The organism is Bradyrhizobium barranii subsp. barranii, from assembly GCF_017565645.3.
In the GTDB taxonomy this organism is placed as follows: domain Bacteria; phylum Pseudomonadota; class Alphaproteobacteria; order Rhizobiales; family Xanthobacteraceae; genus Bradyrhizobium; species Bradyrhizobium barranii.
In genome coordinates, this window is sequence record NZ_CP086136.1 from 2,984,927 (window position 1) to 3,040,087 (window position 55,161).

The window sequence follows — 55,161 nt, forward strand, 5'->3', positions numbered from 1 at the left end:
CCTCCTCCAATGCAATGCACATGAGAACGGCGCATGTGTGCGAACGTTCCGGAGGAACTGGAAGAGAATTCTGAATGGATGTTCAGACAGAGCATGATCCGGAAAAGTGTGAAGCGGTTTTCCGAACGATCATGCTCAAACGTGATGCTCAATCGCAGCGTTGCTGCGCTGGTGTCGGCGCGCCTGTCGCGACGTATTTGCCGTCCCTGATCGTGTACACACCGCGCTCGCTGCGATTGTAGATCGCGCGCAGGCTGCCATCCTTCGCCAGCAGCAGCCCGAATTCACGCGCCTGGTGCAGCGAGGGGAAGTAAACCATCACATTGAGCAGGCCCTCGGCTTCGACCGTGGCGGACACCACTTCGTTCTCGTCTTTGGCCTCGCCGAAATCGCGCCGGTACATCACCCGGCCGTCTTTCCTGATCTCGTAAGTCAACAACGAGCCCTTGTCGCGGTCCGGCCGAGCCGCGCAATCGACCGCCCATGAGCCGAGCAGGCCCCATTGCTCGACCGTCGCCGCAAGCGTCTCGGCGCCGGCCGCTGTGAACGCAATCCACAGCACCGCTGCCGCGATCCAGCAGCCCAGACAACGCGTCATGTCCTGAAAAACCCCGCCTCGAACAAGTCCAAGTGTAGCATCCCGCGCGCGATCGTCCACGCGAGCTGGCAATCGCGCGCGAATTTGATCCGCGTCAATGAGGCCGGTCGTATCAAGGGTAGGATGGCGCTCCCGAAGGCGAAGTTGGTGAGAGCGATGCTGAATCAAGTCGTGGATTTCGCGGGCGAGGTACTGCCGGGGAGCTGTGCCGTGCCGCCTTATTCCGAGACCGCGTTCCTGGCCGAGCTGGGCGAGCGCTTGAGGTCCTCGCGCGCGCGGTGCGAGCTGTCGCGCCGGGAGCTGGCCCGCCGCTCCGGGATTTCCGAGCGCTACATCGCCCAGATCGAGGCCGGCAAGGGCAACGTCTCGATCGTCCTGCTGCTGCGGCTGGCCTCCGCGATCCACGGCAGCCAGCCTCAGGTGACCTAGAGCGAGCCTTAGGCCCGCTTCTCCACGTTGGCGCTGCGGGCCGGCACGCCGAACTCCTTGCGGCAGACCTCGGCCAGCACGGCGACGCCCTCACGGATCTGCTGATGCGAGGGGCTCGCAAAGCACAGCCTGAGCCGCGAGCTGGAATGGGGCTTGTTGGTCGACCATTCCGGCCCCGGATTGATCGACACGCCGGCGGCGAGCGCGGCCTGATAGAGTTTTAGCGTATCGACCTGGTCGGGCAGCTTCACCCACAGGAAGATGCCGCCCTTGGGCTCCTCGAACTCGGCCGCCGTCCCGAACTGCTCGTTCAGCGCCTCCATCAGTGTATCGAGCTTGGTGCGCAGCGCCTTCGTCAACGCGGGCACGTGGGTCGAGAAATGCGGCTTGCAATAGGCGGCCAGCACCATCTGCTCCAGCGCGCCGGAGCCCGCATCCGTCTTCAGCGCCAGCATCCGCGACATCACATCCCAGGGCGCGACGATGAAGCCGACGCGCAACGCCGGTGCGATCGATTTCGAGAACGAGCCGATATGGATCACGCCGCCGTTCGGGCTCATCGCGTGGATCGCCGGCGGGCGCTGTCCCGACCAGACGAGATCGGCGTAGCAATCGTCCTCGAAGATGGGCACGCCATATTCGGCCGCGAGCCGCACCAGTTCGGTGCGGCGGCTCTCCGGCATGATGCTGCCGGTCGGGTTCTGCACGGTCGGGATGGTGTAGATGTATTTCGGCCGGATCCCGCGGCCCGTGAGATCCGCCAGCGTCGAGGCCAGCACATCCATGCGCATGCCGTCCTTGTCGAGGGGGATGCCGACGACGTTGACCCCGAGCCGCGCCAGGCGGGTCAACGAGCCCTGATAGCTGTCCTGCTCGAAGATCACGGTATCGCCGCGCGTCAGCAGCGTTGCGTTGACGAGGTCGAGTGCCTGGAGCGAGCCGGAGACGATCAGGAGGTCGTCGACGGTACAGTTGATGCCGGCGTCGCGCTTCAGTTTTGTCACCAGGAATTCGCGCAAGGGCAAATAGCCCTGCGGCCCGTGCGCCAGGCCGTAGGTCGCGAGCGAGCGGCCTTCCTTTTGCAAGGCGGAATTGGTCGCCTCGATCAGGCCGTGGAGCGGCAACTGCTCGGAATCGTTGTTGCCGCCGACGAAACTGTACTTGGCGAGGCCCGTCCAGCGCGCGGAAGGGGCCGGCAGCCCTGCGGGAAACAGGGGCGCGAAATCGAAGCTGGACGTCATGGGGGCGTTCCTCGTTTTGTTCTTGTTGAGCGGCCGGCCTTGCGCCGGCCTGCCTTACTTCTTGCCGGCCGTCCTCGTCGGACGGCCCTGGCTGATGAAAGCGTAATGCGCATTGGCGACGCCGCCAACCATCAAGGCCTCGACCACGGGCTCGGCGATCTCGCCTGTTGCGGCCCAGTCGACGAGGAAATTGGCCCCGGTCCCGCCGCGCACGTCGTCGGTCGGAATGAAGATCGAGACGGTGGCCAGAGGCTTCAGCGCCACCTGACCCTTCAGGTAGGTCTCGACCTGCTTGCCTGCGGTGTCGAAATAGGCGATGCGTTTGACCACCAGCGGCTGGGTCTCGGAGGCGTTGTGAACGCTCAGCGTCACCGAGAAGTCGACACGTAGTTTGCCCTGGCTCATCGCGACGCTGGAATAGGCGGGCACATAGAACCCGCCGGAGACGGCGAGCTCCTCCTTCGGCAGTGTGGTGAGCGAATCGGCAAAGTTTTGTTCGATATTGACCTTGGATTGCGCGGCTGCGGGCGCGGCAGAGGCGAGGGGACATAGCAGCATTGCTGCGAAAAGCCCTGCTCGCATGTGACGAATTGCTCGCTTGCCGCGCCGCAACCTGGCCCTAGCCCGTCTTATTCGTAAGAGTGCGCCTGAGGGGTAAAGCGCTGATGCGGCGTAGGATTCGGTTGCGAAGCCAACCCCATCACCTCCAACCGCGAACGCCACGCCCGCCATGACCGACGATACGATTCCGCCCTTCTCGTTTCCAGCCGTTCACGCCAAGAAAGTCACAGCTGCCTTCGATGGTGGGCGCCTAACCTCGAACGGGGGCGTGATGCTTCTGGCGATGGCCGAGCGGCGTCTCGGTTTGGCCAACAATCTGGCCCGGGTGTTCCCGGATCGGCGCGATCCGACGCGGGTCGTGCACAGCCTGGTCGATATGCTCCGCGCTCGCATGTTCGCGATCTGCTGCGGCTACGAGGACGCCGACGACCTCGATCATCTGAGGTCCGATCCGGCATTCAAACTGGCCTGCGGACGGCTGCCGGACACGGGCCGGGATTTGTGTTCCCAGCCGACGCTGTCGCGGCTGGAGAATGCTCCGCGCCTGCGCGACGTGATCCGGCTGACCTACATTTTGGTCGACGCATGGATGGATAGCTACCCGCGCGAGCCGGCATCCGTCACGCTCGACATCGATGATACCTGCGACGTCGTCCACGGCCATCAGCAGCTCTCGCTGTTCAACGCTCATTATGACGAACGCTGCTTCCTGCCGATCCACGTCTACGACACGGAGAAGAGCCGGCCCGTGGCGGTCGTGCTGCGGCCCGGCAAGACGCCGGGCGGCGTCGAGGTGCGTGCCCATCTGCGCCGCCTGGTACGGCATATCCGGACGCGATGGCACAACACGCAAATTACGTTCCGTGGCGACGGGCACTATGCCCGGCCGGAGGCCATGGCGTGGTGCGAGACCAACGGCATCGACTACATCTTCGGTCTGTCCGGCACCAAGCCTCTCGCCAGAAAAGTCGACGAGGTCGCCGACGACATCCGCACGCGACGCGCCATCGAGAACCTGCCGGTTCTGCGTGGCTATACCGAGACGCGCCACAAGGCAAAGTCCTGGGATCGCGAACGGCGCACTGTCGCCCGTATTGAGGCGACGATGCTCGGCCTCGACATCCGCTTCGTCGTCACCAGCCTCGATGTCGGCTCGGCCGAGTGGATCTACGACAGCCTGTATTGCGCGCGCGGCCAAGCCGAGAATCTGATCAAGCTGCATAAGACACAGCTCGCCTCCGACCGCACCAGCTGCCGTTCGGCGCTCGCCAACCAGGTCCGTCTCGTGCTCCATACGGCCGCTTATTGGCTGATGCTGACCGTGCGCGACGCCATTCCCAAAGCCCGGGAATTGGCCGCTGCCGAGTTCGCGACGCTGCGTCTTCGTCTCTTGAAAATCGCTGCCCGTGTGGTCGAGACCACGAGCCGCATTCGCCTTGCGTTTGCCGCGGCATGTCCCGAAGCCGACCTGATCCGCGGCTTGCCAGGCGCGTTGCTGCCGCTCGGTCCTTGACCGGCGGGGCGTCCGCCCCCCGTTCGCCCAACCTATACCTCAAGCGCGTTGCAAAGTACGGGTCGTCAGGCGGTGAAAAGCCGAAGGCAATCCTGTGCGCCTCGTCAGACAAGATGTGCGGCCGCATCAATCGGGCCAAAAAGCCGCACTCTCACGAATAGGACGGGCTAGGGTGCGGCAAAACGGACCAATTTGGTATGCACGAACTCATTCGCGACATCACTCTCTGTATTCTGTTTGCCTGGATGCTGGGCCTGCTCGCCCATTTCTCCCGGCAGCCGCTGATCCTGGCCTACCTTATCGCCGGCTTCTGCATAGGTCCATTCGGTGCCGGCTGGGTCAAATCACAGGAATCGATCAGCGTCATTTCCGAGCTCGGCCTGATCTTCATGCTGTTCATGATCGGGCTCGAGATCGACCTGAAGAAGATCGTGCGGGCGGGAAAGGTGATCCTGTTCGCGGCGGGCGGCCAGCTCATCGGCGGCTGCCTGCTCGGGGTGCTGTTCTTCGTCGGCATCGGCTTGTCGCTCGGCGGTGGGCATTTCGATGCGGTCTATCTCTGTGTCGCCTGCGCGCTGTCGAGCACCGTGATCATCGTCAAGGTGCTCTACGAGAAACGCGAGCTCGACACGCTGCCCGGCCGCATCACGCTCGGTGTGCTGGTGCTCCAGGACATCTTCGCCATCCTGTTCCTGGCGGTGCAGCCGAGCCTCGCCAATCTCGAGATCAGCGTCATCCTGCTGTCGATCGGCCGCGTCGCGGTGCTGGTCGCCGCCGCGCTGCTGGTCAGCCGCTACGTGCTGCCGCGCCTATTCCATCAGATTGCCCGCCGCCCCGAGCTGATCCTGCTTGGCGCGCTCGCCTGGTGCTTCCTCGTCGCCGAGACCGCGGAGCGGCTCTCACTCTCGCGCGAGATGGGTGCGCTGATCGCCGGCGTTTCGCTCTCGACCTTCCCTTACGCCCTCGACGTCACCGCAAAGGTCACCACGCTCCGCGACTTCTTCATCACGCTGTTCTTTGTCGCGCTCGGCATGACCATTCCCGTGCCGGGCCTCTCCGTGATCGGGCTTGCCTTGATGATCGCGGCGTTCACGGTGGTGAGCCGGCTCGTCACCACCTTCGCCCCGCTCTACCTGATGAAGCAGGGCCTGCGCGCCAGCCTGTTGCCGGCCCTTAACCTCGCGCAGATCTCCGAGTTCTCGCTGGTGGTGATCCAGACCGGCGTCGCCGACCATCATATCGCGGCTGAAACGGCGAATGCGGCCTCCTTTGCCTTCGTGGTGCTGGCGGTGCTCTCGACCTTCGTGATGACCCGCAGCGACGAGATCACCCGCTGGGCGATCGGCCCCCTGAAGCGGATCGGCCTGCGCGACCTCGACCATGGCAACGGCCACGCCGAGGAGGGGCACGAGGGCGGCCACGGCGAGGCCCGCCGCATCGTCATCCTCGGCTTTTTCCGTGCGGCGAGCGCGCTGCTGGCCGAGATCGAACGGCAGGCGCCGGTGCTGCTCGAGCAGATCACCGTGATCGACTTCAATCCCAATGTGTACAAGACGCTGCTGTCGCGCGGCCTGCACGTGATCTATGGTGACATCAGCAGCGCCGACACGCTGCTCCATGCCGGCGTCGGCAAGTCCGAGATGATCATCCTCAGCGTGCCGGACGCCCTTCTCAAGGGCGCCAGCAACGAGAAGCTGGTCCGCCACGTCCGTACCCTCAACCCGACCGCCATGATCGTGGCCACGGCCGATCTTTTGTCGGATGTGAGCGAGCTCTACGCGGCCGGCGCCAGCTACGTCACGGTGACCCGGCTCAGCGACGCTCATGAGCTGTTTACCGTGATCGAAGCGGCCCAGGCTGGCCTGCTGGCCGACAAGCGGGCCGAACTCGATGTCCGGCTCGGCGAGCGGCGCGAAGTGCTGCCCTGAAGGCGGCGCGGCCGCTTTCCGTCCGGGCCGTGTGCGCCTATATCCCTGGTATCTTCGGTGCAAGCCTTAGACCCGCGGGCCGGCCCGCCATCAGGCATATGCGGTTGCGTCCAGGACACTAGCGCTTGGGGCCAAGTCCGGCTAAGGCGTCCGGCGAAGCCTCCCGGCCATAACCGATAGAGATTGGGAAATGCCCGATAACGTTCAGGAAGTCTTGCAGGCCTTTGCCCGGGGTGAGCTCGTGGTCGTCACCGACGACGAGGACCGCGAGGGCGAGGGCGATCTGATCGTCGCCGCCTCGCTCTGCACCGCCGAGAAGATGGCGTTCATCATCCGCCATACCTCCGGCATCGTCTGCGCGCCCGTGACCACCGAGGACGCGCGCCGCCTCCGGCTCGATCCGATGGTGGCCCACAACGATTCCGCGCACACCACCGCGTTCACGGTCTCGATCGACTACAAGCCCGACGGCGGCACCGGCATCTCGGCCGAAGAGCGCGCCTCGTGCTGCCGCGCGCTGTCCAATCCCAATGTCGGCGCCAACGATTTCGCCCGTCCGGGCCACATCTTCCCGCTGATTGCCAAGGACGGCGGCGTGCTCTTGCGCTCCGGCCATACCGAGGCCGCGGTCGATCTGTGCAAGCTCTCCGGCCTGCCGCCGGTCGGTGTCATCAGCGAGCTGATGAACGACGACGGCAGCGTGATGAAGGGCGAGCAGGTTGCGCAGTTCGCCGCCAGGCACAAGCTCAAGCATGTCACCATCGCCGACATGATCGCCTACCGCCAGGTGCGCGAGAAGCTGATCGAGCGGGTCTCGACCTTCGTCACCGACAGCCCGATCGGGCCGCTTCAGGGCTATGCCTACCGCTCGCCGTTCGATTCCATCGCCCACGTCGCGTTCGTCTATAACGGCGTCGGCGACGGCAAGAACGTGCTGACGCGCTTCCACAAGCCCAACATCGTCAAGGACATCTTCACCGGCCACAAGCGCATGGCGGCGGTGCTCGAGCACTTCAAGAAGTCCGGCCGTGGCGTCTTGGTTTACCTGCGTGACGGCGCCGCCGGTGTCCCCGTTGCTCCCCTGCCCGATGAGAGCGCGAGCGAGGCGGACCGCAACCGCCAGTGGCGCGAGGTCGGTGTCGGCGCGCAGATCCTGCGCGATCTCGGCGTCACCTCGATCCGCCACCTCACCTCGTCGGTGCACGACTACAAGGGCCTGTCAGGCTTCGGCATCGAGATCGTCGCCAACGAGCAGCTTGAAAGCTAGCGCTGTCATTCCGGGGGCGCGCGCTGCGCATTCCCGGGGTTCACGCAGAGCCATCCATCTGCAACGCAATTGCACTTGTTGCCGCGGCGCTTTACTTTGTCGGGCAAATTTTGGCGGAACCAGACGAAAGGACGTTTCATGAGCGTGCGCCCTCAGACCAAGGACAAGCCGGCTGCGGCTTCTTTCCAATGGGACGATCCGTTCCTGCTCGACGAGCAGCTCACCGAAGACGAGCGGATGGTGCGCGACACCGCGCGCGCCTATGCTCAGGACAAGCTGCTGCCGCGCGTCACCAAGGCGTATCTCGAGGAGAAGACCGACCGCGAGATCTTCAACGAGATGGGCGAGCTCGGCCTGATCGGCATTACGCTGCCTGAGGAATATGGCTGTGCCAATGCGAGCTACGTCGCCTACGGCCTCGTCGCGCGCGAGATCGAGCGGGTCGATTCCGGCTATCGCTCGATGAACTCGGTGCAGTCCTCGCTGGTGATGTACCCGATCTACGCCTATGGCGACGAGAACCAGCGCAAGAAGTACCTGCCGAAGCTCGCCAGCGGCGAGTGGGTCGGCTGCTTCGGTCTCACCGAGCCCGACGCCGGCTCCGATCCGGCCGGCATGAAGACCCGCGCCGAGAAGGTCTCGGATGGCTATCGCCTGACCGGCAGCAAGATGTGGATCTCGAACGCGCCGATCGCCGACGTGTTCGTGGTCTGGGCCAAGTCGGCCGAGCACGACAACCAGATCCGCGGCTTCGTGCTGGAAAAGGGCATGAAGGGCCTCTCCGCCCCGAAGATCGGCGGCAAGCTGTCGCTGCGCGCCTCGATCACCGGAGAGGTCGTGATGGACGGCGTCGTGGTTCCCGAAGATGCCCTGCTGCCCAACGTCTCCGGCCTCAAGGGCCCGTTCGGGTGCCTCAACCGCGCCCGCTACGGTATCTCCTGGGGGGCGCTCGGCGCCGCCGAGGACTGCATGCACCGCGCCCGCCAGTACACGCTCGACCGCAAGCAGTTCGGCAAGCCGCTCGCCGCGACCCAGCTCGTGCAGAAGAAGCTGGCGGACATGGAAACCGAGATCGCGCTGGGCCTCCAGGGTTCGCTTCGCGTCGGCCGTCTGATGGACGAAGGCAAGTTTGCCCCCGAGATGATCTCGATCATGAAGCGCAACAATTGCGGCAAGGCCCTCGATATCGCCCGCGTCGCGCGCGACATGCACGGCGGCAACGGCATCTCGGCCGAGTACCACGTGATGCGCCACGTCCATAACCTCGAGACCGTCAACACCTACGAGGGGACTCACGACGTCCACGCCCTGATCCTGGGACGTGCGATCACGGGCATCCAGGCGTTCTTCTGAGCCGGATTCGGTGCTGGTTGCTTTGCTCAGCTGTCATCGTCCGCGAAAGCGGACGATCCGGTATCCCAGAGACCTCGCCTTCGCCTCAGGCGCCGCGGCGTACTGGATACCCCGCTTTCGCGGGGTATGACGAAGAGTGTGGCGGTACGTACAGGAAGCCTCATGTCCGACAACGACGACATCCCGTTCAACCGCAACTTTCCGCTCAAGGCCGGTGTCGTCGAGGAAGTCCGTCCCGGCGTGCGGCGCGTGCTCTGTAACAATCCGAGCCCGTTCACCTTCACCGGCACGGTCAGCTACATCGTAGGCCAAGGCAACGTCGCGATCATCGATCCCGGTCCGAACGACGAGGCGCACGCGGCGGCGCTGCTCGATGCCGTCAGGGGCGAGACGGTGAGCCATATCTTCGTCACCCACACCCATCGCGACCATTCGCCGAACACCGCGCGGATCAAGCAGGCGACCGGCGCGCCCGTCTATGCCGAGGGCCCGCACCGTGCCTCGCGCCCGCGCTTCGAGAGCGAGAAGCACAATCCGGAGTCCGGCGCCGACCGCGATTTCGCGCCCGATATCAGGATCGCCCATGGCGACGTCGTCGAGGGTGCCGGCTGGCGTCTGGAGGCCGTGGCGACGCCCGGCCACACCGCCAATCATCTCGCCTTCGCCTGGCCCGAACGGAAATTCAACTTCGTCGGCGATCACGTGATGGGCTGGTCGACCTCGATCGTGGCGCCGCCCGACGGCTCGATGATCGACTACATGGAGTCGCTCGACCGCCTCGCCGCGCGCGAGGAGGATCTGTATTTCTCAGGCCACGGCCCGGAGATCCCGGACGGCCAGCGCTTCGTGCGCTTCCTGATTCGTCACCGCAAGGCGCGCGAGGCCTCGATCCTGCATCGCCTGGCCAAGGGCGAGGCCGATATCCCGACCATGGTGCGCGCGATCTATATCGGCATCGATCCCAGGCTGACGACGGCCGCCGGCTATTCCGTCCTGGCGCATCTGGAAGATCTGGTCGCGCGCGGCGTGGTGACGACGGACGGCGATCCCGTGATCGGCGGGACGTATCGAATGGCTTAGGGGCGAATGGCGAATAGGGAGCAGCGAATAGGTGCTTTCCACTCGCTATTTGCTACTCCCCATTCGCCGATCTCATTTCTTCACCGTCTTCGCCGGTGCCTTCGGTGGCGCGACCGGCGTCTTCTTCGCCGGTTTCAGCGCGTCGGCGTCGGCGGCGGTGTTGAGATCGTCGATGAATTTTTTGACGCGCGCGGCGTTGCTGCCGAGATCACTGTCGAAATAGCGCGACGCCGAGCGGATATCGACGCGGGAATCGTCACCATCGGGCACGACCCGGATCGAGATGTCCTCGCGGAACCCCATGATCGGCGTCCGTGCCACCGCCTCGATGCGGCCGATACGGCGCGGCGGCTGCGGCTCGCGCTCGTCGATGACGAGCCATTTGCGCTTGATGACGAGCTGGCGCGCGATCGCATAGGCCCGATCGACCGGGATCTCCAGCTCGATCGGCTCGATGTCCGGGTAGAACTGGCGCTGCTGCTCGGCCGAATAGAGGCCGGCATAGACCGCGGTGTTGGTGCCATCGCCGGTGCGCAGATGCGCGAGCGCGTCGAAGCGCGGCGGGTCGATCGGGTTGGTGGTGATGTCGTAGATCGGCGGCAGCTTGCGGTATTGCAGGGCGAGATAAGCGGGATAAGCGAGGATCGCGCCGTTGATGAGGAAGGCGAGCAGGATGCGCCCCATGCCGCGCGAGCCGTTCTGCCAGATAGCGGCAAAGCCCGCGAGCCCAAACAGGATCGAGAGGCCGGCGATCGCGAGCCCGCCGAAGAACGTCATCAGCGCCGGCCTCATCTCCAGGAAGTCGAAGCGGACGATGATGATCGAGACCACCACGGCCACCACCGCGAACACGGCCAGATTACGCGCCCAGCTCGCGAGGCTGGACACGGGCTCCGACTGATAGGGAGCGGAAAACCTGCGGGCCATCGGGTGAAGCTCTGCCGGGGTTTCGGGGGCGATGTCGGCCGATTTGGCGCGACGATGGGCCGTTGAGACCACGGCCCGGAGGCAAATTCAAGGGTTCCGCATGCGCCCCGACCGTCATGCCCGGGCATAGCCGTCCGAAGGACGGCGTCGCTTGCGCTCGCCTATGCCCGGGCATCCACGTTCTCCGTGCCGCGGAGCAAGGCGTCATGGCCGGGACAAGCCCGGCCATGACGTTGTGGAGGCTTCAATGCGTCGAGCGCTCACGCCCTCCAGGGGGAGGGCGGTACCGAGGGTTACGCCGCCGCGTTCGGGAAACGGTAATCCTTGAACTGGTCGCGTAGTGCGGTCTTCAGGATCTTGCCGGTCGCGGTGTGCGGAATGCCTTCGACGAAGGCGACGTCGTCAGGCATCCACCATTTGGCGATCTTGCCGTCCATGAACTTCAGGATGTCCTCGCGGCTGGCCTGCTGGCCCTGCTTGAGCTGCACGATCAGCAGCGGCCGCTCGTCCCATTTGGGATGATAGATGCCGATGACGGCGGCCTCCGCCACGGCGGGATGGCCGACCGCGAGGTTTTCGAGGTCGATCGAGGAGATCCACTCGCCGCCGGACTTGATCACGTCCTTGGAGCGGTCGGTGATCCGCATGTAGCCGGCCTCGTCGATGGTCGCGACGTCACCGGTGTCGAAGAAGCCTTCCTCGTCGAGGATGTTGCTGTCGACGCGGTAATAGGCCTTGGCGACGGCGGGGCCGGAGACCTTGAGACGGCCGAAGGTCTTGCCGTCCCAGGGCAGCTCCTTGCCGGCATCGTCGGTGATCTTCATCTCCACCGCAAAGGGCGCATAGCCCTGCATCTGCAGCACGTCGAGCCGCGCCTCACCGGTCGCATTCTGGAACGGCGGCTTCAGCGCCGCGACGCTGCCGATCGGGCTCATCTCGGTCATGCCCCAGGCGTGGCGCACGTTCGAGCCCATGTCGAGGAAGGCCTTGATCATCGAGCGCGGCATCGCCGAGCCGCCGCAGATCACCATCTTCAAAGCCGGCAGCTTCAGATTGTTGGCCGCCATGTGCTGCAGCAGCATCAGCCACACCGTGGGCACGCCCGCCGTGTGCGTCACCTTCTCGGTCGAGAGCAACTCGTAGACGGAGGCGCCGTCGAGCTTGGCGCCGGGCATGACCAGCTTGGTGCCTTGCGAGGGGGCCGAGAAGGCGATGCCCCAGCTATTGGCATGGAACAGCGGCACCACCGGCAGCATTGTCTCGGACGCGCTGGTGCCGAGCGCATCGACATTGTTCGCCATCAGCGCGTGCAGCACGTTGGAGCGATGCGAATACAGAACACCCTTCGGATCGCCCGTGGTGCCGGATGTGTAGCACATCGCGGCTGCCGTGTTCTCGTCAAAGTCCTTCCATTCGAACTTGCCGTCGGCCTCCGCGATCCAGTCCTCGTAGGCGACCACGTTCTTCAGCGTCGTCTGCGGCATGTGCGCCTTGTCGGTGAGCACGACGTAGCGTTCCACGCTTGGCAGCTTGTCGGCGATCTTCTCCAGGACCGGAACGAAGGTGAGGTCGGTCATCACGATGCGGTCCTGCGCATGGTTGATGATCCAGGCGATCTGCTCGGGGAAAAGGCGGGGATTGACGGTATGGCAGATGGCGCCGATCCCCATGATGCCGTACCAGACCTCGAGATGGCGCCAGGTGTTCCAGGCGATCGTTGCGACACGGTCACCGAGCTTGATGCCGTCTCGCTCCAGCACCTGCGAGACCTTGAGCGCCCGCTTGTGGATTTCGCCGTAGGTGGTGCGATGGATCGGTCCCTCGACCGATCGCGTAACGACCTCCTGCTTGCCATGAATCTTGGCGGCGTGTTCGATGATCCGGTGGCAGAGCAGGGGCCAATCTTGCATCAAACCAAGCATTCAGACATTCCTCCGAGGTGGGCTGGACTTTTTATAGCTCTCAGCGCTGGGCCAAAGAATTGTCATGAGTTTTAGCCTGCCGGACTTTCGCCGCAAATGGTCTTGTCGCGGCTATATGCCCGCAGGCGCGGCAATGGTTACCGCTGCGCTCGGGCTGTCGCTTGTGCTGGCGGAGCGGGCAGAAGCGCGAAAATATGCTGCGCCGCTGGATATCTTCGGTCTTGGTACACCACGGCCGCGCGCGAAGGTGCACTCCGCCAGGATACCGCTACCAAAGCCCCGCCCGGAGGAGGCCCCCCAAGCAACGGACGAGGCCGCGCCGGAGGCAGAGGGGAAGCCTTCCGCAGACAAGCCCAGTGCCAACAAGCCCGCCGAGGCCGCGCCGCCGCCTGAGAAGCAGCTCTCGGCCTGCCGGCTGGCGCTGACCGAGGAGATCGCCGTCGCGCCGTCCATTCCCGATATTCGCGGCCCCGGCGCCTGCGGCGGTGAGGATCTGGTGCGGCTGGAGGCGATCGTGCTGCCGGACAAGCGCAAGGTGGCGGTCAAGCCGGCGGCGATCCTCCGCTGCACCATGGCCTCCGCGATCGCCGATTGGGTGCGCAAGGACATGGTGCCGCTGGCGGCGAGCCTCGGCTCGACCATCAGCGACCTCGACAATTTCGACAGCTTCGAATGCCGAGGCCGTAACCGCATCGCCGGCGCGATGCTGTCCGAGCACGGCAAGGCCAACGCGCTCGACGTCCGCGCCATCAAGCTCGCCAACGGGCGGTCGATCGGCCTGACCGACCGCAGCATGCCGCGCGATGTGCGCGAGCGCGTGCTGCATTCGGTCTGCGCGCGCTTTTCCACCGTGCTCGGTCCGGGCTCGGACTGGTATCACGAGGACCACATCCATCTCGACCTCGCGCAGCGGCGCAATGACTACCGGATTTGTCAGTGGAACGTCTGGGATCCCCTGCCGCAGGTCGCCCCGTTGCTGCCGGCAGGACGGCCCGAGGAGGCGCCGCCGCGCGAGGTCGCGGCCAGGCCTGAGGCCAAGGATGGAGCCAGGGACGGAGCTGACGACGAGCCGGCGCAGAAATCCCCTGCGCCGGCGGACAAGTCGGCCGCCGATGGCACCAAAGCCGAGCCGCACAAGCCGGCAACAAAAAAGCGCCGGTAAAACCGGCGCTTTTGAATGTCCCAGGAGGCGATCAGTAGCTGCCCGCCTGGCCCGTCTGGCTGCCGCCGAGCGCGAGGCGCGAATTGTAGGGCGAGTCGCCATGCTTCGGCTCGAGCACCACGACGATGGTGCCGACCTTGACGCGGCCATAGAGGTCGATCGCGTCTTCGTTGGTCAGACGGATGCAGCCCGACGAGATCGAGGCGCCGATATATTCCGGCTGGTTGGTGCCGTGGATGCGGAACAGCGTGTCCTTGCCGCCGGAGTAGAGATACATCGCGCGGGAGCCCATCGGATTGTCCGGACCCGGTGCAACGTAGGTCGACACGCCCAGTCGCGAAATCTCGCCCGGGGTCGGATGCCAGGCCGGCCACTCGGTCATGCTGCCAACCTTGGCAATGCCCGACCAGGCCATGGCTTCTTCGCCGACGGTGATGCCGTAGCGGATCGCCTTGCCGCCATCCATCACCCAGTAGAGGTAATGGTTGTCGGAATCGACCACGATCGAGCCCGGCGATTCCTTGCGGTGGTAATCGACGATGGCGCGGCGGAACGGCTCGGCGACGGGGGTGTTCTCGTACCGGACCTTGGCGAGGAGTTCCTTGTCCTTCGGCTTGAAGGCCTTGGTGTCGGTCGCTTCAAAATGTGTGGCCTGCATGCAGCCCGACAGCATCAGGCCAGCGGCCAAAATACCCAGCATAACTTTCAGCGACGACATGATTTGATTCCAATCGACAACAACTAGCTTTCGCGGGGCTTGAGACGCGCCCAAACCACGACTCCGTTGGGCCCTATTATCGTTGAAATCTGCCACAATTCCAGCGTTTCGGACCTTTTCCCGCGCTGCAAGAGCCAAGCTGTGGCTTTTTTGCCGCAAGTTTTGCGCTCCTGTGCTGGTTTTTAGGCAAAGCACGCCCGACTGTCGATTCCGTGCCACGGTTGGGCCACGGCGCCGCCACAAATGCAAACGCCCCGTTAATGTGCTTGTCATCATGAACTTGTCAGAATCGCGCTAAGGGCTGCCAGTCTGTCGCAGGCCCCTGCTGGAGTTGTGCATGTTTTCTGTGTTCGTTCCCTCCGACTCCTCCCTCAAGAAAGCGGTCGTCGAGGACCTCGCGGCGGTTCCCGAGCACGCCGTGTGGATCGACCTGGTCAATCCGACTGCGGCTGAGGACAAGGCGGTGGAGCGGCTCTCGGGCATTGCGATCCCGACCCGGGAGGACATGCAGGAGATCGAGATCTCCAGCCGCCTCTATATCGAGAACAGCGCCCGCTACATGACGGCGACGCTGATGTGCCAGTCCGACACCGACATGCCCCGGACCACGGCTGTGACCTTCATTCTCGGCGACCATCGCCTGGTGACGGTGCGCTACGACCAGCCCAAGCCGTTTGCGCTGGTCGAGGCCAAGCTGGCCCGGTCCTGCGCGCCCGCGATCACCGGCGAGATGGTCCTGATGGAACTGCTGGACGCCGTGATCGACCGCTGCGCCGACATCCTGGAGCGCTGCGGCGCCGAGATCGACCAGGTCTCGCACGACATCTTCGAGCCCGAGAGCGAACGCCACGGCCACGCCAAGCAATATTCCCAGATCCTGATCTCGATCGGGCGGAAGGGCGATCTGACCTCGAAGGTTCGCGAAAGCCTGGTGTCGATCGGCCGCGTCGTCACCTTCCTCTCCGCGGTGGTCGAGGGCGTGAAATGGTCGAAGGACATGCGCGAGCAGCTCAAGACCATGCAGCGCGACGTCGCCTCGCTGACCGACCACGCCTCTTATCTCTCCAGCAAGATCACCTTCGTGCTCGACGCCATGCTGGGCGTCGTCAATCTCGAGCAGAACAACATCATCAAGCTGTTTTCGGTCATGGCGGTTGTCCTGATGCCGCCGACGCTGATCGCCTCGATCTACGGCATGAATTTCAAGGCGATGCCGGAACTCGAATGGGTCCACGGCTATCCGATGGCGCTGGTGATGATGCTCGCCGCCGCGATCGTCCCGTACTGGCTCTTCAAGTGGAAGAAGTGGCTTTGATACCTACCGAGACCTTACGCCGTTCAACGAGACACGGTGGTTGGTGTCGCAGAATAGAGCGGGATTGAGGCCGCGCCGTGATGTGTGCCCGCCGCCCCAATTCCTCCGGTAAAATTTGAGCAGTGGGCTGAACGTTTGCGCGAAACTTGTCTGCGATAAGCAGCATGTTAGCCGCGAGGAACAGCCATGGTTGAAAAACACATAACGTCGCCCCGCAACGTCATCGATCTGGCGAATTATCGTCAGGTCCTGGCGAGCGGCAAGGCGTCGTGGATGTCGGCACGCATGTGCCGGCACTGTGGTGCTCCGCTGCTCGACGGTGAGAACGACGACGACTGCTCGACTGCGTTCAGCACGGCCGCTCCGCGGCTGCGCGATCGGTCGCGTCGGATTCGAGTCGATTGAGGAACGGAAGGGTAAAGGCGATCCAGGTCCTGCGGCGGCGTTGTCTGGATCGCCTTGCTTCCCGCGCTTCGAGCGGGAAAATCATCTAGCGCTTCACGATCTGGGCCGTCGAGACGACGGTCTCGGCGATAGCACCGTCGCGACTGAAGGGAGCGAGATGCTGCCCGACATCGCGCAGCATCTCGTCGGCATTTTCGCCAAGCGCTTCCGGCGATGACGACGAGTAGGTGAGGGTGCGGCGTGTCAGATCCTGCACACTGATTGTGTGGCTGGTCTCAACCGTGACGAGCTCGGTGGGCTGAAAGGCGCTGCCGCGAAAGAACGCCGGCAAGTCGCGATGGGTGCGCGTGCCCATGCCTGCCTCCTCCCAGAGCTTGGCCGGTGACCAGCGGCGGCGGACGTCGTTGTAGCCATCGAGCCACGGGTTGCTGCCGTCGGTGGCCGAGAACGAGGCGCAGATCAGAATTGCCCCATCGCGCGCGACCAGTCGATCGAGCCGCGCAAGCGTCGGCTCACGATCCATCCAATGCAGCGCGCGGCCGATGGTCACGACGTCGAATGCGCCGATGTCGGGGCTAAGCGTCTCGACCTTGCCTTCGATCAACGTGAGTGCGTGGCCAGCGCTCGCAGCCGCGCGTCGCGCCGCATCGAGCATCGCAGGTTCAGGGTCGACGCCGACGATGCGGCCGACATAGGGGCCGAAGCCGAGCGCCAGGAGTCCGGGTCCGGTGCCGAGGTCTATCAGGCTGCTCTGTTTGGTGAGACCAAGCTTGTGCGCGACGCTGCGAAAGAATTCGCTCGGGTAGGGCGGCCGCAAATGCTCGTAGAGTGACGCAGTGCTCGCGAACCGGCCCATGCTTCGCCTGCCTGGCCTTACACGTGCTGGCCGCCGTTGATGTGGATCTCGGCGCCGTTGACGTAAGAGCTGGTGTCCGTGCACAGCACGTAGATGATCTTGGCGACCTCGTCGGGCGTGCCGAGCCGGTGCATCGGGATCTGCTGGTCGACGATCTTCTCGGTGCCCGGCGACAGGATCGAGGTGTCGATCTCGCCCGGTGCGATCGCGTTGACGCGGACGCCGACGCGGCCGAAATCGGAGGCCATTTCGCGCGTCAGGGATGCAAGCGCGGCTTTCGATGTGGCATAGGCGGCGCCCGCAAAGGGATGCACGCGCGAGCCCGCGATCGAGGTGACGTTCACGACCGAGCCCCTGGCCGCCTTTAACTCCTCGATCAATCCCCGCGCGATCATGATCGGTGCGAAGAAATTGACGTGGAAGACGTGCGTCCAGGTGTCGAGGTCGGTGTCGACCGAGCCAAGCCGCGAGCCGCCCGGACCCTTCGGCGAGATCGCGGCGTTGTTGACGAGCGCATGCAGCATGCCGCCTTCGAGCCGGTTGCGGATGTCGGTGATCGCGCGCGCGGTGTCCAGGGTGTTGCCGAGGTCGACCTGGATGTGATCCTCGGGGCCGGCGTCCCACGGACAATCCTCGGGGAAGGGATGCCGCGAGCAGGTGATGACGCGCCAGCCCGCCGACGAGAACCGGATCACGGTGGCGTGGCCGATGCCGCGGCTCGCTCCGGTCAGGAGCAGCGTGCGGCGCGGCGCATTGGACGAATGCGGCATGGACATCTTTCAGGTCGGCCTAAGCTCAGGGATACATCCGCGTCTTGGACCATGGCTGGCCGGCCGCGTCACGGCGAAATTCGATACGGTCGTGCAGGCGGAACGGGCGGTCGTGCCAGAACTCGATACGCGAGGGCGTGATGCGCCAGCCGCTCCAGCCCGGCGGCCGCGGCACCTCGCCGATGATGTGCTTGGCCGCGACTTTGGCGATGGCTTGTTCGAAGGCGAAGCGGCTTTCCAGCGCCTCGGACTGCTTGCTCGCCCAGGCGCCGATCTGCGCCTGCTTGGGACGGGTGGCGAAGTAAGCGTCGGCCTCGGCGTCGGTCACCGGCGTCACGTTGCCGCGGATGCGGACCTGACGGCGCAGCGACTTCCAGTGAAAAAGTAACGCCGCCTTAGGATTTGCGGCGAGTTCGCGGCCCTTCTGGCTCGCGATGTGGCTGTAGAAGACGAAACCGTCGGCATCGAAGCCCTTCATCAGCACCATGCGCACGTCTGGCAGCCCGTCGGGGTCGACGGTTGCGAGCGCCATGGCGTTCGGATCGTTCGGCTCGCTCTTGATCGCCTCGTTCAGCCAGGCCTCGAACAGCGCAAATGGCTCGTCGGCTGTGGTGAAATCACCGGATGTTAAGGGTGTCTGGTGTTTCATCGAGGTCGTGTCGGTCATGTCCGGAGTCCGAATTGCGTCCCGCGGCCCAAAACGCGTTGTTGTCCGCTACCGCCCTATATAGGGCATGGGGACGCGTTGGCCTATCGGCGATCCGGCCGTCCGGCTTTGTCATGACTATGATTCTGATCGGGCTCGGCTCCGGCGGCTGCAGCTTTTCCCGCAACGACACCAGCGCCTACGCCAAGGCCGACGACAGCGACCTGACCGGCTCGATCGCGCGGCCGGCAAAGGACGCCCCGCCGACCGACACCGATCTTGCCTTCGCCCGTAACGCCGCCTCCGACGTCCTGAGCAAGGGCGACAAGGATTCCAGCCAGCACTGGGAGAATCCGGAAACCGGAGCGCGCGGCTCGGTGACGCCGATCGCGCAGTCCTATGCCGCCGAGGACGGCCGCAAGTGCCGGGACTTCCTGGCGAGCTACGTCAATGGCAGCACCGAAAGCTGGCTCCAGGGCGCCGGCTGCCAAAGCAGCCGTGGCCGTTGGGAGATTCATACGCTAAAGCCGTGGCGGAGCTAGGAATCGGCTCCGCGGCTAGTTGCAAAAATGCCACTCGCCTCCCACATGACCAGCAGATGGGGCGGGGAGCCCTTTGAACAATTCGATTTCTCTTGAAGGAGACGTGACGGATGCGCGACCCCTATGAGGTCTTGGGGGTGCCGCGGAGCGCCAACGCTGCCGCGATCAAGAGCGCCTATCGCAAGCTTGCCAAGAAGCACCATCCCGACAGCAACAAGGATGACCCCAAGGCCGCCGAGCGCTTCTCCGAGATCAATTCGGCGAACGAGATCATCGGCGACGAGGACAAGCGCAAGCAGTTCGACCGCGGCGAGATCGACGCCGACGGCAAGCCGCGCTTCCAGGGTTTTCCGGGCGGCGGCGGGCCACGCGGCCGTGCAGGTCCCGGCGGGTTCGAAAGCTATACGTTCCGCAGTGGCGGCGCGGGCCCTGGCCAGGGCGGCGGTGCATTCGAGGACATCCTCAACAGCATGTTCGGCGGGACGCGTGGTGCGCGGCCCGGGGCCGGCGGCGCCGGGCAGTTCGAATTCGACACCGGCGGGATCGGCCTCGATCTCGACGTCAATGTCGCGATGTCCGTCTCGCTGGAAGAATCGGTCAAGGGTGGCGAGAAGCGCGTCCGGCTGCCGACGGGCAAGGAGCTCAACGTCAAGATTCCGGCCGGCGTCACCGAGGGCCAGCAGATCCGGTTGCGGGGGCAGGGCGAGAGCGCTCAGGGCCATCCGCCGGGCGATCTCCTGATCACGATCAGCATCGCGCCGCACCCGTTTTTCAAGATCGAGGGTGCCGACCTCAGGATCGACCTGCCGGTCACGCTCTACGAGGCGGTGCTCGGCGGCAAGGTCCGCGTGCCGACCCTCGGCAATGCCGTGGAACTGTCGGTCCCGAAAAACACCTCCAGCGGCCGGACCTTCCGCCTCAAGGGCAAGGGATTGCCAAAAGCCGGCGGAACCGGGGATCTCTTCGTTACCATCAGGATTATGCTACCGGACGGGAACGACGCCGAGCTTGAGGCATTGATGGAGAAGTGGCGGGACCAACACCCCTACAATCCACGTAGCGGGCTTGGCTAAGGCATGATCCGGACCCGGGGGCCGCGTGAGCGCGAGGCGTTCATTTGGCGTTCAGCGGCTTTCCGAAAAGATCATGCGCAGAGAAAACTGCTGAAGCGTGAGCCATCGCGCTTTAGGGCGAAGTCGCAACTGAAGGGGGGTCTCCCAGAGGTCCAGAGCATCTCTCGACAGATGATGCTCGTCATATGCCTGAGGCGTGAGAGCGCCTCTCGGCCCATGTGGTTCGACGTGTCGGCTGTCCGGCGGGGCAGTCGATAATAGGTGCGGCCTCGAGAGGGGGACCAGCGCGGTACCAAAAACCCCAATCGAGGCCGCCCGCGTCGATCGGCGGATCGAACGCTACTCATTTTCTCGTGAGCATCCGGTGCGATAATGAGACGCACCCATGTCTTGATTCCAAATTTTCAATGTCGGAATCGAGGCACCGCCTTCAAGCGGTTGCTCAGGTACCGTTTTTCTCGGCTTGGTCGTAGACCGCCTGCGCGACCTTGGTCAGGCGATCGCGATCGCTGCCGCCGCTGACGACGTAGCCGACGCCGCGCTCGGCCCAGAACAGTGCGCCGTCCTTGTCGGCCTTGGCGTAGCGCATCTGAGTCGCGCCGGTCTCGGTCTTGGCGGTGTAGATCGTGTATCGCTCGCCCGAGGCGCCCTCATACATCAGGAACGACGCCGGACCGTTCGGCCCCGGCAAGAGCCGGCCGCCGACGAGCTTCAGCCCGCTCGCCTCCAGGTTCGGCGCGAACACGGTCCAGCCGCAGCGCCTGGTCAGCCAGGCCTGGAGATGATCGCGCTCGTTGCCGCCGACCTCGACCGGGTGGCGAACCTCGACGACATAGAGGCGGTGGGCGTCAAGCGCGTCCGCCGTAAAGCTCTGGAAGGTCGAGGGGGCGTTGGCCGCGCCATGCGCCACCCAACCGGCGGTGCCGCCGGCCACGAAGGCGACCAGCACAGCCGCCGCGGCGGCATAGAACCATTGCCGGGGACGGCGCTCCAGCCGCTCGAGCTCCAGCCGGGCCGGCACCGGCTCCTGGACGACAGAGTCGTAACGCGCGTGAAGCATCTCGGCCATGGCGCGCCAGGACTGCACGCGTCCGGCATCGTCAGGGTGTGCGGCAAGCCAGGCCTCGACGTCGGCGCGGCGCTCGGCCGGCAGCTCGCCGTCGACATAGGCGTGCAGCTCGTCTTCGGTAATGGGAATATTATGGTCGTTCATATCGATCGTCTCTGGCTCTGCGGCCCAAAATGTCTTTCGCGGTTCAATTGCGTTGCTTCCCGCTCCATGCAGGCCAAGCGACCTGCGCGATGTATCAACACTGCCATCACTTCACCCGCTTGAGCGCCGGGCGCTCACCTTCCAGCGAGGCTTTGACGTGGGCTCTCGCCCGCGCCAGGCGCGACATCACAGTGCCGATCGGCACACCCTGGATGTCGGCGACCTCGCGGTAGCTCATGCCCTCCAGCATCACCAGCAGAAGGACCGAGCGCTGCTCCTCGACCAGCGTCGCCAGCGCCTTCTCGATGTCGCGCCCTTCGGCCTCGGTCCCGCTGGCATCCGGATTGTTCTCCGTCAGCTGCGTGAATTGCGGGCGTCTTGCCAACGAGCGCCGCCGGTTCTTGTTGAGATTGGTCAAGATCGTATAGAGCCAGCTCCTGACATCGCCTCCGAGGAACAGGCGCTCCGAACGCAGCGCCCGCACCAGCGTATCCTGCACCAGGTCGTCGGCCGCATCCGCATCGCGCGTGAGCGCGCGGGCGTAGCGGCGCAACGCCGGGATCATGGCTTCCACACTCTGGCGAAACGCACTCATGCCGTCTTGACGTCCTGGTGTTCGGCGCGAGCGCCTCAATCATCATAACACCCGAACGGAACGGCTATTCCGGCGCTTGAAACAGCGTTAACGCCGCGTATTAGGACTGTACCGCGAAGGAGGGCTGGTGTACCTCCAGACCTCAACGAGAGCTCGACGGGACGTTAGCAAATGGCGCAGAATTCAGGTCTGATGCAGGGCAAGCGCGGGGTGATCCTCGGCCTTGCCAACAACCGCTCGATCGCCTGGGGCATCGCCAAGGCATGCCACGCAGCCGGCGCCGAGCTCGCCTTCACCTATCAGGGCGATGCGCTCAAGAAGCGCGTCGAGCCGCTCGCCGCCGAGATCGGCGGTCTCGTGCTCGGCCATTGCGACGTCACCGATGCCGCGACCATCGACGCCGCCTTCGCAGTGCTGAAGGAGAAGTGGGGCAAGATCGACTTCCTGGTGCATGCGATCGCCTACGGCGAGCAGCTCGACGGCCGCTACGTCGACACCACGCCGGAGAATTTCTCCAAGTCGATGCTGATCTCCTGCTACTCGTTCACGGCCGTAGCTCAGCGCGCCGAGAAGCTGATGACCGACGGCGGCTCGCTCATCACGCTCAGCTATTACGGCGCCGAGAAGTGGATGCCGCACTACAACGTGATGGGCGTGGCGAAGGCTGCGCTGGAGGCCAGCGTCCGCTATCTCGCGGCCGATCTCGGCGAGAAGAACATCCGCGTCAACGCGATCTCCGCCGGCCCGATCAAGACGCTCGCGGCGTCCGGCATCGGCGACTTCCGCTATATCCTGAAGTGGAACGAGAACAACGCGCCGATGCGGCGCAACGTCTCGATCGAAGACGTCGGCGGCAGCGCGCTGTATTTCCTCTCCGATCTCGCGCGCGGCGTCACCGGCGAGGTGCATCACGTCGATTCCGGCTATCACGTGCTCGGCATGAAGCGCCCGGACGCGCCGGACATCTCGTTCGGCGGCAAGGACTAGCTTATAAATCTGGAATGCCGGTGCCCACGATCTATTATCTTCGCCACGGTGAGACCGAGTGGAATGCGCTCGGGAGGCTTCAGGGCACCAAGGACGTTCCGCTGAACGCGCGTGGACGCGGTCAGGCCGTGCAGGCCGGCGGCGTGCTGGCGGATCTCTTCAAGCGCGACGGCAAGGACAAGGCGGCGCTACCCTACGTGTCGAGCCCGCTCGGGCGTGCACGCCAGACCATGGAACTCGCGCGCGGCAAGCTCGAGCTGCCGCAGGCCGACTATGCGCTCGACGATCGCCTGCGCGAGATCGGCTACGGCAGCTGGGAAGGGCTGACGCTGGCCGAGAGCGAGGCGGCCGATCCGGACGTCTACGCCCGGCGCCTCGCCGACAAATGGACGGTCGGCCCCGCGGACGGGGAGACCTACGCCGATGTGCAGGTCCGCGTGCGGGCCTGGTACGACGAGCTCCGGACCGATACCGTTGCGGTCGCCCATGGCGGGACTTGCCGGGCCCTGATGGTTTCGCTCGGCCTCGAGACGCCGGCGAGCGCCGCCGAGCTCTATATCGAGCAGGGCGCCGTCTACGTGTTTCGGGACGGGCGGCTGGAGAAGTTTAGTTAGGCCGGTTCGCCGTCATCCACGGTGGCTATGGGTTTGACCCCCGGCCCCCCGCGCGTTACCACACGCCGGACCCGACCCAGCGAGCAGCGATGTCCTTCAACACTTTCGGCCACATGTTCCGCGTCACCACCTTCGGCGAGAGCCATGGGGTAGCGATCGGTTGCGTGGTCGACGGCTGTCCGCCCATGATCCCGCTCACCGAGGCCGATGTCCAGCAGGATCTCGACCGCCGCCGGCCCGGCCAATCGCGCTTCACCACCCAGCGCCAGGAGCCGGACCAGGTCAAAATCCTGTCCGGCGTGATGGCGCATCCGGAGACCGGCGTGCAGGTGACGACGGGCACCCCGATCGGCCTGCTGATCGAGAACACCGACCAGCGCTCGAAGGACTATTCCGAGATCAAGGACAAGTTTCGTCCCGGTCATGCCGACTTCACCTATGAGGCCAAATACGGCCTGCGCGACTATCGCGGCGGCGGCCGATCCTCGGCGCGCGAGACCGCGATGCGCGTCGCCGCCGGCGCGATCGCGCGAAAAGTGCTGCCCGACGTCAAGGTCCGCGGCGCGCTGGTACAAATCGGCCCGCACAAGATCGACCGCGACAAATGGGACTGGGACGAGATCGCCAAAAATCCGTTCTTCTGTCCGGACAAGGACAAGGCCGCGTTCTTCGAGACCTATCTCGACGGCATCCGCAAGAGCGGCTCGTCGATCGGCGCGGTGATCGAGGTCGTCGCCGAAGGCGTGCCGGCAGGCCTCGGCGCGCCGATCTACGCAAAACTCGATTCTGATCTCGCGGGTGCGATGATGACCATCAACGCCGTGAAGGGCGTCGAGATTGGCGCCGGCTTTGGCGCGGCCGAGCTCACCGGCGAAGAGAACGCCGACGAGATGCGCACGGGCAATGACGGCACGCGCTTCCTCTCCAACCATGCCGGCGGCGTTCTGGGCGGCATCTCCACCGGACAGCCGGTGGTGGTGCGTTTCGCGGTGAAGCCGACCTCGTCGATCCTCCAGCCGCGTTTGACGGTCGATCGCGCTGGGGCCGACACTGAGATCATGACCAAGGGCCGCCACGACCCCTGTGTCGGCATCCGCGCAGTGCCCGTCGGCGAGGCCATGATGGCCTGCGTGCTGGCCGATCATTTCATTCGGGATCGCGGGCAGGTTGGACGCTAGAGCACTCGTGTCGCGGTACTAGCCCACCGCGCAGCTTGACGTCCCCACAACTTCGTCCGCAAATGCGGACATGCAAAACTCCGAGATCCAGCGCATCACCAACTGGCTGATCGACGGTGCGAGGTCGTCCGGGACCCCTTCCGAGATGATCGCCGAGGTCTGCGAGCATCTGGTCGCGGCCGGCTTGCCGCTGTCGCGGTTCGGTATCTTCATCCGAACGCTGCATCCGGAAATCTTCGGCCGCAATTTCATTTGGCGGGAAGGTCAGAAGGTCGAGATCGGCACTGTCGATTTCGAGATTCTGGACACGCCCGAATTCGCCCGGAGCCCGCTCCGGATCGTGTTCGAGGAGGGGTTGGAGGTCCGGGGACGGATGGACGATCCGGACAGCAAGCGGTTTCCGTTCCTAGACGACATGCGCGCCGAAGGCGTGACCGACTACCTCGCGATGCCGATGCACTATCTCGACGGCTCGATCCACGCGACGAGCTGGGTCACGCGGCATCCCGGCGGCTTCAGCGACGACGATATCGCGGCAATCCGCTCCATCGTGACACCGCTCGCGCGCGTCAGCGAGATCATCAGTCTGCGCCGCACCGCCGAGATGCTGCTCGACACCTATGTCGGCAACCGTGCCGGCGCGCGTATCCTCGGCGGCCAGATCCGCCGCGGCCACAACGACACCATGCAGGCCGCGATCTGGCTCTCGGATCTGCGCGGCTTCACCGCACTTTCGGACCGGCTGCCGGCCGAGACCGTGGTCGAGATCCTCAACCACTATTTCGACTGCCAGGTCACCGCGATCCGGGGCCATGGCGGCGAGGTCCTGAAATTCATGGGCGACGGCCTGCTCGCGGTGTTCCCGATCGACGAATATATCGGCGATGCCGCGCATGTCTGCGCGCGCGTGCTGGAGGCCGCGCGCGAATCCCGCGCCAGCGTCGAGGCACTCGCCTTTCCGGTCGGCGATGTCGTCGAGCGCTTCCGCTTCGGCGTCGCGCTGCACGTCGGCAACATCCTCTACGGCAATATCGGCGGCGGCAACCGGCTCGACTTCACCTGCATCGGCCCCGCCGTCAATCTCGCGGCGCGACTGGAGAAGATCACGGGCCGGCTGGGGCGGACTGTCGTGGTCTCGGAAGTCTTCGCGAACGCCTGCCGCCATGACTGGCGCGAGCTCGGCGAATTTCCGATCGCAGGGTTTTCGAAGGCGCAACGCGTGTATGGGCTGGCGGAGGAGACGCCGGTGGTGATGGCCTGAATCGCGATGAGGTCAAGATCATTCATTGTCGCAAGATGAAGCCCTATTCCTCGGGCTCCGTCGTGAACAGCAGCGGATAGCCCTTGGCGCGGCCGGCGTCGGTGGCCCGGGTGGCCTTGGTTTCGGCGACGTCCCTGGTGAACACGGCGACCACGCAGGCGCCCAGCTTGTGCGCGGTGATCATGACCTTGTAGGCCTGATCCTCGGTCATGCGGAACTCGGCCTTGAGGATCATCGTGACGAATTCGCGTGGCGTGAAGTCGTCGTTGATCAGGATGACCTTGTGCAGCTTAGGCCGCTCGACCTTGGTCTTCGTCCTGGTTTTCGGCTTGGTAACGGTGTCGTTCATTCCGCCTCCCGGAAACGGCGGGCTTGGTTCAGCCGCGGTGCTCAGTGTGCGGCCCTCGCACCATATTGCAGGACCTGCACCTTCTCCAAGGTGATCAGGCCGCTCGACATCATGCCATCCAGGATGGGCAGGAATGCGTTGATGCTGTCCTCGCTGTCGACGATCTCGATCAGCAGCGGCAGGTCTTCCGACAGCCGTAGGATCTTCGAGGTGTGTAGCCGGCTCGACTTGCCGAACCCCATCGGGCCGCGCAGCACGGTGGCGCCCGCGAGATGCCGCTCGCGCGCCGTCATCACGATCGCTTCGTAAAGCGGCTTGCCGCCGAAATGGTCGCTCTCGCCGATGAAGATCCGGAGCGAAACAGCCTGATTAGGGATTTGCATGGTCAGCTCCTCGTCAAGCGGTTGTAGCGGCTTGCCATCATATGACCGAGCCACACGGACACCAGCCAGCAGATGACGGATGCCGCGACATAGGCGAGTGCCGTGTATTTCATGCCGCCGTGGAACAGGCGGAAGGTCTCCAGGCTGAAGGCCGAGAAGGTGGTGTATCCGCCGCAAAACCCGGTCATGACGAATTGCCGGTGCTCGGGCCGCGCCAGCATGCGGCCGTCGGGGCCGGTCAGCGTTGCGTAGAAGCCGATGATGAGCGATCCCGTGGCATTGATGAACAGCGTCGCGACGGGGAAGCCCGGGCCGGTGTCGAGCACGAGGGAGACGAAGTAGCGCGCGAGGCCGCCAAGGACGCTGCCGAAGGAAACCCAGGCATAGAGCATCGCGCTGCGCCAGCGGTCGGTGGAGGAGGGAACGGCCATCCGCTTCTAGCCTCCAAGACCGTCAGCGAGGACAAAGCCGAAACTGACGGCGGCAAGGCAAAGCCCGACCGAGAACACGACGTTGCCGAGCGCATGCATCGGCTCGCCGTTGCGCGCGAGCGTCAGCGTTTGCAGGCTGAACGAGGACACCGTGGTGTAGCAGCCGAGGAACCCGGTCACCGCGAACAGCCAGGGATTGGGGGAGGCGAAGATCGAGCCGGGATGGGTTGCCAGCGCGCCGAAAATGCCGATCAGGAAGGCGCCGGTGATGTTGATGGTCATGGTGCCCCAGGGAAAGGTCTCTCCCAGCCGCCGCGCGATCGCGCCCGAGACGAAATAGCGCGCGCAGCCGCCGAGAACGCTGCCGACCACGATTGCGATCACTCCGCTCAACACGACGAACGCCCCTCCATCATCATTTGTCCTCCGCTGCCAGACCATTGCCGACGGCGAGCAGCCCTACGAGCGCGACCAGCGCGAAGCCGAGCCCGGCCAAAAACGTGCCCGCCGGACCGTAGGCATCCCACAGCGCGCCGGCGATCACGCTTGCGGCCAGCAAGGCCAGTCCCGTGAACAGGTTGAAATAGCCGAAGGCGGTGCCGCGCAGGCTCGGCGGCGCGGCGTCGGCGACGAGGGCCGACAGCAGGCCTTGGGTCAATCCCATATGCAGCCCCCACAGCACGACGCCGAGCGCGAGGCCCGCGAGGTTCGGCAGCAGCGCGAGCGCTAGATCGGCGGCCGCGAGGAAGACGAGGCCGAGCGCGAGCAGGCCGGTCCGGTTGATCCGGTCCGACAGCACGCCGGCCGGATAGGCCGACAGGGCATAGACCACGTTCATCAGCACCAGCACCGCCGGCACCCACATCGCCGAGAGACCGATGTTCTGCGCGCGCAGGATCAAAAAGGCCTCGCTGAAGCGCGCGAGCGTGAACACCACGCCGACCGCGACGACGCGCCAGTACACGGATCCGAGTTGCCGCATGGCGGAGGTGTTCAGCGGATCCTTCGTAGCCTCCCGGCTTGGGTCCGGCTCCGGCTCGCTCACCGCGAATGCGATCAGGCCGAAAGACAGGAAGGCCGGCAGCACCGCCACCCAGAAGACAAGGGCAAAATTATCTGCCGTCCACCACATCAGGCCGATCGCCACGAGCGGTCCGACGAATGCGCCGATGGTGTCGAGCGACTGCCGCAGGCCGAAGCTCGCGCCGCGCAGACCCGCAGGTGCGATATCGGCGATCAGCGCATCGCGCGGTGCGCCGCGAATACCCTTGCCGACGCGGTCGATGAAGCGCGCGGCAATCAGCCAGCCGACGCTGGGCGCAAGCGGGAACAGCGGTTTTGTCAGCGCGGCCAGCCCGTAGCCGAGCGCTGCGAGGAGCTTGCGCCGGCCGAGCCAGTCGGACAATGCGCCGGAGAAGATCTTCGTGATCGAGGCGGTCGCTTCGGCAATGCCCTCGATGAAGCCGACCGTCAGCGTGGAGGCCCCGAGCACGGTGACGAGATAGACCGGCAGCAGCGCGTGGATCATCTCGGAGGAGACGTCCATCAGCATCGAGACGAAGCCGAGCACCCAGATCCCCCTGGGCAGCCCCGCACGCGCAGCATTCGGTGTCGTCGTCGTCACGCCCTGACCTTCGCCTTCAGGCAACAAAAAACCCGCCATCGGCGGGTTTGTCCATGCTCCCGCCAAAGGCCGAGGCTTTGAGATTGCCCCTCCTTGAGCAGGAGTCATCAGCCCACTACGGTCACAGGCCGACGGGCGGTTGTCGGGGGACTCCATCCCCATCTGTATGGTCAGCCTAGCATGGAAATCGCACCGGACAAGTGCGCGGGGAAGGTCTGTCCTCGGCTCGATGCTGCGGGACGCTCCGGAATGATGGCGTGAGCGATCGCGCATGTCCCCGTGGCGCAAGCGCGGCAACACGGCGGCAGCTTTGCGTGACGTGCGCATTCCCAACTCGCGAATTCCTAACCGGAATGTGAAGCGCAAGCGATCTTCGGACTTTGCGGCAAGGCGATTGCATGTCACCATCGCGTCATACGACGGGAGACTGCGATGCGCATGCTGTTCTCGATCGGGGCTGTGCTGGTGGCCGGCGTGCTCGCCGGAGGGGACGTCGCGGGCATCGCGGCACCAGGGCCCAAATTTGAACCGAGCAAGAGTTCGCCACAACGGCTAGCGGCCGATCGGGACGCGCAGACGGTCGATGTCGAGCTGGTCCTCGCGGTCGACGTGTCCTACTCCATGGACATGGACGAACTCGCAATCCAGCGCGAAGGCTATGCGCAGGCGATCCAGTCGAAGGAATTCCTCCAGGCGCTGAAGCTCGGGCCGAATGGCCGGATCGCGGTGACTTACTTCGAATGGGCCGCGTCCAGCGATCAGAAGATCATCATCCCGTGGCGGCTGGTCGACGGACCGGAGACGGCCGACGCGGTCGCCGCCGAAATCTTGAAGACGCCGATCCGGCGCGCCTCGCGCACCTCGATCTCCGGGGCGATCGCGTTCGCAATGCCGTTGTTCGACGAGGATCCCTATCGCGGCTTGCGCCGCGTGATCGATATTTCCGGTGACGGCCCCAACAACAATGGCGGCCCGGTGACGGCGGCGCGCGACGCTGCGCTCGAGAAGGGCATCGTCATCAACGGCCTGCCGATCATGGTCAAGGAGCCGTCCTATTCGACCATGGATATCGACAATCTCGACTACTACTACGAGGACTGCGTCATCGGCGGTCCCGGCTCCTTCGTCATCACGATCAAGGATCGCGACAAGTTTAAGGAAGCGATCCGCACCAAGCTCCTGATGGAGGTCGCGGGCCGCATGCCGGAGCGCCCCGTGAGGCGCGTTGCCGACAAGGAGCCGCGGGTCAGCTGCTTGATCGGTGAGAAGATCTGGTCGGACCGCTGGGGGCGCTGATCCGCACCACCCCGAATGAGACCTTTTGCCCTGTCCCGCCCGCGGTCGAATTTAACCACGCGTTAACTGCTGCGTGGCCCTAATCGGCCTGCTTCCCGTTGTTTCCGGATAAAGTTCTGACTTCGCCGTCCGGCGCGCGAACAGAAGCGGGTCTGTCAGACAAATCCGCCGAGCAATCCAATGGCCATCGTCACATCGAGCACCAGCCAGATTTCGCCCGCCAACGAGCGGGTGTATCACCAGAGCAGTCTGGTGGGCGACTGGAAGGGCAATTGGGCAGGCAACAACCAGGCCGTCGGCTTCAAGGTCGTGAACATCCGCGGGGCCAGGGCCCAGATCGAGTACACCCATAACGGGTACACCGAGCGCGGTATCGGCGAGGTCAATGGTGCAACCATAAGCTACGGCAACGTCACGGTCGGCACCAAGGATGGCAAGAACCTGGTGCTCCTGTTCTCCTCGGGCGTTGGCAAGCAGAGCGCGACTTTGCAGAAACAGGCGGCGCCGGGTTCCGACAGCATCCTCATGGGAAGCTGGGGCGGCTATTCTGCCGACATCGGCAAGAGCGCGAGCTTTCGCGTGCTGGCCATTAACGGCAAGGAGGCGACGGTCAGCGTCACCACCGACGGTATCACCCGCCAGGGCACCGGCTACGTCTACAGGAACGTCATCATGTTCGGGCAGTCGCAGATCTCGACCGACGATGGACAAAGCGGCAAGATCATCTACCAGGTCGGCTCCAAATCCTTCACTGTGCCGGTGACGAAATATCCGCCTGCGGATTCGTCATCCTCGGTGGACAAGACGGCCTGAACCTCAGCCGCCCCGGGCGGCCTGCGGCCCCCTCACCATTTCGGCGCCCGCTTCTCCACGAACGCCCTCAAACCCTCCTGCGCTTCGTCCGACGTCGCGACATTGCAGAAATCGTCCACTGCACTTGCGATGCTGCGCCGGTAATCGAGATCGATCTGGCGCATGAAGGCGGCGCGGCCCATCCGCAGCACGGCGGCCGACTTGCCGGCGAATTGCGCAGCGAGCTTCAGCACCTCGGCCTCGAGCCCGGCATCGTCGACGACGCGGTTCACCACGCCGAGTTCGCGCGCCTCCACGGCGGTGAAGACGCGGCCGGTGAACAGCAGCTCGAAAGCGCGATGACGTCCGACGATGCGCGGCAGATGCGCGTAGTGGATCGCGGGAATGACGCCGACGTCGATCTCAGGATAGCCGAACGTCGCGCTCTCGGCTGCCAGCACCACGTCGCAGGACACCGCCATGGTCATGCCGCCGCCGCGCGCTGCTCCTCCGACCGCGGCGATCGACGGCTTTCCGAGCCCATACTGGGCGTCGTAAAGGTCGATATAGAGCGCCTGGAGGAATTCGCGGATCTCGGCGCCGGATTTGCCCAGCAGGATGTCGAGGTCGAGGCCGGCCGAAAAGCGCTTGGCGATCGCGCTCGCCAGCACGACAACGCGCGCTTCCGGATCGTTCGCCGCGCGACGCAGGGCCGCGACCACCGCACGGATGACCTCGAGGCTCAGTGCATTGACGGGCGGGCGGCGCAGCGTGATGCGGGCGATGTTGTCGACGCGTTCGTAAGCGACGGGATTGTCAGATGTCACCGGGTTCCCCATGCTTTCGGGAAACGTGCGGCATCGATCGCGGTGGTGGCGCGGTTATTTCGCGGCGAGCGGCGGCAGCAGCGGCGGGATGCTGTCGTTCGGCGCTTCCGCCTTGTTCGGCGACAGCTTATGGTGCGGCTTGGGCCGTGCAAGACCTCCAGCGCGCATGCTAGGCTGCGTGCAGGAGATTGCTTGCCGGATGGAGGGACCAATGACCGACGAACACCCGATGATGGCCGGCTCCGCCACCGTCTTCGTCGTGTCCGGCATCACAGCTAGCCTCGCCTATTACCGCGATGTGCTCGGCTTCGAGGTCACCTTCGAATACGGTCAGCCTCCGTCCTACGCCTGCCTCTGCCGCGACGAGGTCGGCCTGCATCTGCTTGCGGCGGCGGTAACGAAGCGGTTGCCCGGGCACGGCGGCATCTGCATCTTCGTCAGGGACGTCGATCAGATCTACGCCGAACTATCGGGACGCGGTGCCAGGCTGCTCAACCGGCCGGAGGACCGCGACTATCGTATGCGCGATTTCGACGTCGTCGATGCCGACGGCAATCAGCTCACGTTCGGTATGGGAGCGGACGACGCGGCCTGACATCGCCGGCCGCGCGCGTCCGCCGTTGGATCAGATCCGGGCCTCCAGGATCAGGTTGAAGGGTGTTTCGGCGGCGCGGCGGAAGCGCGACAGGCCGCCTTCGCTGGCGACCTTGCGCAGCCTTGCCTCGCCGGCTTGAGCGCCGAGCGCGAGGCCGACCTCCTGATCGAGCGAGGCCGGCGTGCAGATCATGGTCGATGCCGCGTAATAGACCCGCCCGACAGGATTGAGATTGTCTTCGAGGCGGTCGCCTGCGAACGGCTCGACCAGCATGCAGGTGCCGTCCTTGGCCATGGTCTCGCGCACGTGGCTGATGGCGCCGACGGGATCGCCCATGTCGTGCAGGCAATCGAAGAAGCAGACGAGATCGTAGCCCTCGGCCGGATAGGTCTTCGCCGAGTGAACCGCGAAGCTGACACGATCGCCCAGCTTTGCCTCAGTGGCCGCCTTTCGTGCGGCCGCGATCGAGCCCTCGTGATAGTCGAAGCCGTAGAAGCGGGAGTTCGGGAAGGCCTCCGCCATCAGCCGGGTCGAGACGCCGTGCCCGCAGCCGACGTCGGCGACCTTGGCGCCGCGCTTCAGCTTGTCCACGACGCCTTCGAGCGCGGGCAGCCACTCCTGCACCAGATGATGCATGTAGCCGGTGCGGAAGAACCGGGCGGTGCCGCAGAACAGGCACTCGCTGCGACGATTCCAGCCGACGCCCTTGCCGGTCTTGAATGCGTCCGTAATTTTCGGCTCGTCGAGGAACGCCGCGGCAATGACATTGCCGACCGCGCCGAGGAAGACCGGGCTGTCATCATCGGCAAGCGCCATCGCCTGCTCCGGCAGCATCGAGAACTTGCCGGAAGTGGAATCGTATTCGACGTAACCAGAAGCCGCCTGGCTCGCCAGCCACTCGCGGACGTAGCGTTCGTTCGTTCCGGTGGCGCTTGCGAGTTCGGCAGAGTTCACGGGTCCCTTGGCGGCGAGGGCGCGGTAGAGGCCGAGCTTGTCGCCCAGCAGGACCAGCGATGCGTTCATCGCGGCACCGACCTCGGTGATCATCTTGCCCATAAAGGCATTCAACCTGTCGGAATCGACCTCCATGACAGCCTCCATGTTGTGTCTGGCATTTTCAAAGGTCTGCGCAATTGCGTCTTGCCGGACTGCCCCGGCCGATCAGGATCGAAGCGACGGCTCGCATTCGCGCGTCCTCTATGTGGGTCAATCCGTCGCGCAGGAGGTTCAACACGTCAGGATAACGTAATTTTGGAACTCGATGGCGCGACTACCGGCATCGCGTCACTGGTATTCGCGTGGTCCCCGGCATATAATTTCCGCTCTTTTTGACGGTTACCTGAATGTCCAGCCTTGCACGTTCCTGCGGTCTCGCAACTCTCTTCGTGGTGCTCTGCCTCGGCGGAGCGCCGGCTCATGCGCAAGTCGCGCCCTTGCAATATTGGATCCCGGGCGGGCCTTTCGGCTTTGGCGGCAGCGCCGGCCAGGGCTCCGATGGCTACGGCAATTTTCCGAGCTTCAAGGGTGGCGATGCCAACGCAGGCTATGATTTTCGTCCCGGTTTCTTCGTCGGAAGCGAACGCGGCAAGCTAGGCCTGGGCGGCCTCAGCCAGCCTGCGCCGGCCGGCAATTTCAGCGCGCTCTCCTACGATGGCACGCAGTTCGGTTACAACTACAAGACCGCAGGCGGCATGCCCGTCACGTTCTTTGCCGGGTTCGACACGCTGAAATACAATGGCGGCATCGGCAGCTCGCTCGCCCCGCTCACCTCCAGCGCCTCGCCCGGCTACGGCGCGTTCGCGGGTGTCGAGTTCAAGCCGACCTCCAACCTCAGCCTGTCGTTCGGCGCCGGTTTCACCCAGCAGCAATCGGGACGCATGGACAGCGACATCAATTCGTCGATGCTGCCCGGCGAGTCGCCGGCGTTGGGTGGCTTGCGTCGTTGAGCGGTCACGCGTCCGTTTCGCCGCCCGCTTGAGCGCGGCAGCGTCGGCCTACGACAAGCCCGCCACCAGCGGGCGTTGCAGGTGCTTCGCCATCAGCTCCGCCGCTTCGGCGTAGCGCCGCGTTTCCAGAACCTCGAGCAGGCGCAAATGCTCGCGCACGTGCCGCCGCATACCGTCGCGGTCGGCGAAGCTGCGATAGGCGAACAGGCGTCTGATCGAATTCACGCGCCGGAGCGATTCAAGAAAGAAGGGATTGCCGGCGCCGCGAATGATCTCCTCATGGAATTCGCAACCGGAAAGAAAGACCTCGCCGATCGTCATCTTCTCGAGCTCGCCCTCGAATACGCGCAGCTGGCGCTCGCGTAGGCGTGCAATCACCTCCTGCGGCAGCGCAAAGCCGGGCTGCGCGATTGCCGCAGGTTCGATCACCGCGCGAAACGCCATGGCCTTGGCGTGAGCTTCGGGGTTCGAGACAGTCTCCGCGAAGCGCCAGCCATAACCCGGCAGGCGCGCAATCCAGCCCTCGGCAGCGATCCGGTCAAGCAGCCGCTGCAGCTCGGCCCGGCTGAGGCCATAGCGGCGCATCAGCTCCGCCTCGGTGACGTCAGCCGGCAGCCGGCTTGCGAGCACGTCGCCTGCGATGGACGTATAAACCTGCTCGCTGCGCCTGACCGCCGCGAGGGCCGGCTGGGCTGCGCCGCTGGTCGGATGCTTGGCCAGCACGAACCCGCGATGCGGCTCGCCGCGTGCGAGCCCTGCCGCTTCCAGAGCCTTGAGGCCGAGCCGGATCGGCGCGCGGGAAAGATCGAGCGCGTCGGCAAGCCGTTGTTCGATCAAGCGATCGCCAGCCTTCATGCCTTCGCGTCGGGCGAGCGCCATGATCAGCCCGGCGAGGTGCTCGGCGCGCTCGGAACCGCCTTTGCTTGAAGCGGGCGGTCGGGAATTGTCGGAGCCGGTCATTGCAGTGCACGCAGATTTTGAGCTTGACAGACTGTCCCACGGATTGTTCTTTTACGCAATAATATACAATCGAACCAGGGAGAGCCTGATGGCGCATGCGCCGGATGTCCTGATTTGCGAGGTCGGCCCCCGCGATGGGCTGCAAAACCTGGACGTGTTCGTTCCCACCGAAGCCAAATGCGCGCTGATCGATACGATCGCCGCCGCCGGCATGCGCGAGATCGACGCGGGATCCTTCGTGCCGCCGAAGGTCGTGCCGCAATTCGCCGATGTCGATGCGGTGATGGCGCACGCACTTGCGCACAAGACCGCGACCATCGGTGCACTTGTGCCGAACGTGAAGGGCGCCGAGCGCGCCATCGCCACCGGTGTCGACGCCGTCTACTTCGTCATCTCCGCCAGCGAGACGCACAACCGCGCCAATGTGCGCCGCTCGATCGAAGAGCAGCTCGACGGGTTTCGCGCGGTCCGCGCCGCGATCGACGCCAGTCCGGCGGACCGGCGGCCGCACCTGATGGGCGCGATCGCCACCTCCTTCGGCTGCTCGCTGGAAGGCGAGGTGAGCGAAGCGGCGGTGTGCCGGGTCGCGCGCGCCTTTGCCGAGGCCGGTGCCGACGAGATCGGGCTGGCCGACACCGTCGGCTATGCCACCCCGAAACTGATCAGGCAGATCGTCGAAGCCGTCAGGCGCGAAGTCGGATCGCAGATGACGCTGCGGCTGCATCTGCACGACACGCTCGGTGCCGGCCTCGCCAATGCCGTCGCCGGCCTCGACGCCGGGATCCGGCGTTTCGACGCCGCGGTATCAGGACTTGGCGGCTGTCCTTTCGCGCCTGGTGCCCGCGGCAACATCGTCACTGAGGATCTCGTGTTCATGCTGGAACGCATGGGACTTTCCACCGGCATCGACCTCGATCGCCTGATGCAGACGCGCGAAATTCTGGTCCGCCATATCCCGGCAAAACATCTGACCGGACACCTGCACGAGGCCGGAATTCCCAAGGTGCTGCGGAGGGCGGCATGACGGCGGCTGCATCCGAGGCGGCAACGGAGCCGCGTCCGCTGGCCGGCCTTCGTGTCATCGAGTTCAGCCAGATGGTGATGGGGCCGAGCTGCGGCTTGATCCTCGCCGATCTCGGCGCCGACGTGATCAAGGTCGAGCCGCCCAAGGGCGACCGCACCCGCTATTTCAAGGGGCCCGCTGCCGGCTTCTTCGCCACCTACAGCCGCAACAAGCGCAGCATCGCGCTGGATACGTCGACCGCGGAAGGCCAGACCATCGCGCGGCGGCTGATCGAGAGCAGCGACGTCCTGATCGAGAATTTCCGACCCGGCCTGCTGAAGCGGATCGGTCTCGACTACGAGTCGGTCGCCGCTTTTGCGCCACGCCTGATCTACTGCTCGCTCAAGGGCTATTTGCCCGGCCCATACGAGAACCGCCTCGCGCTGGACGAGGTCGTGCAGATGATGGGCGGCCTTGCCTACATGACGGGCCTGCCGGACCGGCCGATGCGCGCCGGCGCCTCGGTCAACGACATCATGGGCGGCATGTTCGGCGTGATCGCGATCCAGGCCGCGCTGGCCGAGCGGCAGCGTACCGGCCGCGGTCGCTACATCCAGAGCGCGCTCTACGAGAACAACGTGTTCCTGATGGCGCAGGCCATGATGTGCGAGGTGGTCAGCGGCCAGCCCTCGATCCCCTATTCGATCAAGGACAGCCCCTGGCCGGTCTACGATCTCTTCGACACCAGGGACGGCTCGAAGCTGTTCGTCACCATCGTCGGTGAAGAGCAATGGGAGGCGTTCTGCCGCGCCTTCGATCGCGAATCCTGGCTTGCCGATCCGCGCTTTGCGACGAGCAACGACCGCGTCGATCATCGCGGCTGGCTGATCCCGGAGATCGCGAAGATCTTCAAGCAATGGGACAAGGCCGATCTCGCGGCACGCCTCGAGCAGCTCGATCTGCCCTACGCGCCGGTCAACAAGCCCGGCGATCTCTTCGACGACCCGCATCTGAACCAGTCGGGCGGGCTGACCAACATTCACCTGCCTGACGGCGGCGAGGCAAAAACGCCGCTGTTGCCGATCTCCATGGACGGCCGCCGGCTGCCCAACCGCTACGATCCGCCGCAGATCGGCGAGCAGACGCGCGAGATCCTGAGCGAGATCGGCATTTCGTCGAGTGAAATCGAGACGCTGCAAAAGGCAGGAACCATCCGGATTGCGCCTGGGCCGTCCTGACGAACGGATCGATCAAACAAGAATCAAGGAGGAGCACATGAACATCACCAGACGCCAGGCGCTGATCGCAGGCTCCACATTGGCCGGCGCATCGATGCTGCCCGGGCAGCTCCACGCCGAGACCAAGCAGGTATCGCTCGCCTTCGGGCCGGTGTCGCCGGTCTACGCCATCGGCATGATTGCCGAGCTGAAGGGTTACTTCAGGGAGGAAGGTCTCGACTCCAAGCTCGTCACCGGAAACGCCGGCACGTTCGGCCGTCAGACGCTGGCGGCGGGACAAGCCCTGTTCGCGCATGGCGATGCCAGCCATCCGCTCCAGCTCAGTGCGCGCGGCAAACCCTGCAAGATCCTGCTCGCGACCGAGATGGTGTGCTCCTACGCCAACATCGTGGTCCGGCAGGACCTTTACGACGGCGGTATCAATTCGGTCGAGAAGCTCGCCGAGCATAAACGGCCTGACGGCGCCAAGCCGATCGTCGCGGCCACCGCGATCGGGTCGGGCACCTGGGTGTTCGGCACCTATGTGTTCGAAACGCGCGGGCTCGGCGACAGGGTGAACTGGGTCGCCGGCGGCGGACCCAATACGATGTTCCCGTCGCTGCAGACCAAGCAGTTCGACGCCATCATGGCGCCGCCAAGCTGGATCGTCGAGGTCGAGAAGAAGGGCTTTGGCAGGACGATCTACGACACCTCCAAGCCCGGCGTATTCGAGAAGGATTTCGGCGGCACGCTGCCCGTGCTGGTGATCTACACGCTCCAGGACACGATCGAGCAGGACAAGGCGATGGTGCAGGCCTATGTGAACGCGATCCACCGCGCGATGGCTTTCGTGAGGGCGACGCCGCTCGCAGACGTGCAGGCACTGGTCACGCCGAAATATTTCTCGGGCATCGACCCCGATGCGGTCAGCGCCGAGCTCGGCTTCGACAAGTCGACCTGGGCCTATGACGGCGTCATCGACAAGTCCTCGTTCGAACGCGGGGCCAAGCCCTGGTACCGCAAGGGAACGGATATTCCCGAGACGAAATACGAGGATGTCGTCGACATGAGCTTCCTTCAGGCGGCGAGGGCGAAATACAAATGATCGCCGCGCCAGGCCCGGGATTCGCGCTCGCGCGAGACGAGGTTGAGGAGCGAACCCGCATCGCGGTGCGAGGTCTCGCCAAGCGCTTCAACGCGTCCGGCCGCGAGTTCGTGGCGGTCGATGACGTTTCCTTCGAGGTCAAGCAGGGCGAGTTCGTCGCGCTGCTCGGCCCGTCCGGCTGCGGCAAGAGCACCATCCTCAACATGGTCGCGGGGCTATTGCCCCGCTCGGGCGGACGCATCCTGATCGATGAGGACGCGGTTGAGCCCGGCAAGGTCAACCGCAGGGTCGGCTATGTCTTCCAGCGCGACACGCTGTTTCCCTGGCGAACCGTGGAGCGGAACATCGGCTATGGGCTGGAAATCGCGGGGCTGCGAAAGACCGAGCGCGCCGGGCGCGTCGCTTCGGCCGTCGAGAAGGCCGGGCTCTCCGGCTTTGCACAGTGCTTTCCCAGCACGCTGTCCGGCGGCATGCGCCAGCGTGTCGCCTTGATGCGCACGCTGATCATGGAGCCCGAGATCCTGCTGATGGACGAGCCGTTCGGCGCGCTCGACACCCACACCAAGCTCGAGATGCACAAGACGCTGCTGGAGATCTGGGAACGCGAGCGGCAAACCGTGCTGTTCGTGACCCACGATCTCGGCGAGGCCTTGACGCTGGCGAGCCGCATCATCCTGCTCTCGGCCCGGCCCGGGAGGCTCAAGGAAGATTTCGACGTCGCCATCCCGCGGCCGCGCGATCCCGTGGACGTGCGCGAGACCGCCGAATTCGGCCGCCTCTACTCTCACATCTGGCATTCCCTCGGCGAAGAATTCCGCCGCACCAGGGCCGAATGATCATGTCCAACAGCCGCAGCGCCATCCTGTTCTGGCAAGTGGCCATTCTCGCGGTGGTTCTCGTCGTCTGGCAGTGGGGCTTCGAATGGAGCAAGGCGCTGTTGCCGAAGGCCTATGTGCCGAAAATCCTCGATCCGTATTTCGTCGCCAAGCCGTCGTTGATCTGGCAGAGCTTCCTGCGGCTTGGCTGCTTTGCCGATCCCGCCGGGTTCGCCGCCTGCATCAATGGCAACGACAACAATTTGTGGCTCGCCACGCTCGTCACGCTGAAGAACACCTGGTGGGGGTTTCTTTTCGGGTCCGCGAGCGGAGTAGCGGCCGGCCTGGTCCTCGGCCGTTCGGACTTCCTTGCCCGCGTGTTCGGGCCCTATGTCGTGGCGCTCAACTCGATACCGCGCATCGCGCTGGTGCCGCTCGTCATCCTGATCTTCGGCCTCGGCGATCTCTCCAAGATCGCTACCGCATGGCTCGTCGTGTTCTTCGTGGTGTTCTTCAACACCTTCGAGGGAACGCGTGCGGTCGACCGCGATCAGATCGCCGCTGCCCGTCTGCTCGGTGCCAGCGAACTCACCGTGCTGCGCACGGTGGTGATCCCCTCCGCGCTGGCCTGGGTGTTCGCGTCGCTGTTGCCGGCGGTGTCTTTCGCGCTGATCGGCGTCATCGTCGGCGAGTTCATCGGCGCCGAGCGCGGGCTCGGCAAGCTCATCATCGAAGCCGAGGCGCGCGCCAATGCCAGCGAGATGATGGTCGCCATCTTCGTCATGATGTTCGTCGGAATCCTGTTGGCGATCGCAGTACGCTCGCTGCAGTCCTACCTGCTGCGATGGCAGCCGCAATTCGAGCCGTCGGCATAGCAGTCTGGGGTGGCAGGCACGGCCTCAGCGCGTGAACCGCGCCACCAATTCCACATGCGGCGTGTGGCGGAACTGGTCGACCGGGACCACGGTCTCGATCCTGTAGCCGCCGTCGATGAGGAGCCGGGCGTCGCGGGCGAAGGTTGCGGCGTTGCAGGACACCGCGATCACGACGGGTACCTTGCTTGCAGCGAGTTTCAGCGCCTGCGCCTGCGCGCCCTGGCGCGGCGGGTCGAACACCACGGCGTCGAAGTCGCGCAGCTCCGGCGGCACCAGCGGGCGGCGGAACAGGTCGCGCGGTTCGGCCTTGATCGGCTTCAGCCCTGGTGTGCGCGCCGCCTTCACGAGCGCCGCGACGGCGCCGGCGTCATTGTCATAGGCGGTGACGCGCGCCTTCTCGGCGAGCCTCAAGGCAAACGGGCCGACGCCGCAGAAGAGGTCGAGAACCTCCTTGGCCTTGCCGACGCGCTCGGCGACGAGCGACGCCAGCGTCTCCTCGCCCGCGACCGTTGCCTGCAGGAACGAGCCCGGCGGCAGCGTCACCTCGGCGCGGCCCATTCGCACCGTCGGCGGCAGGCGTTGCAGCACCAGCTCGCCGTGCCGCGTCAGCCGCGCCAGCCGATGCTGCTCGGCGACGCGCGACAGCGCCGTGACCAGCGGCGTCGGCAGCGGGCCGGAGCCGCGCACGTCGACATCGAGGCCGTTGGCGGTCGCGGTGACCTGGATGTCCAGCGGCTTCGTCGCCGCCATTCTGGACGTCAGGGATTCGGCAAGCGCCCAGGCGGCGTCGAGCGCACCCTCGAGCCCGGGATCGAGGATCGGGCAGCGGTGGATCGGGATGACGTCGTGCGAGCTCGCCGCCGAGAAGCCGACCTTGAGGACGTCATGCGTGCCGAACCGGCCGTGCAGCGTGACGCGCCGGCGCCCCGCGCCATGGGCATCGACCAGCGGCGCCACCTCGCAATCGATGCCGGCCTGCGCCAGCGTCTCGACCACGATGCCGCGCTTCCAGGCGTGGTACGGCGCGGGCGCCCAGTGCTGGATGGCGCAGCCGCCGCAGATGCCGAAATGCGGACAGAACGGCTCGATGCGATCGGGGCTGGCGACGTCGACCGCGAGCAGCTTGCGGCGGTCGGGATGGTTGCCGGCGACGTGGTCGACCTCGACGGTCTCGCCGCCAAGCGTGTAGGGCACATAGACGGCATCGCCAGCAGCGAGCGAGACGCCGTCGCCGCGATGGCCGACGTGATCGATCCTCACGCGCTCAACCACGGCGCGCGCCCAGGAAGAATTCGATATTGCCGTCACCGCCCGTGATCGGGGAGGGGAACACCTCGATGTCGGTGCAGCCGAGCGAAGCGGCGAAGACCGCGATGTCGTCGCAGATCTCCTGATGCACGGCGGCGTCGCGGATGATGCCCTTCTTGTTGTGCTTTCGATCGGCCTCGAACTGCGGCTTGATCAGCGCCAGCAGGCTCATCGGCGCCGCTGCCAGTGGCAGCGCCACGGGCAGCACCGTCTTGAGCGAGATGAAGCTGACATCGATGACGACGACGTCGGGCCGCGCCGGCAGCCGCTTGCCATCATAGCTGCGGATGTCAGTCTCCTCCATCGACACGATCTTGGGATGGTCGCGCAGCGAAGGATGCAGCTGGCTGGTGCCGACATCGATGGCGAACACCAGGCTGGCGCCGTTCGCCAGCAGCACCTCGGTGAAACCGCCGGTGGAGGCGCCGACATCGAGGCAGACATGGTCCTCGATCTCGATGGGGTAGCGCTCCAGCGCGCCGGCGAGCTTGACGCCGCCGCGCGACACATAAGGATGCGCAGGCTCGGCCACGATCACCGCGTCCTCGGCGATCGTCTCCGAGGGTTTGGCGACCTGCTTGTCGTCGGCGGTGACGAGCCCGGCCTCGATCGCCGCGCGCGCCCGCGCCCGGCTCTCGAACAAGCCGCGCTCGACCAGCAGAACATCCGCACGCTTGCGGGCAGGGGACATCGGATCTCCGGAGACGACTGAAGCGTCGAAGCGTCTATGTAGCGATCAATCGCGCGGCCGCCATCCGGACGCAAGCCTCGAACGCGGCCAGATCGTGCCAGACGTCGATCGGCATCTGCGCCGGCGTCACCAGCGGGCAGCCGTGCAGCTCCAGCGCATGGATCATCATGAGGTTGTCGACGAGGCCAAAATCCTCGACCGTCAGCCCCTGTGCATCGACCAGCCGTCCGTCCTCGGAGGTCACGTCCATGAAGCGGCCGACGCGGTCGGCATAGACGGCGCCGTCGTTGGAATAGGCCAGGCAAAACTTGCGGCGGCCGGCCATGTAGCCGAGCTCGTAGACGGTGCCGGGGTCGGCGCCGGCACCGCGGAACGGGGTGAGGTTGGCGATGATGGCATCGGCCTCGTCCATCATCGCCTCGTTGCCGCAAAAGATCTGCCGCGAGGCGTCGGGCGAGGTGAGATCGATCGCGTTGTCGAGGGGATAGAGGCCGGTGAGCCCATGCGCAGCGCAGATCACGGCCTTTTGCCGGCCGATCTCAACCGCATCCGGCAGGAACACGTCGGGCCCTGCCAGATAGATTTTCATGAAGGTCGCGCTGGTTCGCGAAGGTCGAAGCTCGCCGTCAGGCCAGCTTGACCGTCTCGGCCTTGACGTCCTTGCCCAGCGCCTCGAACACCTTGGCGACGATGCCCTTGGCGTCGAGACCGGCGCGGCCGTACATCGCGGCCGGCGTGTCGTGGTCCTGGAACACGTCGGGCAGCACCATCGAGCGGAACTTGACCATGCCGCCGTCGAGCGCGCCCTGATCGGTCAGGTACTGCGCGACATGCGAGCCGAAGCCGCCGACCGAGCCTTCCTCGATCGTGATCAGGATCTCGTGGTCGCGGGCGAGCTTGAGAACCAGCTCGGTGTCGAGCGGCTTCATGAAGCGCGCATCAGCGATCGAGGTGGAGAGGCCGTGGGCGGCGAGCTCGTCGGCCGCCTTCTCGCATTCGGCGAGGCGCGTACCGAAGGAAAGCAAGGCGATCTTGCTGCCCTGGCGAATCATGCGGCCCTTGCCGACCTCGAGCGGAACGCCGACTTCGGGCATCTCGATGCCGCGGCCTTCGCCGCGCGGATAGCGCAGCGAGCTCGGACGGTCGTCGATCGCGACCTGGGTCGCCACCATGTGCACGAGCTCGGCTTCGTCGGCCGCGGCCATGATCACCATGTTCGGCAGGCAGCCGAGATAGGCGTTGTCGAACGAGCCGGCATGCGTCGCGCCGTCGGCGCCGACGAGGCCGGCGCGGTCGATGGCGAAGCGGACGGGCAGGTTCTGGATCGCGACGTCATGCACGATCTGGTCGTAGCCGCGCTGCAGGAAGGTCGAGTAGATCGCGCAGAACGGCTTGTAGCCCTCGCTCGCAAGACCGGCGGCGAACGTCACCGCGTGCTGCTCGGCGATGCCGACGTCGAAGGTGCGGTCCGGGAAGGCCTTGTTGAAGATGTCGACGCCGGTGCCCGACGGCATCGCCGCGGTGATGGCGACGATCTTGTCGTCCTTCTGCGCTTCCTTGACGAGGCTCTGGCCGAACACGTTCTGGTAGGCCGGCGCATTCGGCTTGGCCTTGGCCTGGGTGCCGGTCGCGACGTCGAACTTGACGACCGCGTGGTACTTGTCGGCGGAAGCTTCCGCCGGGCCGTAGCCCTTGCCCTTCTGCGTCACGACGTGGACCAGGATCGGGCCGGTCTCCATGTCGCGCACGTTCCTCAGCACGGGCAGCAGATGGTCGAGGTTATGACCGTCGATCGGGCCGACGTAATAGAAGCCGAGCTCCTCGAACAGCGTGCCGCCGTCCATCATGAAGCCGCGCGAATATTCCTCGACGCGGTTGGCGCGGTTGGCGATGATCTTGGGCAGGCGCTTGTTGATCTGCTTGGCCGCATCGCGCAGCGTGCGATAGGTCTTGCCGGAGTAGAGGCGCGACAGATAGGCGCTCATGGCGCCGACCGGCGGCGCGATCGACATGTCGTTGTCGTTGAGGATCACGATCAGGCGCGAGTTCATGGCGCCTGCGTTGTTCATGGCTTCATAGGCCATGCCGGCTGACATCGCGCCGTCACCGATGACCGCGATAACGTTGTTCTTGCCGCCGGAGAGGTCGCGTGCGACCGCCATGCCGAGGCCGGCGGAAATCGAGGTCGAGGAATGCGCCGCGCCGAACGGATCGTAATCGCTCTCGCTGCGCTTGGTGAAGCCGGACAGGCCGCCGCCAGTGCGCAGCGTGCGGATGCGGTCGCGCCGGCCGGTGAGGATCTTGTGCGGATAGGCCTGATGGCCGACGTCCCAGATCAGCCGGTCGCGCGGCGTGTCGAAGACGTAATGGATCGCGGTGGTGAGCTCGACCACGCCGAGGCCGGCGCCGAAGTGACCGCCGGTCACCGAGACGGCATCGATGGTCTCTTGCCGCAGCTCGTCGGCGACCTGGCGAACCTGCTCGATCTTGAGCTTGCGCAGGTCATCCGGCGTATGGATGGTGTCGAGAAGCGGCGTTTTACTGTATGCGTTCACGGCGATTTCCAATTTGTCAGCGCCGGAAGATCGTTCCGGTGCGCGATGGGTTTGCACAATATCGGCGCAGCGCGAGTCCTTAAACCGTCGGAGCCACCTGCATGGGGCAGGGCCCCGTCTTCAAGCTTAGGTGAGCTTAGGTGCGCTCCGGTTCAGTCCCTGTGATCCCTGTCACTTAGATCGGCTTCGTCCGTCCCAGCCAATTTCATTAGCAGTTTGAAGCGCTTGTCGTCGGTAATTTGTGCCCACGCAAGGCTTGCAAAAAGCCACACTCCGCGCAGCTTTACACCAAAGCTTGGGCCAAAGCCAACCCGCAGGGTCGTTTAGGGGTATGCACCTGCAACCCGCGGGCCAGCTTGGTTAATCCTGGCGCCGGCGGATGGGTTCCAGTCTTGCCCGGTTCCTCGCCTGCATTTTGGGCGAGAGGAAGGCCGTTTTGGCCAGATTCGCGAGCCCGAGAGGCCCTGGCCGGGGGAACTCTTCGATGTCAGTGCCTGGCCGCCGAGGGCTGTAAGCCCAAACAGCGGCGTGCGATCATGAAAAACTGCAGATGGCCGATGCTTGAGGCGGGCGGCTTGAAACGGGGACCTTACTGCACGTCGAGTGGTGCGGTGCCGGTGGCCTGGCCGCTGGCATCGGTGGTGATCTTGTCGACGCGTGCCTCGGCTTGGCGCAGCAATTCCTCGCAGCGGCGCTTCAGCGCCTCGCCGCGCTCGTAGATCGTCACGGATTCCTCGAGTGGCACCTTGCCGTCCTCGAGCCGCTTCACGATGGTTTCGAGCTCCTCGATGGCGCGTTCGAAGGTGAGCCTGGAGACGTCGACTTGGGTATTTTCGGCCATATCCGTTTCCGATTGCCCGCTTCACGTGAGAAAAAGCGCAGTTTTGCGGGCGTAATGTGGCGGGTGCGTCAAGCGCCCATCAGGGCGCCGACATGCGCCGTAACAGATTCTTTCAATCCTTGCAGGTCATAGCCGCCCTCGAGCACCGAAACAATGCGGCCCCCTGCGGACTTGTCGGCAAGGTCCATCAGCTTGCGCGTGACCCAGGTGTAGTCCTCCGCGCGCAAATTCAGCGAGGCCAGCGGATCGCGGTAATGCGCATCGAAGCCCGCGGAGATGACGAGAAGCTCGGGGCTGAATTTTTCGAGGCGCGGCAGGATCAGATGCTCGAACGCGGCGCGGAATTCGGGTCCGCCGTCTTCGGAAGCGAGCGGCGCATTGACGATGGTGTCGTGGTCGCCGCGCTCGCCCTTCGCGCCGGTACCCGGAAACAGCGGCATCTGATGCGTCGAGCAGTACATCACGGTCTGATCGGACCAGAAGATGTCCTGCGTGCCGTTGCCGTGATGCACGTCGAAATCGACGATGGCGGCGCGCTGGATGCCGTATTTGCGCTGCGCATGACGCGCGGCGATCGCGGCATTGTCGAAGAAGCAGAAGCCCATCGGCTTGCCGATCTCGGCGTGATGTCCGGGCGGGCGCACCGCGACGAAGGCGTTGCGATGCTCGCCATTCATCACCGCTTCGGTCGCAGCCACTGCGCCGCCGACGCCGCGCATCACCGCTTCCCACGTGCCTGGAGACATCGAGGTGTCGCCGTCGATATAGACCTGACCACTGGTCGGCGCGATGTGGCGCAGCTCGGTGACGTAATGCTCGTTGTGGCACAGCGTCACGAGATCGAGATCGCCTTCCGGTGCCAGGTCGCGCGCCAGGAACTGGAAGCGTTCCTGCGACAGCGCTTCCTCCACCGCCCGCAGGCGGTCGGGCCTTTCAGGGTGTCCTGGCGGCGTGACGTGGTCGAGGCAGGCCTTGTGGGAGAGGAGAAGCGTGCTCATCAGGTCGGCCTCACAGGGAACGGGCTCTTGACGTCGCTTGGCGCATCCCGAGCCAAAACGCAAATGCAAAACGCAATCTAAGCGCTTGGGCGGGGATGGCAAAGGGTGGTTCCGGACAAGTCCGTTTGATCCGGATCAATTCACGCGCAGGATGCGCGTGGGCGGCAGCGGACCGATCGGTCCGTGTGCCCTGAAGAAGGCGAACAGCGCGTCCGCATCGTAGCCGCCATATTGCTGCGCTGTGCCTTGTTTGGCGGCCGTAAAACCGTCGCCGCCGACGGCGAGGTAATCGTTGACGGTGACGCGGTAGCCGCTCCCGGGCTCGATCGGCTTGCCGTTGAGCGTCATCTTCTCAAGGCTGATTCGCTCGCCGAACGGTTTCGTCGCATCCCAGGTGTAGCTGAATCCGTTCGAGACCTGGAGAATCCGCGGGCGCTTCGGATCGAGCCATTGCTGCTCCAGCATGTCCTTGAGCTGGCTGCCCCTGAGCGTCATCGTAACGAGGCGATTGCGGAACGGCTGGCTCGCGAACAGTTCGCCGAACGACACCGCGCCGTTCTCCTTCGGAACAATGTCGGTGCGGATGCCGCCGGGATTGGTGAGCGCGATGACAGCGCTGCCATCCTTGGCGTCCTTCGTCGCGGCGAGCTGCGCGTCCGCGATGACGTCGCCGAGCGCGCTCTCGCCGGCCTCGTTCGGCACGCGCGACAGTGTCTGCGTCACCGATCCGGCCGGGCGATTCGCAATCGGTGCCGACAGCTTGTCATAGGCTTCGATCAACGCGGTCTGTTCGGGATCCTTCGCCAGCGAGGCATTGGCGACGATGACGTTCTCGGCTTTGGCGCTGACGATGTCGCGGGTTACGGGATCGAGCTTGAGGTCGATCGCGGTGACCAGCGTGCCGTATTTGTCGCCGCTGGTGACGAGCCGCCCGTCGATGTCGCAGACATAGGCGCGGTGGGTGTGGCCGCTGACGACGACGTCGACGGCGCGGTCGAATTTCTTGACGATGTCGACGATCGGCCCCGTAATGGCAGGGCATTCATTGTAGTCGCCCGAGGGCTCGCCACCCTGGTGGATCAACACCACGATCGCCTCGACGCCACGCGCCTTCAGCTGCGGCACCAGCGCGTTCACCGTCTCGGCCTCGTCGCGGAATTCGAGCCCGGCAATGCCTGAGGGCGAGACGATGCCCGCGGTCTCTTTCAAGGTCAGGCCGATGAAGGCGACGGGGATGCCCTCGAACTCCCTGATCTCGTAGGGCGGCAGCACGCTCTTGCCGGTCGCGGTCTCGACCGTGGAAGCCGCGAGATAATGGAATTTGGCGCCCATGAAGGGATGCGGCCCCTGGCAGCCATCGACCGGATGACAACCGCCGTTCTGCATCCGCAAGAGCTCGGTCTTGCCCTCGTCGAACTCGTGATTGCCGACCGAGGTGATCGCAAGTCCCATCATCGAGAGCGCCTCGACCGAGGGCTCGTCGTGAAACATTGCCGACAGGAACGGGCTCGCGCCGATCAGGTCGCCGGCGGCAACGAAGATCGTGTTTGTGTGCCCCTCGCGCAGCTGCTTGACCAGCGTCGCCATGTACTCCGCGCCGCCGGCCGCGACCGTCACCTTCTTGCTCTTGTCCTCGGGATCCCCGATCCGGATGCCGCCCGGCGGCGGACGCAGATTGCCGTGGAAATCGTTGATCGCGAGAATGCGCAGCTCGACGGGCGCGGCGGTCTGGGCCGAGGCGGGGAGGGTGGCGAGAGCGAGTGTAAGGACGGTCAGGCGGAGAAAATGTCGCATGGAGCCAGATTAGTCGTTCCGCGCGAAGATTTCACGAAGCTTTCTTCCTTCTCCCCTTGCGGGAGAAGGTGGCGCGAAGCGCCGGATGAGGGGTTGTCTCCGCGAGGTTAGATGTGAGTTCGAGGAGAGAGGGGAAGACCGCCCTACCTCTTCTTCCGGTTTGCAAACGCCTTGAACGCGGCAATCGCCTCGTCCGACTTCAACCGCTCGCCGAACAGATGGGCCTCCTGGTCGATGCGGCGGGTGAGCTCCTCGGGCGCGGCGCGCAGCAGCTTGCGCGAGGCCGCGACCGCCTCGGCCGGCAGCCGGCAGATATCGCGCGCCACCTTGCGCGCCTCGACCTCGGTATGTCCCGGCGAGACCACGGTGTTGACGAAGCCTGCCGCGTGCGCCTCCGCGGCGGTGAAAGTCCGCCCCATCACCAGCATCGCGAAGGCGCGCTGGTAGCCCATCGTGTTCGGCATCAGGAGGCTGGCCGCGCCGACCGGAACGAGCCCGAGATGGATATAGGGCGCGGAGAAGGTCGCGGCGTTCGAGGCGAGCACATAGTCGCAATGAAACAGCATCACGGTGCCCATGCCGATCGAGGCGCCATCGACGGCCGCGATGATCGGCTTGACGTTGAGGGCGAGCGAATAGAGAAATTTTGCGCCGTCCGACAGCGTCTCGGAATTCGGTTCGGCCTGCAAGAAGTCGTCGATGTCGTCGCCGGCGGTGAACACGCCGGAGCCGCCGGTGATGATCATGCAGCGGATGTCGGGATTGTTCTGCGCGGTGTCGATCGCGCGGCTCATCTCGCGATACATGTCCTGCGTGATCGCGTTCTTCTTGCTCGGGCGGCGCAGGGTGATGACGCGCGTTCCGCGCTCTTCGGTGACGACGATATTGCCATTCGGCATGAGAGCCCCCTGCGGTCGCCGCGACGCTTGCCTTGGCGAGTCTCGCAAGCCTCAGCCTACATCATCTTGCAGGCGTGCCAATCCGCCCGCTCGACCTTTTCGAGAACGTCCCCGTGAGTCCGCCACATGGCGCGCTGTCGTTTTCCTGATCGGGAACCGCACCGCACCGGATCATGCCGGTTGTATTGCTTCGCACATGCAGTTGCGCATTGCAACAAATGGCTACAATCTTTCATTTGAAAAGCCGGGGGTTGTAGGGCACGATTGCCCAATGCCGGTTCCTTTGGCCGATTGTTCGTTTGATGATTGCCGCAACGGGCGTTGACGAATCCTCGCTGCGTTATCGCGGCTGGCGCGTCGTGCTGGCCTGTTTCCTGATGGCCTTCTTCATGTTCGGCTTCGGCCTCTATGGCCAGGGCGTCTATCTCGCCGAGCTCCAGCGCGCCCATGGCTGGCCGGGCACGCTGGTCTCCGCGGCGAGCACCTTCTCGTTTCTCCTCACCTCCGTGCTCGTCATCTTCACCGACGATCTGCTCGCCCGCATCGGGCTGCGCGCGCTGATCCTGAGCGGCCTGTCGGCGCTCGGCGCGTCGACCGTGCTGCTGGCGCTGATGCAGACGACCTGGCAGCTTTATCTCGCCTATGCGCTGATGTCGGTCGGCTGGACCGGCATGGGCACCGTGGTGATCGCCACCGTGCTGAACGCCTGGTTCGAACGGCGCCGCGGGCTCGCGCTCAGCCTCGCCTTCAACGGCGCGACCTGCGGCGGCATCGTCCTCGTTCCGCTGTTGTTGTCGCTGACCGGCAGCATCGGCTTCCAGTCCGCCATGCTTGCCGCCACGATGGCGATGGTGGTGCTGGTGCTGCCGGTGGTCGTCATTTTCATCGGCTGGCCGACGCAGATGTCGCCGGCATCGGGCGGCCGTTCGTCCGCCGGCATGGCCGCGCCGGCCCATTCCCGCAAGACGCTGCTCGCCAACGCGGCGTTCTGGACCATGGTGCTGCCGATCGCGATCGCGCTGCTGGCGCAGATGGGATTCATCATCCACCAGGTGACGTTCCTCGAGCCGCTGATCGGGCGTTATGCCGCAGGCCTTGCGGTCACCATCATGGCGGCGATGGCGGTGGTCGGCCGCCTGTCGCTCGGCCTGTTCGTCGACCGGCTCGATCCGCGGCTCGCCTGCGCGGCGTCGATGACGGGCCAGGCGGCGGCGCTGTTCGTGCTTCTCCAAAGCACGAACCCGACCGTGCTGCTCGTCTGCTGCGCCGTCTACGGCTTCTCGATCGGCAACATGATCACGTTCCCGCCCTTGATCATCCAGCGCGAGATCGGTGCTGCCGCCTTTGCCGCCGCAATGGGATTGGGCACGTCGATCAGCGGCGTCGTCAGCGCCTTCGGCCCCGGCATCATCGGCCTCGTGCGGAGCTTCACCGGCAACTACACGATCGCGTTTGCGATATGTGTGATGCTGGATCTCGTGGCGGCGGGAATCGTGCTGTGGCGGCCGGGGAGAAGGGCGAAGCTCGCAGCTTCATAGCCACCCTTACCCCAGCAACACCGCATCCGCCGCCGCGACCGACTCCGCGCTCTCCGTCACCGTGCGCTCGAGCGCGCCGGCCTGCACCGTGATGTTCTCGGCGAAGAAGCGCGCGAGCGAGACGTAGCGCGCGGCGTCGGTGTTGCCGTCGGACTTGGCGGCGAGCGCCTCGGAGGCCAGCATGCAGCCGCCGAGCGTCGAGCCGAACTGCTGGAGATACGGCGTCGCGCCGGCGAGCGCCTCGTTCGGCGCGGAGGTCACGCGCTCCAGCAGCCACTTGCTGGTGCGCGTCAGCGCCTCCAGCGCTTCGCGCAGCTTGGTACCTGTGGTGCCGAAAGCGGGATCGTTGGAGGCTTCGACCTGCTTCACGGTTGCCGAGAGCTCGTCGAGCAGCGCCCACACCGCAGCGCCGCCATTGGCCGCGAGCTTGCGGGTGACGAGATCGATCGCCTGAATGCCGTTGGTGCCCTCGTAGATCGCGGTGATGCGCGCATCGCGATAGTGCTGCGCGGCGCCGGTCTCCTCGATGAAGCCCATGCCGCCGTGCACCTGCACGCCGAGATAGGCGACCTCGTTGCCGATATCGGTGGAATAGCCCTTGGCCATCGGCGTCAGCAGCGCCGCGCGCGCGGCGGCGTCCGCGCGGACCTTCGGATCCTTGGCGCGCGTGGAGACGTCGATCGCGACCGCGGTCGCATAGCAGATGGTGCGTGCGGCCGCGGTCTGCGCCCGCATCCGCATCAGCATGCGCTTGACGTCGGGATGCACGAAGATCGCGTCCGAACCGTCGCCCGTCTTGCCGATGGCGCGGCCCTGCTTGCGCTCCTGCGCATAGGCCAGCGCCTGCTGGTAGGCGCGATCGGCGACGCCGACGCCCTCCAGCCCGACGCCGAGGCGGGCCTGGTTCATCATCGTGAACATGCAGCGCATGCCCTGGTTCTCTTCGCCGACGAGGAAGCCGATCGCGCCGCCATGATCGCCCATGGTCATGGTACAGGTCGGGGAAGCATGCATGCCGAGCTTGTGCTCGACGCCCGACGCATAGATGTCATTGCGCGCGCCGAGCGAGCCGTCGGCATTGACCATGAACTTCGGCACGAGGAACAGCGAGATCCCCTTGGTGCCGGCGGGCGCATCGGGCAGGCGCGCCAGCACGAAATGCACGATATTGTCGGTCATGTCGTGCTCGCCATAGGTGATGAATATCTTCGTCCCCTTGATGCGATAGGTGCCGTCGGCCTGCCGCTCGGCGCGGGTACGCAGCGCGCCGACGTCGGAGCCGGCCTGCGACTCGGTCAGCTGCATCGTGCCGGTCCATTCGCCGGAGACGAGCTTTTCCAGATAGATCTTTTTCAGCTCGTCGCTGCCATGCGCATCCAGCGCCTCCATTGCTGACGCCGTGAGCAGCGGGCAGAGGCCGAAGGCGACGTTGGAGGCGCTCCAGATCTCGGTACAGGCGGCGTTGATCGCGATCGGCAGGCCCTGGCCGCCGAAATCCTCGGGGCCGGAGACCGCGTTCCAGCCGCCCTCGGTCCAGCGCTTGTAGGCGTCCGGCCAGCCCGGCGCAGTCGTGACCTTGCCATCGCTGAGCTTGATGCCGTGCTCGTCGCCGACCTGGTTGAGCGGCGCCAGCACGTCGGTTGCGAACTTGCCGGCTTCCTCCAGCACGGCGCTCACGATGTCGCCGTCGAAATCGCCGTAATGGCCGGCCTCCACGGCAGCCTTGAGGCCGGCGCCATGGTTGAGCGACAGCAGCATGTCTGAGATCGGCGCGCGGTAGGTCATGGCTCACTCCCGTGGACAGGTATTGGCGCCGTATTCCCATGAAACGGGGGAGGTCTCAACTGCCCGAACGCCGGGACTGCGCCGGCCCGGAACGGCGCCGCCGCCGGGCCTATAATAAAGGGTGGCACGGCCAGCGCCGGCCCCGGTCCTGGACCTCAGGTATTTTGCCCCTCCAGGCGGTTGAAATGCCGCGCCGCTCCCTATAGACCGGCTGCGACCAGCGGGAATCTGCGGTAGCCGGTTCTTCCGCCCGTTCCCTGGTCGCCTGTTGGGGCGTAGCCAAGCGGTAAGGCAGCGGATTTTGATTCCGCCATTCGGAGGTTCGATCCCTCCCGCCCCAGCCAGCCATTCCAGCGTTCCGCCAGGCTTCCCAAGAGACCGGAGAATGGGCCGGAAATCCCGGCTTTTCGAGCATTCAACTTTGTCTCCACGCTTCCGGATCCCCAATCCCCCGAGCAAAATTGCCGAAAGTCTCCGGCCCTGTCCGCAGAAATTCCCGTTTTGCAGAGATTATCGACGGAGACCGGTTCGATCACGACTGCCGCCCTGAAGCTATTAGCGTGGCACAGTCGCTCGATAAGTCAGTCGCGCATGGGCCACTGATAAGGTTTTGAGAGAAAGCTTATCAGTCTTAGGCGGCCTTTCCCTCTAACATAGGTGGTTCATCGATTGCCTCGATCTCCGGCATCGCTTGCCCCATGATACCGTGAAGATCGCCAACCATGCCAACCGTCGATTCGATCATGGTGCTGACCTGGGCCTCCCGCTTGGCCCAGGCCTTCGCCATGAACTTGCGTTCTTTATCGATATCCTCCCGCATGTCTTTGAAGCGCTCGACGATGGCTTCGATTCGCTGCTTGAACCGCGAACCAGTCAGATATTGATAGACTTGATCAGCCTTGGACTGCTGACCGGCCTGCGTTGTGCGTGCGCTGGCGACCTCTAAAAGGCCCTGGCGTAGAGTAAGAGCGACCGGCACGGCACATCGCGGATGGATGGACAAAAGTGGCGAGATCACGCCGAGGAGTTGATGATCCTCGCCCAACAGATCGCTGACCTGGTTGCGGAACTGTTTGCCGATCGCGCGCGGGAACAGTAACCCATATTCCTTGATCAGGCTGCGGACTTGATTCTCGATATCCCGGCGAATGGTCACAAGCCGGGATCGCGCGACGAGTATCGCGCGGACTTTCTGACTTTCCTCGCTCTTTACTTTGACTTCTCGATACCAACCGACGCGCACCAGTTCGGCCAGGCCTCTAGCGTCATTCGGATCGCTCTTGTTCATGCGCACTGACAAAGCCGCGTGCGCATGACGAGCGTCTATGCAGACCACCGGAAGATCGACCCTACGAAGTTCATGCCATAGCCAGCTTGCCATTGCCCCGGTCTCAAACCCGATGCGCGCCGCATGCGGGGCTCGCTCGCGAAGCAGCGCGTTGAGCGCCCCCGGATCGGACTTGACCTTTCCCTCAAATAAGGATTGTCCAGCTTCGTTGACCACGCACACCGAGGTCTCCTTTTGCGACACGTCAAGCCCAACATATTGCATCATAACCCCTCCCTCGCCTCGAGGGCCGACCGCAATTACGTCATCGTGTGGGGTCCGGACGCCGGTCGGCGTCCCAAGTGCTTGATTGACTTCGCGCATGCGGGGTCAATGTTCGGCGTCGATTCACAATCGTAAGTGCAGTAGGCCACGGCAAGCACGGCTTGCAGGTTCGTTGTCCGCGCTTTCGGCAGGAGCTTGAGCAATTCGGGTTTGATAAAGCCGAGCGGCCGAGCGCAGCCGTGGGCACGAAAACCCAAGGGAGCACGGGCCATTCCTTATGAGCAACGTGTCTTCCGTCAGCGTCGAGCCTTGCAACCGCTTTACGAGCGCGCGCGGTTTCGTCGCGCAGAGCTGGCCCCGCAAATTCGGACAGTAGCTTGAGTGGATTTTCTGCCTGACAGCGGCGAGGATTCTTGCTGCGAATCAGGAGCGAAGATGACGAAGAAGAGCCGCCGGACGCATTCTCCGGCATTCAAGGCGAAGGTTGCTTTGGCTGCGGTCAAAGGCGACAAGACACTGGCGGAGCTGGCGCGTTTGATGTTCATCCGAACCAGATCACGATCTGGAAAAACCAGCTCCTGGAAGGCGCCGCCGGCGTGTTTGGGCATGACAAGACATCGGCCGAGACGCCGGTCGATTTGAAGGCGTTACATGCCAAGATCGGCGAGCTGGCGTTGGAAAACGATTTTTTGTCCGGCGCGCTCACCAAGGCGGGCCTGCTGAGCGCAAAGCGATGATCGACCGCGATCATGATCTTTCTATCGTGCGCCAGGCGAAGGTCCTGAAGCTGGCTCGCAGCACGGTCTACTATGAACCTCGGCCAGTTTC

The 55,161-nt window shown here is 64.8% G+C and carries 54 protein-coding genes, 1 tRNA gene, 1 pseudogene and 1 riboswitch (1 of these 57 running past the window's edge); of the genes and pseudogenes, 27 read left to right on the top strand and 29 right to left on the bottom strand.

What is annotated here, in order from left to right:
- Positions 1-148: 148 nt before the first annotated feature.
- A complete protein-coding gene (locus tag J4G43_RS14385) occupies positions 149-598 on the bottom strand; it encodes a hypothetical protein (RefSeq protein ID WP_208085184.1) in 450 nt (149 codons plus the stop codon).
- 156 nt (positions 599-754) lie between these two features.
- Between J4G43_RS14385 and J4G43_RS14390 the strand changes: the two genes are divergently transcribed.
- Positions 755-1,027 carry a helix-turn-helix domain-containing protein gene (locus tag J4G43_RS14390; protein WP_208085185.1) on the top strand — a complete coding sequence of 91 codons (273 nt, stop codon included), beginning with the start codon at positions 755-757 and terminating at the stop codon, positions 1,025-1,027.
- 8 nt (positions 1,028-1,035) lie between these two features.
- Here the strand turns inward: J4G43_RS14390 and J4G43_RS14395 are convergent, their stop codons facing one another.
- Positions 1,036-2,268 carry an aminotransferase-like domain-containing protein gene (locus tag J4G43_RS14395; protein WP_166350507.1) on the bottom strand — a complete coding sequence of 411 codons (1,233 nt, stop codon included), beginning with the start codon at positions 2,266-2,268 and terminating at the stop codon, positions 1,036-1,038.
- A 54-nt stretch (positions 2,269-2,322) separates the two neighbouring features.
- Positions 2,323-2,850: a DUF3124 domain-containing protein gene (locus tag J4G43_RS14400; protein WP_028170153.1), complete on the bottom strand. Its 528-nt coding sequence runs from the start codon at positions 2,848-2,850 to the stop codon at positions 2,323-2,325.
- A gap of 148 nt (positions 2,851-2,998) precedes the next feature.
- Here J4G43_RS14400 and J4G43_RS14405 point away from each other — a divergent pair, with 148 nt between their 5' ends.
- From J4G43_RS14405 to J4G43_RS14425, 5 genes are all read left to right on the top strand, one after another.
- Positions 2,999-4,342: an IS1380-like element ISBdi2 family transposase gene (locus tag J4G43_RS14405; protein WP_208084705.1), complete on the top strand. Its 1,344-nt coding sequence runs from the start codon at positions 2,999-3,001 to the stop codon at positions 4,340-4,342.
- A 197-nt stretch (positions 4,343-4,539) separates the two neighbouring features.
- Positions 4,540-6,270 carry a cation:proton antiporter gene (locus J4G43_RS14410; RefSeq protein ID WP_208085186.1) on the top strand — a complete coding sequence of 577 codons (1,731 nt, stop codon included), beginning with the start codon at positions 4,540-4,542 and terminating at the stop codon, positions 6,268-6,270.
- A 190-nt stretch (positions 6,271-6,460) separates the two neighbouring features.
- Complete coding sequence (gene ribB / locus J4G43_RS14415) at positions 6,461-7,537, top strand: 3,4-dihydroxy-2-butanone-4-phosphate synthase (protein WP_063984938.1); 1,077 nt, start codon at positions 6,461-6,463, stop codon at positions 7,535-7,537.
- 138 nt (positions 7,538-7,675) lie between these two features.
- Positions 7,676-8,890, top strand: coding sequence for an acyl-CoA dehydrogenase (locus tag J4G43_RS14420; protein WP_028148218.1), 1,215 nt, complete (start codon positions 7,676-7,678; stop codon positions 8,888-8,890).
- A 162-nt stretch (positions 8,891-9,052) separates the two neighbouring features.
- Complete coding sequence (locus tag J4G43_RS14425; protein WP_208085187.1) at positions 9,053-9,970, top strand: MBL fold metallo-hydrolase; 918 nt, start codon at positions 9,053-9,055, stop codon at positions 9,968-9,970.
- A 72-nt stretch (positions 9,971-10,042) separates the two neighbouring features.
- Here the strand turns inward: J4G43_RS14425 and J4G43_RS14430 are convergent, their stop codons facing one another.
- Together J4G43_RS14430 and J4G43_RS14435 are read right to left on the bottom strand one after the other, a co-directional pair.
- Positions 10,043-10,897, bottom strand: coding sequence for a DUF1499 domain-containing protein (locus tag J4G43_RS14430; RefSeq protein WP_208085188.1), 855 nt, complete (start codon positions 10,895-10,897; stop codon positions 10,043-10,045).
- A gap of 293 nt (positions 10,898-11,190) precedes the next feature.
- Complete coding sequence (locus J4G43_RS14435; protein WP_166087579.1) at positions 11,191-12,819, bottom strand: fatty-acid--CoA ligase; 1,629 nt, start codon at positions 12,817-12,819, stop codon at positions 11,191-11,193.
- A 64-nt stretch (positions 12,820-12,883) separates the two neighbouring features.
- Between J4G43_RS14435 and J4G43_RS14440 the strand changes: the two genes are divergently transcribed.
- Positions 12,884-13,981: an extensin family protein gene (locus tag J4G43_RS14440; protein ID WP_208085189.1), complete on the top strand. Its 1,098-nt coding sequence runs from the start codon at positions 12,884-12,886 to the stop codon at positions 13,979-13,981.
- A gap of 31 nt (positions 13,982-14,012) precedes the next feature.
- Here the strand turns inward: J4G43_RS14440 and J4G43_RS14445 are convergent, their stop codons facing one another.
- Positions 14,013-14,699 (bottom strand): L,D-transpeptidase, encoded by a 687-nt coding sequence (locus J4G43_RS14445; RefSeq protein WP_208085190.1) that lies wholly within the window; start codon positions 14,697-14,699, stop codon positions 14,013-14,015.
- A gap of 337 nt (positions 14,700-15,036) precedes the next feature.
- On the opposite strand from J4G43_RS14445, the gene J4G43_RS14450 reads away from it, so the two are divergent.
- Both J4G43_RS14450 and J4G43_RS14455 read left to right on the top strand, forming a co-directional pair.
- Entirely contained in the window at positions 15,037-16,014 is a 978-nt protein-coding gene (locus tag J4G43_RS14450) for a magnesium transporter CorA family protein (RefSeq protein WP_166087661.1), read from the top strand.
- A gap of 186 nt (positions 16,015-16,200) precedes the next feature.
- Complete coding sequence (locus tag J4G43_RS14455; RefSeq protein ID WP_208085191.1) at positions 16,201-16,419, top strand: hypothetical protein; 219 nt, start codon at positions 16,201-16,203, stop codon at positions 16,417-16,419.
- An 85-nt stretch (positions 16,420-16,504) separates the two neighbouring features.
- Here the strand turns inward: J4G43_RS14455 and J4G43_RS14460 are convergent, their stop codons facing one another.
- From J4G43_RS14460 to pdxH, 3 genes are read right to left on the bottom strand one after another with little or no spacing between them, the layout of a single operon-like run.
- Positions 16,505-17,275 (bottom strand): class I SAM-dependent methyltransferase, encoded by a 771-nt coding sequence (locus J4G43_RS14460; protein ID WP_208085192.1) that lies wholly within the window; start codon positions 17,273-17,275, stop codon positions 16,505-16,507.
- A 17-nt stretch (positions 17,276-17,292) separates the two neighbouring features.
- Complete coding sequence (locus J4G43_RS14465) at positions 17,293-18,045, bottom strand: SDR family oxidoreductase (RefSeq protein WP_208085193.1); 753 nt, start codon at positions 18,043-18,045, stop codon at positions 17,293-17,295.
- Between the two features lie 25 nt (positions 18,046-18,070).
- Positions 18,071-18,712: a pyridoxamine 5'-phosphate oxidase gene (pdxH, locus tag J4G43_RS14470; protein WP_208085194.1), complete on the bottom strand. Its 642-nt coding sequence runs from the start codon at positions 18,710-18,712 to the stop codon at positions 18,071-18,073.
- A 113-nt stretch (positions 18,713-18,825) separates the two neighbouring features.
- On the opposite strand from pdxH, the gene J4G43_RS14475 reads away from it, so the two are divergent.
- Positions 18,826-19,233: an RT0821/Lpp0805 family surface protein gene (locus tag J4G43_RS14475; RefSeq protein WP_028158074.1), complete on the top strand. Its 408-nt coding sequence runs from the start codon at positions 18,826-18,828 to the stop codon at positions 19,231-19,233.
- Positions 19,234-19,343: 110 nt separating this feature from the next.
- Positions 19,344-20,306, top strand: coding sequence for a DnaJ C-terminal domain-containing protein (locus J4G43_RS14480; RefSeq protein ID WP_208073498.1), 963 nt, complete (start codon positions 19,344-19,346; stop codon positions 20,304-20,306).
- 442 nt (positions 20,307-20,748) lie between these two features.
- Here the strand turns inward: J4G43_RS14480 and J4G43_RS14485 are convergent, their stop codons facing one another.
- Positions 20,749-21,519 (bottom strand): anti-sigma factor family protein, encoded by a 771-nt coding sequence (locus J4G43_RS14485; RefSeq protein ID WP_028148206.1) that lies wholly within the window; start codon positions 21,517-21,519, stop codon positions 20,749-20,751.
- A gap of 106 nt (positions 21,520-21,625) precedes the next feature.
- Positions 21,626-22,114 (bottom strand): sigma-70 family RNA polymerase sigma factor, encoded by a 489-nt coding sequence (locus tag J4G43_RS14490; RefSeq protein WP_014497222.1) that lies wholly within the window; start codon positions 22,112-22,114, stop codon positions 21,626-21,628.
- Between the two features lie 171 nt (positions 22,115-22,285).
- On the opposite strand from J4G43_RS14490, the gene fabI reads away from it, so the two are divergent.
- The 4 genes from fabI (at position 22,286) to J4G43_RS14510 (ending at position 26,154) form a co-directional block, all read left to right on the top strand.
- On the top strand, positions 22,286-23,101 hold the full coding sequence (gene fabI / locus J4G43_RS14495) for an enoyl-ACP reductase FabI (protein ID WP_166087769.1): 816 nt from the start codon (positions 22,286-22,288) through the stop codon (positions 23,099-23,101).
- A 14-nt stretch (positions 23,102-23,115) separates the two neighbouring features.
- Entirely contained in the window at positions 23,116-23,715 is a 600-nt protein-coding gene (locus J4G43_RS14500) for a histidine phosphatase family protein (RefSeq protein ID WP_028148204.1), read from the top strand.
- Positions 23,716-23,804: 89 nt separating this feature from the next.
- Entirely contained in the window at positions 23,805-24,893 is a 1,089-nt protein-coding gene (aroC, locus tag J4G43_RS14505; protein WP_208085195.1) for a chorismate synthase, read from the top strand.
- A 70-nt stretch (positions 24,894-24,963) separates the two neighbouring features.
- The gene (locus J4G43_RS14510; protein WP_208085196.1) at positions 24,964-26,154 is read left to right on the top strand and encodes an adenylate/guanylate cyclase domain-containing protein; all 1,191 of its coding nucleotides are present in this window, start codon (positions 24,964-24,966) and stop codon (positions 26,152-26,154) included.
- 43 nt (positions 26,155-26,197) lie between these two features.
- Here J4G43_RS14510 and clpS read toward each other — a convergent pair whose 3' ends face one another.
- From clpS to J4G43_RS14535, 5 genes are read right to left on the bottom strand one after another with little or no spacing between them, the layout of a single operon-like run.
- The gene (gene clpS, locus J4G43_RS14515; protein ID WP_014497217.1) at positions 26,198-26,503 is read right to left on the bottom strand and encodes an ATP-dependent Clp protease adapter ClpS; all 306 of its coding nucleotides are present in this window, start codon (positions 26,501-26,503) and stop codon (positions 26,198-26,200) included.
- A 41-nt stretch (positions 26,504-26,544) separates the two neighbouring features.
- Positions 26,545-26,886: a DUF190 domain-containing protein gene (locus tag J4G43_RS14520; protein WP_208085197.1), complete on the bottom strand. Its 342-nt coding sequence runs from the start codon at positions 26,884-26,886 to the stop codon at positions 26,545-26,547.
- A 2-nt stretch (positions 26,887-26,888) separates the two neighbouring features.
- Positions 26,889-27,317, bottom strand: a complete 429-nt coding sequence (gene crcB, locus J4G43_RS14525; protein WP_208085198.1) for a fluoride efflux transporter CrcB — start codon at positions 27,315-27,317, stop codon at positions 26,889-26,891.
- A 6-nt stretch (positions 27,318-27,323) separates the two neighbouring features.
- A complete protein-coding gene (crcB, locus tag J4G43_RS14530; protein ID WP_208085199.1) occupies positions 27,324-27,758 on the bottom strand; it encodes a fluoride efflux transporter CrcB in 435 nt (144 codons plus the stop codon).
- The gene (locus tag J4G43_RS14535; protein WP_210387331.1) at positions 27,733-28,980 is read right to left on the bottom strand and encodes an MFS transporter; all 1,248 of its coding nucleotides are present in this window, start codon (positions 28,978-28,980) and stop codon (positions 27,733-27,735) included. The genes crcB (J4G43_RS14530) and J4G43_RS14535 overlap by 26 nt, the downstream gene beginning before the upstream one ends.
- 52 nt (positions 28,981-29,032) lie before the next feature.
- Positions 29,033-29,110, bottom strand: a riboswitch (Fluoride riboswitch).
- Between the two features lie 263 nt (positions 29,111-29,373).
- On the opposite strand from J4G43_RS14535, the gene J4G43_RS14540 reads away from it, so the two are divergent.
- Complete coding sequence (locus J4G43_RS14540; RefSeq protein WP_208085200.1) at positions 29,374-30,237, top strand: DUF1194 domain-containing protein; 864 nt, start codon at positions 29,374-29,376, stop codon at positions 30,235-30,237.
- 180 nt (positions 30,238-30,417) lie between these two features.
- Positions 30,418-31,050 carry a hypothetical protein gene (locus tag J4G43_RS14545; protein ID WP_028148196.1) on the top strand — a complete coding sequence of 211 codons (633 nt, stop codon included), beginning with the start codon at positions 30,418-30,420 and terminating at the stop codon, positions 31,048-31,050.
- A gap of 32 nt (positions 31,051-31,082) precedes the next feature.
- On the opposite strand, the gene J4G43_RS14550 is transcribed toward J4G43_RS14545, so the two are convergent.
- Positions 31,083-31,856 carry an enoyl-CoA hydratase/isomerase family protein gene (locus tag J4G43_RS14550; RefSeq protein WP_225004889.1) on the bottom strand — a complete coding sequence of 258 codons (774 nt, stop codon included), beginning with the start codon at positions 31,854-31,856 and terminating at the stop codon, positions 31,083-31,085.
- A 211-nt stretch (positions 31,857-32,067) separates the two neighbouring features.
- Between J4G43_RS14550 and J4G43_RS14555 the strand changes: the two genes are divergently transcribed.
- Positions 32,068-32,451 (top strand): bleomycin resistance protein, encoded by a 384-nt coding sequence (locus J4G43_RS14555; protein ID WP_208085202.1) that lies wholly within the window; start codon positions 32,068-32,070, stop codon positions 32,449-32,451.
- A 30-nt stretch (positions 32,452-32,481) separates the two neighbouring features.
- Here J4G43_RS14555 and J4G43_RS14560 read toward each other — a convergent pair whose 3' ends face one another.
- The gene (locus J4G43_RS14560) at positions 32,482-33,540 is read right to left on the bottom strand and encodes a class I SAM-dependent methyltransferase (RefSeq protein WP_208085203.1); all 1,059 of its coding nucleotides are present in this window, start codon (positions 33,538-33,540) and stop codon (positions 32,482-32,484) included.
- A gap of 254 nt (positions 33,541-33,794) precedes the next feature.
- On the opposite strand from J4G43_RS14560, the gene J4G43_RS14565 reads away from it, so the two are divergent.
- Positions 33,795-34,397 carry a hypothetical protein gene (locus J4G43_RS14565; protein WP_208085204.1) on the top strand — a complete coding sequence of 201 codons (603 nt, stop codon included), beginning with the start codon at positions 33,795-33,797 and terminating at the stop codon, positions 34,395-34,397.
- Positions 34,398-34,445: 48 nt separating this feature from the next.
- Here the strand turns inward: J4G43_RS14565 and J4G43_RS14570 are convergent, their stop codons facing one another.
- Entirely contained in the window at positions 34,446-35,357 is a 912-nt protein-coding gene (locus J4G43_RS14570; protein WP_208085205.1) for a GntR family transcriptional regulator, read from the bottom strand.
- Between the two features lie 88 nt (positions 35,358-35,445).
- On the opposite strand from J4G43_RS14570, the gene J4G43_RS14575 reads away from it, so the two are divergent.
- The 5 genes from J4G43_RS14575 to J4G43_RS14595 are packed head-to-tail and all read left to right on the top strand — an operon-like array spanning position 35,446 to position 40,372.
- Complete coding sequence (locus J4G43_RS14575) at positions 35,446-36,381, top strand: hydroxymethylglutaryl-CoA lyase (protein WP_225004892.1); 936 nt, start codon at positions 35,446-35,448, stop codon at positions 36,379-36,381.
- Positions 36,378-37,598, top strand: a complete 1,221-nt coding sequence (locus J4G43_RS14580; RefSeq protein WP_208085207.1) for a CaiB/BaiF CoA transferase family protein — start codon at positions 36,378-36,380, stop codon at positions 37,596-37,598. Before J4G43_RS14575 ends, J4G43_RS14580 begins: the two co-directional genes overlap by 4 nt.
- Positions 37,599-37,635: 37 nt before the next feature.
- On the top strand, positions 37,636-38,682 hold the full coding sequence (locus J4G43_RS14585) for an ABC transporter substrate-binding protein (RefSeq protein WP_208085208.1): 1,047 nt from the start codon (positions 37,636-37,638) through the stop codon (positions 38,680-38,682).
- Positions 38,679-39,518 carry an ABC transporter ATP-binding protein gene (locus tag J4G43_RS14590; protein WP_208085209.1) on the top strand — a complete coding sequence of 280 codons (840 nt, stop codon included), beginning with the start codon at positions 38,679-38,681 and terminating at the stop codon, positions 39,516-39,518. Before J4G43_RS14585 ends, J4G43_RS14590 begins: the two co-directional genes overlap by 4 nt.
- On the top strand, positions 39,515-40,372 hold the full coding sequence (locus tag J4G43_RS14595) for an ABC transporter permease (protein ID WP_321576329.1): 858 nt from the start codon (positions 39,515-39,517) through the stop codon (positions 40,370-40,372). The genes J4G43_RS14590 and J4G43_RS14595 overlap by 4 nt, the downstream gene beginning before the upstream one ends.
- Positions 40,373-40,396: 24 nt before the next feature.
- Here J4G43_RS14595 and J4G43_RS14600 read toward each other — a convergent pair whose 3' ends face one another.
- The 8 genes from J4G43_RS14600 to J4G43_RS14635 form a co-directional block, all read right to left on the bottom strand.
- Complete coding sequence (locus J4G43_RS14600; protein WP_208085210.1) at positions 40,397-41,644, bottom strand: class I SAM-dependent RNA methyltransferase; 1,248 nt, start codon at positions 41,642-41,644, stop codon at positions 40,397-40,399.
- Positions 41,637-42,371 carry a TlyA family RNA methyltransferase gene (locus J4G43_RS14605; protein WP_208085211.1) on the bottom strand — a complete coding sequence of 245 codons (735 nt, stop codon included), beginning with the start codon at positions 42,369-42,371 and terminating at the stop codon, positions 41,637-41,639. The genes J4G43_RS14600 and J4G43_RS14605 overlap by 8 nt, the downstream gene beginning before the upstream one ends.
- A 34-nt stretch (positions 42,372-42,405) precedes the next feature.
- Complete coding sequence (locus J4G43_RS14610; RefSeq protein ID WP_208085212.1) at positions 42,406-42,960, bottom strand: nucleoside 2-deoxyribosyltransferase; 555 nt, start codon at positions 42,958-42,960, stop codon at positions 42,406-42,408.
- 37 nt (positions 42,961-42,997) lie between these two features.
- Positions 42,998-44,926, bottom strand: coding sequence for a 1-deoxy-D-xylulose-5-phosphate synthase (gene dxs, locus J4G43_RS14615; RefSeq protein WP_208085213.1), 1,929 nt, complete (start codon positions 44,924-44,926; stop codon positions 42,998-43,000).
- Positions 44,927-45,515: 589 nt separating this feature from the next.
- Positions 45,516-45,767 carry an exodeoxyribonuclease VII small subunit gene (locus tag J4G43_RS14620; RefSeq protein WP_008132970.1) on the bottom strand — a complete coding sequence of 84 codons (252 nt, stop codon included), beginning with the start codon at positions 45,765-45,767 and terminating at the stop codon, positions 45,516-45,518.
- A 68-nt stretch (positions 45,768-45,835) separates the two neighbouring features.
- A complete protein-coding gene (locus J4G43_RS14625; RefSeq protein WP_208085214.1) occupies positions 45,836-46,765 on the bottom strand; it encodes a histone deacetylase family protein in 930 nt (309 codons plus the stop codon).
- A 135-nt stretch (positions 46,766-46,900) separates the two neighbouring features.
- Complete coding sequence (locus J4G43_RS14630) at positions 46,901-48,559, bottom strand: bifunctional metallophosphatase/5'-nucleotidase (RefSeq protein ID WP_208085215.1); 1,659 nt, start codon at positions 48,557-48,559, stop codon at positions 46,901-46,903.
- Between the two features lie 143 nt (positions 48,560-48,702).
- Positions 48,703-49,458, bottom strand: coding sequence for an enoyl-CoA hydratase-related protein (locus J4G43_RS14635; RefSeq protein ID WP_166088224.1), 756 nt, complete (start codon positions 49,456-49,458; stop codon positions 48,703-48,705).
- Positions 49,459-49,760: 302 nt separating this feature from the next.
- Between J4G43_RS14635 and J4G43_RS14640 the strand changes: the two genes are divergently transcribed.
- Complete coding sequence (locus tag J4G43_RS14640) at positions 49,761-50,996, top strand: MFS transporter (protein WP_208085216.1); 1,236 nt, start codon at positions 49,761-49,763, stop codon at positions 50,994-50,996.
- 6 nt (positions 50,997-51,002) lie between these two features.
- Here the strand turns inward: J4G43_RS14640 and J4G43_RS14645 are convergent, their stop codons facing one another.
- Positions 51,003-52,781: an acyl-CoA dehydrogenase family protein gene (locus J4G43_RS14645; protein WP_208085217.1), complete on the bottom strand. Its 1,779-nt coding sequence runs from the start codon at positions 52,779-52,781 to the stop codon at positions 51,003-51,005.
- 269 nt (positions 52,782-53,050) lie between these two features.
- Here J4G43_RS14645 and J4G43_RS14650 point away from each other — a divergent pair.
- Positions 53,051-53,125, top strand: a tRNA-Gln gene (locus J4G43_RS14650).
- A gap of 287 nt (positions 53,126-53,412) precedes the next feature.
- Here the strand turns inward: J4G43_RS14650 and J4G43_RS14655 are convergent.
- Complete coding sequence (locus J4G43_RS14655) at positions 53,413-54,336, bottom strand: DUF2130 domain-containing protein (protein ID WP_225004894.1); 924 nt, start codon at positions 54,334-54,336, stop codon at positions 53,413-53,415.
- 432 nt (positions 54,337-54,768) lie between these two features.
- Here J4G43_RS14655 and J4G43_RS14660 point away from each other — a divergent pair.
- Positions 54,769-55,161 (top strand): annotated as a pseudogene (locus J4G43_RS14660) (IS3-like element ISRj2 family transposase) (it continues 733 nt past the right edge of the window).

Bases quoted from the DNA above. Each gene is read 5' to 3' on its own strand.
- J4G43_RS14485 (WP_028148206.1), bottom strand. From the start codon at position 21,519: ATGAACGACCATAATATTCCCATTACCGAAGACGAGCTGCACGCCTAT.
- J4G43_RS14430 (WP_208085188.1), bottom strand. From the start codon at position 10,897: ATGGCCCGCAGGTTTTCCGCTCCCTATCAGTCGGAGCCCGTGTCCAGC.
- J4G43_RS14440 (WP_208085189.1), top strand. From the start codon at position 12,884: ATGAGTTTTAGCCTGCCGGACTTTCGCCGCAAATGGTCTTGTCGCGGC.
- pdxH (WP_208085194.1), bottom strand. From the start codon at position 18,712: ATGACCGACACGACCTCGATGAAACACCAGACACCCTTAACATCCGGT.
- J4G43_RS14545 (WP_028148196.1), top strand. From the start codon at position 30,418: ATGGCCATCGTCACATCGAGCACCAGCCAGATTTCGCCCGCCAACGAG.
- J4G43_RS14595 (WP_321576329.1), top strand. From the start codon at position 39,515: ATGATCATGTCCAACAGCCGCAGCGCCATCCTGTTCTGGCAAGTGGCC.
- J4G43_RS14460 (WP_208085192.1), bottom strand. From the start codon at position 17,275: ATGGGCCGGTTCGCGAGCACTGCGTCACTCTACGAGCATTTGCGGCCG.
- J4G43_RS14540 (WP_208085200.1), top strand. From the start codon at position 29,374: ATGCGCATGCTGTTCTCGATCGGGGCTGTGCTGGTGGCCGGCGTGCTC.
- J4G43_RS14565 (WP_208085204.1), top strand. From the start codon at position 33,795: ATGTCCAGCCTTGCACGTTCCTGCGGTCTCGCAACTCTCTTCGTGGTG.
- clpS (WP_014497217.1), bottom strand. From the start codon at position 26,503: ATGAACGACACCGTTACCAAGCCGAAAACCAGGACGAAGACCAAGGTC.
- J4G43_RS14450 (WP_166087661.1), top strand. From the start codon at position 15,037: ATGTTTTCTGTGTTCGTTCCCTCCGACTCCTCCCTCAAGAAAGCGGTC.
- J4G43_RS14420 (WP_028148218.1), top strand. From the start codon at position 7,676: ATGAGCGTGCGCCCTCAGACCAAGGACAAGCCGGCTGCGGCTTCTTTC.
- J4G43_RS14605 (WP_208085211.1), bottom strand. From the start codon at position 42,371: ATGTCCCCTGCCCGCAAGCGTGCGGATGTTCTGCTGGTCGAGCGCGGC.
- J4G43_RS14560 (WP_208085203.1), bottom strand. From the start codon at position 33,540: ATGGAGGTCGATTCCGACAGGTTGAATGCCTTTATGGGCAAGATGATC.
- J4G43_RS14580 (WP_208085207.1), top strand. From the start codon at position 36,378: ATGACGGCGGCTGCATCCGAGGCGGCAACGGAGCCGCGTCCGCTGGCC.
- crcB (WP_208085199.1), bottom strand. From the start codon at position 27,758: ATGGTCTGGCAGCGGAGGACAAATGATGATGGAGGGGCGTTCGTCGTG.
- ribB (WP_063984938.1), top strand. From the start codon at position 6,461: ATGCCCGATAACGTTCAGGAAGTCTTGCAGGCCTTTGCCCGGGGTGAG.
- J4G43_RS14405 (WP_208084705.1), top strand. From the start codon at position 2,999: ATGACCGACGATACGATTCCGCCCTTCTCGTTTCCAGCCGTTCACGCC.
- J4G43_RS14535 (WP_210387331.1), bottom strand. From the start codon at position 28,980: ATGGCGGGTTTTTTGTTGCCTGAAGGCGAAGGTCAGGGCGTGACGACG.
- J4G43_RS14400 (WP_028170153.1), bottom strand. From the start codon at position 2,850: ATGCGAGCAGGGCTTTTCGCAGCAATGCTGCTATGTCCCCTCGCCTCT.
- aroC (WP_208085195.1), top strand. From the start codon at position 23,805: ATGTCCTTCAACACTTTCGGCCACATGTTCCGCGTCACCACCTTCGGC.
- J4G43_RS14610 (WP_208085212.1), bottom strand. From the start codon at position 42,960: ATGAAAATCTATCTGGCAGGGCCCGACGTGTTCCTGCCGGATGCGGTT.
- J4G43_RS14455 (WP_208085191.1), top strand. From the start codon at position 16,201: ATGGTTGAAAAACACATAACGTCGCCCCGCAACGTCATCGATCTGGCG.
- J4G43_RS14500 (WP_028148204.1), top strand. From the start codon at position 23,116: ATGCCGGTGCCCACGATCTATTATCTTCGCCACGGTGAGACCGAGTGG.
- J4G43_RS14465 (WP_208085193.1), bottom strand. From the start codon at position 18,045: ATGCCGCATTCGTCCAATGCGCCGCGCCGCACGCTGCTCCTGACCGGA.
- J4G43_RS14645 (WP_208085217.1), bottom strand. From the start codon at position 52,781: ATGACCTACCGCGCGCCGATCTCAGACATGCTGCTGTCGCTCAACCAT.
- J4G43_RS14425 (WP_208085187.1), top strand. From the start codon at position 9,053: ATGTCCGACAACGACGACATCCCGTTCAACCGCAACTTTCCGCTCAAG.
- J4G43_RS14635 (WP_166088224.1), bottom strand. From the start codon at position 49,458: ATGCCGAATGGCAATATCGTCGTCACCGAAGAGCGCGGAACGCGCGTC.
- J4G43_RS14435 (WP_166087579.1), bottom strand. From the start codon at position 12,819: ATGCTTGGTTTGATGCAAGATTGGCCCCTGCTCTGCCACCGGATCATC.
- J4G43_RS14630 (WP_208085215.1), bottom strand. From the start codon at position 48,559: ATGCGACATTTTCTCCGCCTGACCGTCCTTACACTCGCTCTCGCCACC.
- J4G43_RS14475 (WP_028158074.1), top strand. From the start codon at position 18,826: ATGACTATGATTCTGATCGGGCTCGGCTCCGGCGGCTGCAGCTTTTCC.
- J4G43_RS14655 (WP_225004894.1), bottom strand. From the start codon at position 54,336: ATGATGCAATATGTTGGGCTTGACGTGTCGCAAAAGGAGACCTCGGTG.
- J4G43_RS14390 (WP_208085185.1), top strand. From the start codon at position 755: ATGCTGAATCAAGTCGTGGATTTCGCGGGCGAGGTACTGCCGGGGAGC.
- J4G43_RS14445 (WP_208085190.1), bottom strand. From the start codon at position 14,699: ATGTCGTCGCTGAAAGTTATGCTGGGTATTTTGGCCGCTGGCCTGATG.
- J4G43_RS14480 (WP_208073498.1), top strand. From the start codon at position 19,344: ATGCGCGACCCCTATGAGGTCTTGGGGGTGCCGCGGAGCGCCAACGCT.
- fabI (WP_166087769.1), top strand. From the start codon at position 22,286: ATGGCGCAGAATTCAGGTCTGATGCAGGGCAAGCGCGGGGTGATCCTC.
- J4G43_RS14625 (WP_208085214.1), bottom strand. From the start codon at position 46,765: ATGAGCACGCTTCTCCTCTCCCACAAGGCCTGCCTCGACCACGTCACG.
- J4G43_RS14590 (WP_208085209.1), top strand. From the start codon at position 38,679: ATGATCGCCGCGCCAGGCCCGGGATTCGCGCTCGCGCGAGACGAGGTT.
- J4G43_RS14490 (WP_014497222.1), bottom strand. From the start codon at position 22,114: ATGAGTGCGTTTCGCCAGAGTGTGGAAGCCATGATCCCGGCGTTGCGC.
- J4G43_RS14585 (WP_208085208.1), top strand. From the start codon at position 37,636: ATGAACATCACCAGACGCCAGGCGCTGATCGCAGGCTCCACATTGGCC.
- J4G43_RS14410 (WP_208085186.1), top strand. From the start codon at position 4,540: ATGCACGAACTCATTCGCGACATCACTCTCTGTATTCTGTTTGCCTGG.
- J4G43_RS14620 (WP_008132970.1), bottom strand. From the start codon at position 45,767: ATGGCCGAAAATACCCAAGTCGACGTCTCCAGGCTCACCTTCGAACGC.
- J4G43_RS14570 (WP_208085205.1), bottom strand. From the start codon at position 35,357: ATGACCGGCTCCGACAATTCCCGACCGCCCGCTTCAAGCAAAGGCGGT.
- J4G43_RS14555 (WP_208085202.1), top strand. From the start codon at position 32,068: ATGACCGACGAACACCCGATGATGGCCGGCTCCGCCACCGTCTTCGTC.
- J4G43_RS14640 (WP_208085216.1), top strand. From the start codon at position 49,761: ATGATTGCCGCAACGGGCGTTGACGAATCCTCGCTGCGTTATCGCGGC.
- J4G43_RS14395 (WP_166350507.1), bottom strand. From the start codon at position 2,268: ATGACGTCCAGCTTCGATTTCGCGCCCCTGTTTCCCGCAGGGCTGCCG.
- J4G43_RS14575 (WP_225004892.1), top strand. From the start codon at position 35,446: ATGGCGCATGCGCCGGATGTCCTGATTTGCGAGGTCGGCCCCCGCGAT.
- J4G43_RS14510 (WP_208085196.1), top strand. From the start codon at position 24,964: ATGCAAAACTCCGAGATCCAGCGCATCACCAACTGGCTGATCGACGGT.
- crcB (WP_208085198.1), bottom strand. From the start codon at position 27,317: ATGGCCGTTCCCTCCTCCACCGACCGCTGGCGCAGCGCGATGCTCTAT.
- J4G43_RS14520 (WP_208085197.1), bottom strand. From the start codon at position 26,886: ATGCAAATCCCTAATCAGGCTGTTTCGCTCCGGATCTTCATCGGCGAG.
- J4G43_RS14385 (WP_208085184.1), bottom strand. From the start codon at position 598: ATGACGCGTTGTCTGGGCTGCTGGATCGCGGCAGCGGTGCTGTGGATT.